The following is a 57671-nucleotide window of genomic DNA, read 5'->3' on the forward strand; positions in this document are numbered from 1 at the left end:
GATTGAGCCCAACAGAAAAGTCCTCTTCAATGGTAAGTGTGCGTCCGATTAACTGCTTATACTTTTGGTTCAGATCTCTTTCTTGGTCTTCTTTTTTGTCTTGAGACCATTGTCGTCGCCACCATAACCAAGTGGTGATTAAGCTGAAACTTGCAAAGCAAAGCCATTGTAATTGCCAGCTCATTGGCAAAACGGTCATTAGTGCCCCAACGATAAGTGCAGAAACTCCGAGCCAGAGAAAATATCCCGCAGTCCCAAGTAGTTCTACCGCTAGAAGTGCAAAACCGAAGGCTAGCCAATGCCAGAAAGAGACGCCTTCCAGCAAACTGAAAAAGTCCATAAGTTATTCTTTATCTTGTTGTTTAAACATCTCTGCTATCCCTGCAACCGAGCCCATTAGTCCGGTCGCTTCTAATGGAAGCATAATGATTTTGCCGTTTTCAGCTTGACCAATGCTTTTGATCGCTTCGGTATAGCCCTGAGCAATGAAGTAATTGACGGCTTGCATATCGCCTTTGGCAATCGCTTCAGAAACCATATAAGTCGCTTTTGCTTCTGCTTGTGCGGCGCGTTCACGAGCTTCAGCATGGAGAATAGCAGACTGCTTTTCGCCCTCAGCTTTTAATATCTCCGATTGCTTATGACCTTCAGCCTTTAAAATTTCAGCTTGGCGTACCCCTTCTGCTTCGAGAATCTCCGCACGTTTATTTCGCTCGGCTTTCATTTGAGCATTCATCGCCGCCGTTAGATCGGATGGTGGCTGTACATCTTTTATTTCAATTCGTGTGACTTTTACACCCCATGGGTTGGTGGCTTGGTCAACAATTGCCAGCAGCTTGGAGTTGATCATGTCACGCTGACTCAGCATTTCGTCCAACTCCATTGAGCCTAAAACAGTGCGGATATTGGTGAGAGTTAAATTTCTAATGGCATGTTCCAAATCGTTGACTTCATAAGCGGCTTTGGCAGCATCGATGACTTGAACAAATCCGACGGCATCAATAACTACGTTAGCGTTGTCTTTTGAAATAACTTCTTGCGCTGGAATATCAAGAACGCGCTCCATCATGTTGACTTTTTGCCCTATCTTATCAACAAATGGGATGATCAAGTTTAAGCCGGGTTTTAGCGTATGGGTGTAGCGTCCGAAGCGTTCGACTGTCCAGTTATTTCCTTGTGGCACCGTCTTAATGGCTGAAGATAAGATAACTACAGCAAGAACGACGAAAATACCGATGGTAATCAGTGAATCAATTGGCATGAGTTATTCCCTTAAGTGCATAATGTCCGATTCATTTTTACCTATTTATAGACAATAGACAATTGAAGTTCTGAGAACCTTAAGAGGTTATTGGTTTTTTATATAACAAAGGCCGGAATATCCGGCCTTTAGTTGAAGTTTCGCTTTTCAGCGAGTTAGTACAGAATCGAATACAGCTGACGGCGATATTTGCTTGCTAATGCGTTGCCTTGACCTAGCGCGCTGAGAATATCCATAAAAGTCTTCTTCACTTCACCGTCTTGGGCGCCCAAGTCTTTTTTAAGAATATTCCACAGCAGTTCCAGCGCTTCTTCATCACGACCCACTTGGTTGTACTGTACCGCCAGTTCACAAGCAAGTTCGAAGTTTGCCATGTCTGCTGCGTATGCTTGTTCTAGTCGTTGTAACTCAGGGCTATCTGCAGCCTGCAAATGCAGCTCGAGCTTGGCTATTAGACTCTTGTAGTAGTTATCTTGATACTCAAGAGGGATAGCGTTCAGTAGCTCTTGGGCGACATCAAATTGTTTGGTTTCTAATAAACAATCAGCCATCGCGAGTTTCACATCGCCACGCTCTTGCAGTTCTGGCGGCAAAGTGTGGATGATGCTTAAAGCCTGAGCATGTTCACCTTTCTGAAGAAGTTCACTGACTTGCTTTAATAGCTGTTCATCTGGGCTTGGCAAATGCTTTTGTAGCATGGTTGCAATGGCATCAATTGGCTGAGGGCCACCCAATCCATCGACGGCTTGACCATTTATAAACAGCGCGATAGTTGGCAATACTTGCACACCAAATTGAGACGCTAGAGCCGGCTGATCTTCACAATTTAATAAAGCAAGCGTAAATGCACCGTTGTACTGTTGAGCAAGAGATTGCAACTCAGGGAGTATCTGTGCGCTTTCTGGTTGAGCATTGGCCCAAAAGTGGATCAAAACGGGCGTGTTCATTGATCCTTCAAGAGTTTCGCGAAAGTTCTGTTCTGTTATCTCAACGATAAATGGGGATTGCATCAGAGTATCCTTGCTTTGTGTCTTGTCGTTGATAATAGATATGGAGTTGATTTAAGGGAAATTCAAGCGATGGTTGCTAATCGTCATCAATAATGAATCATTCTATTTTGTGAAAGGATGCGGTAAGAGAATAGTGTTACTGCTGAATAGGTGTAAGGCAAAAAGAAAACGCTGCCGAAGCAGCGCAGTTCTAATGCTATTTGTTAGTGCGGTATCAAAATAGGATGAACATGGTCAACACTACACCCACACTAAGCCAGTTAAGCTGATTTAATGTCATTGTTGCCTCGCAGTAGTAAAAACATTGCTACAAAACGTAATGGGTGGCGATACCAAATCTAAGCAACTCATTCACTTTAGGTTGAATAGTGCTCACTGAATTGCGTAGAAATTGATTCGTTTGCTTGAGGTTTTTTAACCTACATGCTCATAATGACATCACATTGTTACGATGAAATTACATTGTGACAAAACTTTTTTATGCAGCTTGTCGCAAAATTTTATCAAGCACACGGGTTGGTAATAACCTTTTCAAGATTGCGAATAATTTAGTCGGCGTAGTAATTCGATAGCGAATTTTAGGTGAAGCGCTAGTTAATGCATGAAGAACAGGTGCGACGCAGGACTCTGCAGGTAAAACAAATCGATTATTAGATTTGTCTTTGTTGAGTCGCTCTCTTTGTCCTTCATAGGCGAGGCGGTGAGGGCTGGATTCAATATCAATCCACTTCTCGAAGGCTTTTAATGCATTGTTTCTAAATTGAGTTTCGATAGGCCCAGGTTCTATCAATGCCACTTTGATATTCGTATCCGCAAGCTCTAGCCGTAGTGTGTCAGTCCAGCCTTCTAGGGCAAACTTTGACGCATTGTAGGCGCCGCGGTATTTCATTGCAGCAAAGCCAAGAACAGAACTGTTTTGTATTATCCGTCCTTCGCCTTGTATGCGCATGTGAGGAAGCACTTCTCTGACTAACTGGTGCCAACCAAAAAAGTTGGTCTGAAATTGAGCTTGAAGAGCCTCGGTGGGCAAGTCTTCCAATGCACCGGGCTGGCCATAGGCACCATTATTGAACACGGCATAAAGCTTACCCTCTGCTAGCTCTAATGCTTGCTTCACGCCCGAAGAAATACTTTCAGGGCTGTTTAGGTCTAGCTTGATGCAGGTTAGCCCTTCATTAATTAGACGTTGGGCATCTTGCTCTTTCCTACAAGATGCTATGACATGAAATCCCTCGTTTTGCAGGGCGTGAGCGCACACGTAACCGATACCGGTTGAGCAACCCGTAATAAGAATCGACTTTTTCATAAATTAAGCCTCAAGAAACATTGAATGAGGTCATCATTCATCAGCTCCGGTCATGAAGCAAGTGCTTGAGTGCTGGCTCTATTCTGGAGTAGCTAAATTTGAAGCCAAGTTCGGTGAGCTTTTTGGGTTTTGCTCTCATGCTATCGAACAATAAGCAGGAAGATTCACCCATTAGGAGTTCCATTGCCCATTTAGGCGTGAACAAGATATGTGGTCGTTTGAGCGTTTTTGCCAACGTGCCGCTAAAGATACGGTTAGTCACAGGGTGAGGTGCGCACATATTGAACGCACCGTGGGCATGTGGTGTTTCAAGCAAGTACATGATGGCGCGGACCATATCCAGAATATGAATCCAAGGCATGTACTGGTTACCGTTCCCGAGCGGGCCGCCTACGCCAAGTTTGTAAGGTAAGAGCATTTTCGCCAAAGCCCCGCCATTAAGGCCGAGTACTACGCCAGTTCGCAATAGACAAACACGTGTTTGTTCAGACTCTGCGCGTTTGGCTATTTGCTCCCACTTTGCACAAACCTCGTGAGGAAAGTCTTCACTGTTAACATGCAGGCACTCATCAAACGGATGGTCTTGTTGATCGCCATAGTAACCAACGGCGGAGCCACTAATAAAAACAGCGGGAGGTTCTGTGCTGGCGTGGATCAGCTCAACGATTTGTTCGGTAATTTTCCAGCGACTTTTGCAGATTTTTTCTTTCTGCTCGCTGGTCCATCTTTTATCTGCGATAGGCTCACCCGCAAGATTAATTATGGCATCAATGTGATTGAGATCGGCGAATGACTCAAGCGAGTCAAGGTATTCGATATTACCCAAATCAGCGTGTTGGAGGTGTTGTTTTGCATGCTCTGGAGAGCGTGTAAGTAGCATAACTTGGTGAGTGGATAGCAGCTTGAGCAACTCCGAACCAATAAACCCAGTGCCACCTGTGAGTAATATCTTCATGTTATCTCTTTGAATGTACACGTATTAGAACATTATAGTCGTTTTGTGCTGAGCTTGATCATCTCAACACTATTATTTCTAGGATAGTGGCAAGCCTGTAGCGAGGCTACTGACTTCACATATTGAAAAAATGTAACTAAATGTTATGCATGGCGCTAATTCGTTCACGGTAGGAGAACTAAATCTATGCCAGACTAAAAACATCGCTACCGGAACAAGCGTAATCAGTTTGCACCATCAAGGAGGATAGGTATGGAAGCATTTGTTGCTCTTTTTCGAGCGCTCCTTAATAGTGCTCGCGATCTGCTACCCATCGTTGTTGTTATCACTTTTTTTCAATTAGTTGTTTTGCAAGAGCCACTTCCTAATCTCATCTCCATTCTTTTTGGCTTATTGCTTGTAGTTTTAGGGTTAACGTTTTTTATTTTTGGTCTAGAGCTTGGTCTTTTTCCTATCGGAGAGAGTATGGCTCAAGCCTTTGCAAAAAAAGGCAGCGTATTCTGGTTGTTAGTTTTTGCGTTTTGTCTAGGCTTTGGCACCACGATCGCCGAGCCTGCATTAACGGCCGTAGCAGAAGAAGCATCAGAAGTTGCGGCAGAAGGAGGGATGATCACAAACTCAGAGCAATCCATGCAGGATTATGGACAAGGGCTACGAGTAACGGTGGCTCTTTCTGTGGGGATCGCCATCGTTATTGGCGTTCTGCGCATCTTAAAAGGGTGGCCAATTCATTACATGATCATCGGCGGCTACGTCGGCGTTGTAGTCCTGACGTGGTTTGCACCGGAAGCCATTATTGGCGTTGCTTATGATTCTGGAGGTGTGACGACGTCGACTATCACCGTGCCTTTGGTCACTGCACTAGGGGTTGGTTTAGCATCGGCGATTAAAGGGCGCAACCCCATGGTGGATGGTTTTGGTTTGATCGCTTTTGCCTCGCTGCTACCGATGATGTTTGTGATGGTTTACGGAATGGTCGTAACATGATTTCAATTGAACATTTCCTAGACACTTTATTATCGACCGTTCGAGATGTCATTCCCATCGCCAGCATTATTTTTGGTTTTCAGTTAGCGGTGTTAAGGCGTCCAGTTAACAACCTTAAGAGGGTTTTGCTCGGGTTTGTTTATGTGATTCTTGGGCTCGCTCTTTTTTTGCTCGGATTAGAAATGGCTCTGTTTCCGCTCGGAGAGACCATGGCCGTGCAGCTGACAGCGCCGGAATTTTTACAAGAGTTTAAAGTCTCTGTGGGAAAAGCCTTAGTGTGGGTCGACTACTATTGGGTGTATACCTTCGCCTTTTTTATCGGTTTTAGTACCACGATTGCTGAGCCTTCTCTAATCGCTGTAGCGATAAAAGCAAACCAAGTTTCTGGTGGCAGTATCAGTATTAACGGCTTACGCGTGGCTGTTGCATTTGGGGTGGCCATTGGCATCGCGCTAGGGAGCTATCGGATTGTTGTCGGTGACCCTATTCACTATTACATCATCGCGGGTTACATCGTGGTTGTGATTCAAACGTTTTATGCGCCAAAGCTTATTGTTCCGCTCGCCTACGATTCTGGAGGCGTCACGACTTCTACTGTCACTGTTCCGCTTGTAACCGCACTAGGGCTGGGGCTTGCTTCTACCGTCCCAGGAAGAAACCCAATGATTGATGGCTTTGGCTTGATCGCTTTTGCCAGTCTGTTTCCTATGATCTCTGTGATGGGCTATGCGCAAATAACCCAATGGCTGAATAAAGATGTCTCGGAGGACGAAGAAAATGCGCTTTAAATTGATACTTGCGTTTGTTGAAGACAGCAAAACAGACAAGGTACTGGACGCTGCTCGCGAAGCTGGCGCGACTGGTGCGACAGTGATTAATAACGCTCGTGGACAAGGCTTAAATCAAAAGCGAACGTTTTTTGGCTTAACGCTGGAAGTACAAAAAGATGTGCTGCTGTTTGTCGTTGAGGAGCACCTTTCTCGACACATATTAGAAACCATCAATGAAGTTGGTGAGTTCGACCGAGAGTCGGGGCAGGGCATTGCTATTCAGATCGATATTGAGGATGCAGTCGGTGTCGCGCATCAAGTAGAGACGTTGACCAAAGTGGTCGAGGATGAGTTATGAGCAGTCAAACGATAATTAGAGTTCGAGATGTAATGGCGGCTACTTATGTCATGGTTGATGGGCTAATGACAGTTTATGAAGGCATAACGTTGGCTAAAAAATACCAAGTCAAAGCGCTGGTGGTGAAAAAGCGAGATGACAACGATGAATATGGCATCGTCTTGATGAATGATATTGCCAAAAAGGTGCTGGCGAATAATCGCTCTCCACAGCGCACGAATATTTATGAAATCATGACCAAGCCCGCTTTGTGTGTCGACCCTGATATGAATGTGAAATATTGTGCGCGCCTATTTGAACGATTTGGCATTAGCCGAGCTCCGGTCATTGAAGATGGGGAGGTCATTGGCATGGTGAGTTATAACAATATTGTCATCAATGGCATGGTGCGAGAAGAAGTGTAATGGGTTGATATAAATGAAAAATCAACGCATTTTTTCTCAAGTCAGCGACTGTTACAAAGAACTAAAATATTTAATATATGTTAGGTTGCATATGTGTTAGTTCACCATTATTCTTTGCGCCCTAAGTCTATTGTCGAGGAATTTGTATCATGCCTTTAGTCTCTTGCCCTGTGTGTGAGAAACAAATCTCAAAGCGCGCTCACGCATGTCCAGGATGCGGAGAGCCAGACCCGCTGCACCACCTAGCTAAGTCAAAATTTATGTCGATGGTGTTTTGGATACTGGTGTTGGTTGGAACTGCGTATGCCGCATGGTTCTATATTTTGCCTATGGTCATTGAATCATTGCGTTATCAGTAGTCGTTGGTTGAGCTGTCATAAAAATGCCGTAGAATGACCTCGTACTTTGTGAGGAGACGATGTCGTGGAACTATTTTTTGCCTCAGATCTGCATGGCTCTTTGCCAGCAACTAAAGAAACTATTGAGCTATTTTTAGCCTCTGGTGCGGAGCACCTGATTTTGTTGGGGGATACGCTAAACCACGGGCCAAGAAACCCGATTCCAGAAGGTTACAACCCACCGCAGGTGGCGGAGCTACTGAACCAATACAGTGATCAAATTATTTCTGTGCGTGGTAACTGCGATAGTGAAGTGGACCAAATGCTATTGAAGTTTCCAATGATGATGGATTACTCGTGGGTGCTACTTGAATCTGGTAAGAGAATCTTTTTGACTCATGGTCACTTGTACAACTCTGAAAAACGGCCGCCACTGCGTGAAGGTGATATCATCGCCCACGGTCATACGCATGTTCCTGTCGCAGAGATGCAAGATGGGGTCATTATTTTTAACCCAGGCTCGATGACATTTCCACGTAATGGTTTACCAAGAAGCTTTGGTACTTTAGAAGACAATACGCTAACGGTAAAAACGCCAGAAGGCGAAGTCTTAGCACAAACCATGATTTAACGGTTTTACTAAGTAAAAATATAGGGAGCGAATTGCTCCCTATTTTGTGTCTGAATGTCCTAAATCGCGTTCTGGGTCGATAATGTCTCTTACGCGCTGTTTTAGCACCTTTGCTTCAGGAAAGCCGCTGTCTTTTTTCCGTTCCCAAATTTGCTGGCCATTGCAGAAAATTTCGAAGCGACCACCCGTATCTGGGTGTAAGCTGATCGTTTCTATTTCTTCGCTAAAAGTATGCAGTAGTTCTTGCGATAGCCAAGTTGAACGCAACATCCAGTTGCATTGGCGGCAGTAATAAATATCAATGATTGCTTTATCCATGAAACTTTCCTTTTAATCGGTTTAAACTAGCAACTTGATGCCCACGGCAAACGTGAGAATTTCGAATGCAATTTTAATCACTCGGTTGCTGTATCGAGTCGCGGCCCATGCGCCTAAACTGCCGCCTAGAAATGAGCTTAACAATAAAACAGGCAACCAAGCCCAATGTATCGGAGCGCCAGCTTGGACGACGGCAATGCCTCCAATGCCATTCCAAAACAACCCGACGCAAATCATGGTGTAAGCAACGGCTTGTTTATAGTTATACCCAAACCAGCGCACTAAAAATAGTGTCACGAGCAGACCAGAACCTGCGGTCAGCGACCCGTTGATGATACCGATGAGCATTAGTCCGACACCGCCGATGACCCAACCGATTGGGTGACGGTTACGTATTATTTCTTCTTGGCCTAACGATTTCTTAAACCGTGAATAGATGCCGAGCGCGAGAATCATGCTCCCTAGCATTTTTTCCGCCATACCATCAGGTATTTGGACAATTAGGTTCGCCCCTAAGACTACGCCAATGCTGCCAGAGACTATAAGGTAGAGCGCTATCTTCCATTTAATTGTGCCTGCTTTTAAGTGTGTGCTTGCTGCCCCTAAGCCTAAAGCGACGGAAGCCACTTTATGTGTCCCCAGTGCAACCGAGAATGGCAAGCCGAGAAAGATGAGCAAAGGGAATTGAAGTAAGCCTGCACCGCCGCCAGAAAGCGAAGCCAGAGTATTGGCGATAAGTGAGCCGAAAAAGAGGGTGAGGGTATCTAGCCAATCCATAAGCAAAATAAAGGGGGCGTCTTGCCCCCTTATTATCAAATCAAAGTTAGTTTTTAAACAGCACCGAAGAACCGTGGTTCAAGCTAGTGAGCAATAGCGTTTTTTCGTTCACGACATCAATACGGCGACTTTGCTCGGCATCAAGCTTAAAGATTTGAGTGATCAAACGTAGCTGTGCTTCGGAGAAGTCTTTTGATTGAGAAGATGAAATATCTTTAAACTCAGAAGGCGAAACCAACAAATAGTTGTCACTGACTTCCCAGCGCCCTTTTTCCGAGATATTAATCGTGGATTCTGCCGTTGAACCTTGAGCGAATAGTTTGATATTTGCTACGCGAATATAGTCTCCATTAGGGAGATATTTCACATTTGATTCAACATTAACACGACGCAGTGGGCCGACAGGATCGTCAGGCAAGCTGTCTGTAATGACCGTCACCATGGTTGACTGCCACTCATTGGCAGTGAGGACCTGTTCCACTTTTAGGTCGCTACCCCAATATAACCAACCACTGAAAAGAACGGATACGGCCAAAACCGCAGATGCTAATTTTATCTTCATTCTGGCCTCCTTATTTACAGATATCGGTTGGGTCATTTTGACCAGCGAAAATACGCAATGTCACGTTCTCATATGAATGTTGACTGTCATGAATGTAGTTCAGAATCAGCTGATTGTTCTGGCCACCTGTAGCAATCACTTCTACCGGCATTGAATCTTCTGCATGGTATTTTACGTAGCGTTCAATGCACTGCTCAATGGACGGCAACCAACTATTGATTTGCGGGTGGTTCACTGGCGTCATCACAGGTACATTTTGATACTCACCAATCTGACGGAATTGGGATTCTGCAGGATTGGTGAATAGCAATACACAAATAGGAAGCAGTAGAGACAAAAGAACGATCATACGCGGCAGCCAGTTATTAGTGTTAGCTGCTGGTTTTGGCTGTGCCTTAGGTAGTTCTACTTGAGGCTCTACTTCAGTCGTGGTGTCTGCCGCCGCTTCTGTTGACGGCGCGTCACTTGTTTCTATTTCCGCAGCGTGCGCTTCATTTTCAGAAGTGGCTTCTTCAACGTCAGTATTAGAGTCAGCAGATAATGGGCTTAAGCGTTCCACTGAACAAATGAGTTGATAACCGCGTTTAGGAACCGTTTTAACAAACTCTGGAGATTTTGTTGAGTCCTTCAACATCTTACGCAGAGTAGAGATCGCTTGAGTCAGGCTTGAGTCATCCACCTCAAAACCTTGCTCACGCCAAACAAACTCGTGAAGCTCGTTACGGGTTAAAACTTCGTTTGGTCTCTCTGCCAACATCAGAAGTATACGGCTTTCGTTGCTTCCTAATCGTACAACGTCGTTGCCGTTTTGTTGGTCAGCGAGCGAATTACTATTTGGATCAAAGGTGAACCTTTGAGCAAGTAGAAATTTGGTGCCGATGTTAGTCATTTAGTTCTTCTTAGATGGATGATGTTGTAATTATAGTGATTTATGTCACAAAATTACCGAAGCGCATGGAGTGCGCACGACATTTTAGATGCTTTTAGGCTGGTAGGATAATTAAATTTTTCTAAAAAAACACCGTTTTTAGCAATATTGACCTTGAATTTACATTTGTCAGCCACATGTTAAATGACATCTCAGTAAGGTAATTTCAAGGGGAAAGTCACAAACTTATCTCCATGAAAAAGCCAATTAGTTTAGATGTTATGGAGCACACATGAGCGAAACCGTATCTCAAAACAAAGAAACTCGTGGTTTTCAATCAGAAGTAAAACAACTACTGCATTTAATGATCCATTCTCTTTATTCAAATAAAGAGATCTTTTTGCGCGAGCTGATTTCTAACGCATCAGATGCATCGGACAAGCTGCGCTTCCAAGCGCTATCTAACCCAGACTTATATGAAGGTAATGCAGACCTTTGCGTGAAACTGTCGTTTGATGAAAGCGCAAATACCTTAACCATTTCTGATAACGGTATCGGTATGAGCCGCGATGATGTGATCGAGCACCTAGGTACGATCGCAAAATCCGGGACCGCGGAGTTTTTCTCAAAGCTGTCTGAAGAGCAGAGCAAAGACTCTCAGCTTATTGGTCAGTTTGGTGTTGGTTTCTACTCGGCGTTTATCGTTGCTGATGCCGTCACCGTACGCACTCGTGCTGCGGGCCTAGCCGCTGATGAAGCAGTACAATGGCACTCAGCCGGTGAAGGTGAGTACACCATCGAAAACATCACTAAAGAATCGCGTGGTACTGACATCATTCTTCATATGCGTGAAGAAGGTAAAGAATTCCTAAATGAATGGCGTCTACGTGATGTGATCAGCAAGTACTCGGATCACATTGGCATCCCAGTTTCCATCCAAACTGTTGTTCGCGATGACGAAGGCAAAGAAACGGATGAGAAGAAGTGGGAGCAAATCAACAAAGCTCAAGCTCTGTGGACGCGTAATAAATCGGATATCTCAGATGAAGAGTATCAAGAGTTCTACAAGCACGTATCACATGACTTTGCTGATCCATTGGTTTGGAGCCATAACCGTGTAGAAGGTAAAAACGATTACACGAGCTTGCTTTACATCCCATCTAAAGCGCCATGGGATATGATGAACCGCGACCACAAATCAGGTTTGAAACTATACGTACAACGCGTGTTCATTATGGACGATGCAGAGCAGTTCATGCCGTCTTACCTACGTTTTGTACGTGGTTTAATAGACTCCAATGATCTGCCACTCAACGTATCGCGTGAGATCTTACAAGACAACAAAGTGACTCAGTCTCTACGTAATGCTTGTACTAAGCGTGTGCTAACGATGCTAGAGCGCATGGCTAAGAATGATGAAGAGAAATACCAATCATTCTGGAAAGAGTTTGGCCTTGTGATGAAAGAGGGTCCGGCAGAAGACTTCGCAAACAAAGAGAAAGTTGCAGGCCTATTGCGCTTTGCTTCAACTGAAGTGGATTCTGCGGAGCAAACCGTGGGTCTAGCTGCTTACGTTGAGCGCATGAAAGAAGGTCAAGATAAAATCTACTACTTGACGGCAGACAGCTATGCAGCTGCGAAAAACAGCCCTCACTTAGAGCAGTTCAAAGCGAAAGGCATTGAAGTTATCTTGATGTACGACCGCATTGATGAGTGGCTGATGAACTACTTAACGGAGTTTGACGGCAAGCAGTTCCAGTCAATCACAAAAGCTGGGCTCGATCTAAGTCAGTTTGAAGATGAAGCAGAAAAAGAGAAGCAGAAAGAAACTGAAGAAGAGTTTAAGTCGGTTGTAGAACGCACGAAGTCTTACCTAGGCGATCGTGTGAAAGAAGTTCGTACGACCTTTAAACTCGCGTCTACACCTGCTGTTGTGGTAACGGACGATTACGAAATGGGCACTCAAATGGCGAAGCTTCTTGCAGCGGCGGGTCAGGCAGTGCCAGAAGTGAAGTACATCTTTGAGCTAAACCCTGAGCACGAGCTGGTTAAGCGCATGGCTGACGAAGCGGATGAAGAGGCATTTGGTCGTTGGGTAGAAGTCCTGCTTGGTCAAGCAATGCTTGCAGAGCGAGGCTCAATTGAGGACCCAACTGAGTTCTTAGGAGCTGTTAATAAACTTTTGACTAAGGTGTAATAACCTCAGTACATCAAAAAGCTCGCATTTCGCGAGCTTTTTGTTTGTTGTCGCAAAATTTTGCATCTCAGGTGTTGAGTTAATAATCAATAGGGCGTGAAAGAGGGTATCGTTAACATTCTTTAGTCTTAATACACTCTTTGCGCGGCGAACCTGTGATAGAATCTGCGACTTGAATGTGAGTAATAAGGCGTGTATTTTTGCTCGCCTATATACGTTATACCGAAACTTATCGTTGCGAGTGCTTCTCGGGTTTGATGTCTAAGAAGCCCAGCTATTGTGAGCTTCGGTATAAATCTTAAATATTAAAGAGGATAAATCATGCGCATCATTCTTCTAGGTGCTCCAGGTGCAGGTAAAGGCACACAAGCAAACTTCATCATGGAAAAATACGGTATTCCACAAATCTCTACTGGTGATATGCTTCGTGCTGCTATCAAAGCAGGTACAGAGCTTGGTAAACAAGCTAAAGCTGTTATCGACGCTGGTCAGCTAGTTTCTGATGAAATCATCCTTGGACTTATCAAAGAGCGTATCGCTCAAGAAGACTGTGCGAACGGTTTCCTACTGGATGGTTTCCCACGTACTATTCCTCAAGCTGACGGCCTAAAAGAAATGGGCGTTGATGTAGACTACGTTATCGAATTTGACGTTGCAGATGATGTGATTGTTGAGCGTATGGCAGGTCGTCGTGCTCACCTTCCTTCTGGTCGTACTTACCACGTTGTTTACAACCCACCTAAAGTGGAAGGTAAAGATGACGTAACTGGTGAAGATCTTGTTGTTCGTGATGACGACAAAGAAGAAACAGTACGTGCACGTCTAGGTGTTTACCACGAGCAAACTGCACCACTAATCAACTACTACGGTAAAGAAGCTGAAGCAGGCAACACTAAGTACCTTAAGTTTGATGGTACTAAGCAAGTAGCTGAAGTTAGTGCAGATATCGAGAAAGCACTCTCTTAATTTGCTGAAGTCAAAAAATTAATATTTTGATATATTGAAAGCGACCCAAGTGGTCGCTTTTTTTAGTTTACTCGTAAACATATATCTAAATGACTTCAAGTGTCAGCGATGCAGCGCCGTGAGGCTATTTAAGTATATGAACCAAGCCGTTTACCATGAATAGGATGTTATGAAAGAGAATAATAAACAGGGTGTACTCCTAGTGAACCTGGGTACTCCTGACGCACCAACCGCTCCTGCCGTAAAGCGCTTTTTAAGTCAGTTTCTTCATGATCACCGAGTGGTAGACATGACTCGATGGCTTTGGTGTCCGCTATTGCACGGCGTTATCCTTCCAATCCGAGCTCCCAAGGTTGCTAAACTCTACCAATCAGTTTGGATGGAAGAGGGCTCGCCACTGATGGTGTACTCTAAGCGTCAAACAGAAAAGTTGGCTCAAAAGCTTGATATGCCAGTCGAACTTGGCATGACTTATGGAAATCCAAGTTTGCAATCAGGTTTTGAAGCGCTGTTGGCCCAAGGGGTAGAGGAAGTCATCGTTTTACCTTTGTATCCGCAATACTCGGGCACAACAACGGCAGCGGTTTCTGACGGAATCACTAAAGCGTTTAAAAACCTGCCCGTGATGCCGGGCTTTAGCTTTATTCGGGATTACTACAATCACCCGAAATACATTGAAGCGTTAGCGCATTCAGTTCGTGAACATTGGCAAGAGTATGGTAAGGGAGACTACTTGCTATGTTCTTATCACGGTATTCCAAAACGTTACGCTGATAATGGAGATGTTTACCCTCAGCACTGTGAAGAGACGACTCGCTTACTCGCTGAAGCGTTAGGGTTAAACGAGCAACAGATAGGTATGACGTATCAGTCTCGATTTGGCCGAGAAGAGTGGTTACAGCCCTATACCGATAAAACTCTAGAGGCACTTCCTGCAAAAGAGGTAAAAAATATCAATGTAGTGACACCAGCATTCTCTTCGGATTGTTTAGAAACGTTGGAAGAGATCTCGGAAGAGTGTAAAGAGATCTTCCTTGAAGCAGGTGGAGAAAGCTTTACCTACATTCCTTGTTTGAACGATAGTGAGCTTCATATAGAAATGATGGCTGAGTTAGTTTACTCTAAGCTTTAGGTACAAAAAAGGGTCGCAAAAGCGACCCTTTTTTGTAGAGCGATTAAGCGACTTGTACTTGCTGCTCTTCGACTTGTTCTGCTGTGCTGTGAGTATTCTCTGCACCATGCATCCAGCGAACGAGCGTATTCGAGAACAGAAGTAGGATGACACCACTTACTGTAGCGCTGACTGCAATGCCACTAAAGATAGCCATTGCGCCCAACTCTCCTACGTGAGATCCCACATAGCCCGCAACGTAGTTTGCAATCGCATTACAGCCAAACCATGCACCCATCATGAGTGAAGCTAAGCGAAGCGGTGCTAACTTGGTTACCAGTGAAAGACCAATTGGAGATAAACACAGTTCGCCCAAGGTGTGGAAGAAGAAAGCACCCACCAGCCACAACATTGATGTTTTTACCGTTGTGTCTCCACCTTGTTCTAGCACAGCGCCAACCATACATAGGAAGCCAATTGCCAAGAAAAATAGTGCCATCGCAAATTTCACTGGCGACGTAGGTTCGCGTTTACCCAGTTTTACCCAAAGGACCGCCAGAACTGGTGCTAGGGTAATAATGAAAAATGGGTTTAGCGATTGGAACCACGCAGCAGGTACTTCAAAGCCACCAATCATACGATCAGTATATTGTTGAGTGTAGATGTTCATTAGGCCACCGGCCTGCTCAAAGCCAGCCCAGAAGACGATAGTGAATAAGCTCATGACCAAAATTACTTTTAGTCGGTTTACTTCTTCTTTCGTGAGTGGCTGCTTCGTGGTGGCGTTTTTGTTGTTTAGATCTCGTTTCGCCGCCGGTTCGCGGCCAATATCACCAAGCCATGATTGAGCCAGTACCATTTGCATCACTAGGCTAACCAGCATACCCACACCAGCGGCCACAAAGCCTGCTTTCCAACCGTAAGAGGTTGTCACAGAGCCAGAAACGACGCCGGCGAGTAATGCACCTAAGTTGATACCCATATAAAAGATAGTGAATGCGCCGTCACGACGGTTGTCACCCTCTTTATATAAATCGCCAACCATGGTTGAGATATTCGGCTTAAAGAGGCCGTTACCAGTGATAAGCAGACCAAGACCTAAATAGAAACTGTGTAGCGAACCAATACCCAGAGCGTCAGCAGGAAGTGCGAGTGTAAACTGGCCGATAGCCATTAACGCGCCACCAAGCAAAATTGAACGGCGTTGACCTAGATAGTTATCCGCTAAGTAACCTCCGATGAGAGGTGTGATATACACAAGACCAGTATAAATACCGTATAGGTCTAGTGCGTCTTTGGTTGACCAGCCAAGGCCGCCATTCATCGTTGTATCTGTAAGGTAAAGTACTAGAATGGCGCGCATTGCGTAGTAAGAAAAGCGTTCCCACAGTTCAGTACCGAACAATAAGAACAAGCCACGAGGATGGCCGAAATATTGATGTTGGTTTGACATAAGCTCTTCTAATAATAGTTATTACATTTTTTAACGACTTCTACGTATACATTGCAATTTAATGAGTGACAAACAATAAAATTTTGAATTACGACTAAAGTTGTTTGTTAAGTGACTGTTTTTGGGTGAATTTGCAGATGATATGATGGTGTGTTGGCTGTGTTACAAACTTAATTTCCATTTTTGTCTATGGACTTCTTCTCGTAAGCTCTTGAAAAGATGCTGTTAATGCGAGCGATGTATAATCATACTTTTATAGATAAACTGAATGTCAATGACTCAACTTGGGCTTAATGCTAGGATAAAAACAAAATAGAATTGGCTAGTAAAAAAGATGAAACGTTGGTATCTACTTTATTGTAAACGTGGGGAGCAGGTTAGGGCGAAACAGCACCTTGAAAACCAAGGTGTAGAGTGCTTTTATCCAACTGTAGAAGTTGAGAAGATTTTGCGCGGGAAAAGACAAAAAGTCGAAGAGCCGCTGTTTCCTTGTTATGTGTTTGCTTACTTTGATTATGAACAGGGACCTAACTTCACCTCAGTCCGCTCCACTCGAGGGGTTGTTGATTTTGTGCGTTTTGGTGCTCAACCGAAAGAAGTCCAAGGTGACTTAGTCTTTGAATTGATGCAGCTAGAAAAATGCTGTAATGAAAATACCGCTTCTGAGTGTATGCCAAAACCAGGTGATCAAATCCGAGTTAAGAGCGGTCAGTTTGCTGGTATAGATGCTATCTTCCAAGAGCAAGATGGTGAGAAACGCTCAATCATGTTAGTGCAGATGATTACTAAACGAGTGCCTGTCAGTATTGATAACAGCGATTTAGACTTGAAATAGCTAATGTGTACAAACAAAAAAAGAGGTGCTTTGGCACCTCTTTTTTAATCTTGCTGGTAATCACCAGCAGTGGGACGCTGTTTAGCGAGCTTAGCAAAACAACGATGGTTACCGATTAGGAGTAGGGCATGGCACCCTACTTAGTCGCTTAGTAAGCGTCGTTATGGACGGTTTGCACCGCACGACCTGACGGGTCTACACAGTTTTGGAATGACTCATCCCATTCAATCGCTTTCGCTGATGAACAAGCTACTGAAGGACCACCTGGCACACACTCAGCCGCTGAAGGTAGTGGGAAGAGCTCTTCAAAGATTTCTCGGTACACGTAACCTTCTTTTGTGGTTGGCGTGTTGTATGGGAAGCGGTATTGAGCCGTTTCCATCTGCTGATCCGTCACTTTTTGCTCTGCGACTTCTTTCAACGTATCAATCCAGCTGTAACCTACGCCATCAGAGAACTGTTCTTTTTGACGCCATGCGATCGACTCTGGCAAGTAATGCTCAAAACACTCGCGTAGAATGTGTTTTTCCATTTTGCCGTTGCCACACATCTTATCTGCTGGGTTTAGGCGCATTGCAACGTCGATAAACTCTTTATCAAGGAACGGTACTCGGCCTTCAACCCCCCATGCCGCTAGCGATTTGTTTGCGCGCGCGCAGTCAAACATGTTCAGAGCAAGCAGCTTACGTACTGTTTCTTCGTGGAACTCTTTCGCGTTTGGTGCTTTGTGGAAGTACAGGTAGCCGCCAAAGATTTCGTCAGCGCCCTCACCAGAAAGTACCATCTTAATGCCCATCGCTTTGATCTTGCGACCCATTAAGAACATAGGCGTGGATGCGCGAATGGTGGTCACATCGTACGTTTCGATGTGGTAAATCACGTCGCGAATCGCGTCGAGACCTTCTTGAATTGTATAAGTCATTTCATGGTGAACGGTACCGATTTGGTCGGCAACTTCGCGAGCGGCTTTCAGGTCAGGCGCGCCTTCTAGGCCAACAGCGAAAGAGTGCAGTTGTGGCCACCAAGCTTCTGACTTTTCATCGTCTTCAATTCGCATTGCAGCAAAACGTTTAGCCACAGCAGAGGTGATGGATGAATCTAAACCACCTGATAGTAAAACACCATATGGAACATCCGTCATTAGTTGGCGTTTAACCGCTGCTTCTAGTGCTTCAGTCAGTTCTTCTTTGCTGGTGGTGTTACCTTGAACGGCAGCGTATTCGTTCCAGTCACGAACATAGTAACGCGTTGGCTCGGCATCTTTTGAGCTGTAGTAGCTACCAGGAGGGAACTCGCTCACTGTTTTACATACTGGAACAAGTGCCTTCATCTCTGATGCAACATAGTAGTTGCCATGCTCATCATGACCTTGATAAAGAGGGATAATGCCAATGTGGTCGCGACCGACTAAGTATTCGTCTTTTTCTTCATCGTACAGAACAAAAGCGAAAATACCGTTTAGTTCTTCAAGGAGATCTGCACCCATATCTTGGTACAGTGCAAGAATGACCTCACAGTCTGAATCGGTTTGAAACTCGTATTTTCCTTCGTAACGAGCACGAATTTCTTTATGGTTGTAGATTTCACCATTGACTGCAAGGATGAGCTTTTTATCAGGGCTGTATAGCGGTTGTGCACCACTATTTAGACCAACAATCGCCAAGCGCTCATGCGCTAAAATAGCGCGCTCTGAAGAGTAAATCCCAGACCAGTCAGGGCCACGATGACGAAGTTTTTTCGACATTTCTAATGCGATAGGGCGCAATGCGGCTGCATCGCTTTTAATGTCTAAAATGCCAAATACTGAACACATACTACATCCTTACTAAACTAAATAATTTCTAATCGGTATGGCTTCAATTTGCCATTACTAGTAAAAAAAGCAACGTTTTGTGATTATAAAAATGATAAAAAGCCTTGTTGTGTAAATATTATTTAATTTAATGGCTGGTTTGGTGAATGGAATCAAGGTTTGGTATAAAAATCATACAAAAAAGCCTTTCTATTGATAGAAAGGCTTTTAAAAAATATTAGTATGGTTGCTTATTTTATTGGTGTGAACTGAGGTTCAAGTTGTTTACACACATGTCGAGCAAAACCGCTACCTGCTTCACTGTATATATTGAATGCGGCGTCAACTCCGCTTTCCAGCAAACCTTCCAACTGATCTGGGTACTCGGCGATAGCAGCTATTTGCCCTTTATATTTTCTGCGTTTAAGCTGCTCAAGTGCGGTTTGGTTACCTTGATGATGAGGCATGGCAAGCAGCACCAGTTTGACATGACCTGTATCTAAAATTCGTTCCCAAAAATCTGGGTCTGTGGCATCGCCAGCGATCACGTTTCTTCCCTCTGAACGGTGCTGATGTGCTGCATCTTCACGAATTTCTATGCCTAGTGAAATTTTGCCATAGCGCGCACGTAATTCATCATAGGCCCCAGTCCCGATGCGCCCCATGCCTAAGATCAATACCTGGGCATGCCCAGGGTTAATGAGTTGGTCACGCTGGTTAAGCTTTTCTGCGGCTGTCTCTTGCAGCCACTTGCCGGAGTGTTGATAAATTTTGTGGCTAAGGCGGTTAAGTGGCGCAGAAATAATAAAGGACACAGACACCGCAACCGCAATCGCAGCGAGCATATCGCTTGGCATCCAGCCCATTTTATAGGCCAACCCTGCGACTATAAGGCCAAACTCACTGTAGTTGAACAGCGATAAAGAGGCGAGCAAAGAGGTACGTACTCGAAACTTAAAGTGATTAATCGTGACGAAGTACAAGAGCCCTTTTATTGGCAGCAGTAAGATAAATAGTAGGGCGAGTACGACACCATTGACGCTCAATGAAGCGGACAAGCCAATGTTTAAAAAGAAGCAGACTAAGAACAGCTCCTTCATATTGAATAGCGATTTGGATAGCTCTGAAGCTTTAGGGTGGCCTGCGAGCAACATGCCTAAAATCAGCGCGCCCAAGTCTGGTTTCATACCGACCAGTTCGAATAGCCCTGCCCCAACAACAAGCGCGAAGAAAATACCGAACAGCACCAGCATTTCGCCGTGGCCAACTTTATCTAACAGCTTATAGAATAGCGGACGAAGGAAAGGCAATGCGAACAAACCAATGGCATACCATTCTGGGACTTTGCCAGTTGAAGCAGTCAGGAATACCACGGCAAAAATATCTTGCATAACCAAGATACCGATCGCGAGTGTGCCGTAGGTAGCGTTCATTTCCCCTTTTTCTTGCAATGCTTTTACGGCAAAAACGGTACTGGAGAACGATAGTGCAAAAGCTAAAAGTAGGATTTGACCGCTATCCATACTGGCGAGCGAAGTTAAGCCCAGTAGTTTTAAACCTGATAGCGCTAGTGCAAAAAAAGCGGTAGACAGTATGTTGTGGGCGGTCGCTCCTCCCCATATTTCTTTGGACAGTAGCGTTTTGACATCAAGCTTGAGTCCGATCGTGAATAGAAGAAGAGTGACACCAAGATCTGCAAGAGTGACGATAACGTCATTGCTTTGATAGCCAAATGCATGCAAACCAAATCCTGCCAGTAGAAAACCAACGAGGGGAGGGAGGCTACATTTAAGCGCAATAAAGCCAGCTAAAAAAGCTGTTGTAATTAGAATAATTTCCATACTGTTGAGCTGTATTCCTGATATACAAAAACGGGCTGTGAAAACACAGCCCGAGATTGTAACTCAATTAGTTGTATAAACTTAGTCTTCAAGTAACTTTTGTAACAAAACTCCGTTTAGCATTGCGCGTTTAATCATCGCAAATGCGCCCATCGTTGGCTGCTTATCAATGTGTGAAGCCACGATAGGAAGGTCGTTATGGAAAGTTTTGAGAGATTGATTTTCGACATTACGTTGAATTGCAGGGAAGACAATATCTTGTGCGGCAGTAATGTCGCCCGCAATGACAATTTTCTGAGGGTTAAACAAGTTAACGGTAATTGCAATCGCTTTACCTAACTGGTTACCCACTCGCACTAAACTCTGCTTTGCAAGTTCGTCACCATCCATTGCATGCTGACACACAGCTTCAATCGTGATGTTTTCAAGGTCAGTCAAGCTTGACTCATAGCCTTGAGCAATCAATTGTTTTACTCGTTGGATAATAGCTGGGTTCGCTGCTACGGTTTCTAAGCAACCAAAGTTCCCACATTGGCACTGTTCACCAAGCGGATCGATTTGGATATGACCAATTTCACCGACGTTGCGGTTAAAGCCAAGAAAAACCTGGCCGTTAACGATAATACCTGCGCCAGTACCGCGGTGAACGCTAACTAAAATGGAGTCCTGACAGTCTTGGCTTGCCCCAAAGTAGTGCTCCGCTAACGCCATGCCACGTACGTCATTCCCAACAAAGCATGCGGTATTAAACTTCTCCCCAACAATTTCACCCAGCGCCAGATTATCGATATCGGTATTTGGCATGTACTCAACTACGCCTGTTGTTGGGTTAACAAGGCCCGGTAGCGTAATACCAATTGCGATGAGCTGATCAATTTTGTCTTCGCAACGGTTAACGAAGTCTTTAAGTAAATCGATAAGCCCAGCGATCAAGTCTGCTTGGTTGGTGTAATGCAGTTCGTGCTGATCTTCCGCAAGTGCAGTGCCACCTAAATCGTACAAACAAAATTGTACGTAATCTCGACCTAAACGAACCGCAATAGAGTGGAAGGGTTTGACTTCGGTGGTCAGAGAGATTGCACGACGACCACCAGTTGAAGCTTGCTGGGCGACCTCTTTAATAAGGCCGCGCTCTAAAAGTTGGCGGGTTATTTTGGTAACACTAGCAGGTGCGAGCTGGCTCACATCTGCGACTTGAATACGGGAGATAGGACCTTGCTGATCAATCAGCCTATATACCGCAGCGCTGTTAAGCTGTTTTACTAAATCTACATTACCAATCTGTCCGCCATTCATGCTTAATTTTGCTCGTATTGTCCGTTAACAACCGTCGCTTTTACTTTGAAGTCACGATCGAAAATGGTCAGGTTTGCAACCATCCCTTTTCGAACTCGGCCAAGGCGATCCTCAACACCAATTGCAGTTGCTGGGTATAACGTGGCCATTCGTAGAGCTTCGTCTAAAGCGATCCCCGCGTGCTCAACTGAATTCTGAACTGCTTCTATCATTGTCAAAGCTGAGCCGCCTAGTGTGCCATTTTCATCAACACACTTACCATCTCGGTAATATACTTTCTTACCGACAAAAATAAAGTGATCAATGTTAGCACCTGCTGGAGCTGTGGCATCCGTCACCAAAACAAGCTTGTCACCTTTGATTTTATGAGCAATTCGGATGTTTGCGTAGTCTACGTGGAAACCATCGGCAATAATGCCAGCATAAACGTCAGGCGTATCGTAAATTGCACCAACAACTCCAGGTTCACGACCAACCATTGGTGTCATCGCGTTAAATAGGTGTGTGGCAAAAGTAATACCTGCTTCAAAGCCTTTACGCGCTTCGGCGTAGGTCGCATTTGTATGACCAATAGAAACTACGATGCCGGCTGTTTTTAATCGTGCAATATGTTCTGGATCGTTTTGCTCTGGTGCAAGCGTTACTTTAGCGATGATATCGGCGTTTGCGCAGATAAGATCAATCATGCTTTCATCTGACGGGCGAATAAAATCGACGTTGTGGATACCTTTTTTCGCGACGTTAAGATAAGGACCTTCTAGGTGTAGACCAAGTGATTGGTTTTGATATTGGTTGTGGTATTCACGAGCGGCAGAAATTGCAGTTCGCATATCTTCGTCTGATGAAGTAATGAGCGTTGGTAAGAAGCTAGTACAGCCGGACTTGAGGTTTGCTTCGTGCATGATTTGCATGGTTTCCGGTGTGATTGCATCGTTTAGCATTACACCGCCACAGCCATTCAGTTGCAGGTCGAGAAAGCCCGGACTTAGGTTTGCGCCTGCGAGGTCTTTCACTTCGATGCCCTGAGGTAGCTCTGCAGCCGGTACAATAGATTGAATAAGGTCGTTTTCGATGATGACCGCATGATCGGTAAGAACATCACTACCGGTATAAATTTTACAGTTACTTAGCGCGTACATAGTCAGCTAGTCCTTATAGATGAGAATTCAATTTCTATATCGTTACCTAAGTGGAGACTGCTTTAGTCATATGGGTACTTAGTTTGTATCACTGAATTAGATAACGAGTCACATACAGCAAGTCGCGTTTTATCGATGTTATTGTCATAGTAACTAACTGAAAAGTAATAATTGTATGGTTTTTTATGATTCTTTTTCAGAGCAAAGTTACAGTGATTTACCCGCCTAGATACCAAAATAACACTGATTCTGCCTTGCATAAAGTGCGAGAATATTATCTTTAAAACGCCATTTTTTCGTATAATAAAATAAGTTTTATGATCTCGCTAGCAAAAACCTTCCGAAAGGGCAAATTGTGGTGATTATGATCACAAACGGTGAGCTTTTAATTTGCGGAGCAAAATTAATGTCATAAACTGAGGATGACTAAATTGGACGACTGAAATAAGTCATTCAACATAACATCTAATCCTATAGGGGGAACTTAAGGTGAATATTCTCGGATACTTCCAGAAGGTGGGTAAGGCGCTTATGGTGCCGGTTGCCACACTTCCTGCAGCAGCAATACTCATGGGTATTGGCTACTGGATCGACCCAAATGGCTGGGGCGCAAACAGTGCACTTGCTGCATTTCTTATTAAAGCTGGTGCAGCGATCATTGACAACATGTCAGTATTGTTCGCTGTTGGTGTTGCTTACGGAATGTCTAAAGACAAAGATGGCGCCGCTGCACTTTCAGGTTTCGTGGGCTTCTTAGTTGTCACAACGCTTTTGGCCCCTGGTGCAGTATCACAAATTCAAGGCATTGACCCAAGTGAAGTACCTGCTGCATTTGGTAAAATCAATAACCAGTTCGTAGGTATCTTGGTTGGTATTGTTTCTGCTGAGTTGTACAACCGTTTTTCTCACGTAGAGCTGCACAAAGCACTGGCGTTTTTCTCTGGTAAGCGTCTTGTACCTATCCTAACGTCTTTTGCCGGTATCGTTATTGCGTTCATCCTGATGTACGTTTGGCCATCAGTATACGGTGGTCTGGTAAGTTTTGGCGAAAGCATTCAAGGTATGGGTGAAGCAGGTGCAGGTGTTTACGCATTCTTCAACCGTCTTCTAATTCCTGTTGGTCTGCACCATGCACTAAACTCAGTGTTCTGGTTTGATGTTGCTGGTATCAATGACATTCCAAACTTCCTTGGCGGTGCGAAATCATTAGCTGAAGGCACGGCAACGGTAGGTGTTACGGGGATGTACCAAGCGGGCTTCTTCCCAATCATGATGTTTGGTTTACCAGGCGCTGCTCTAGCGATGTACCATACTGCGAAATCAAAGAATAAAGAGAAAGTGGCATCTATCATGATTGCGGCTGCGTTTGCTTCATTCTTTACAGGTGTAACAGAACCACTTGAATTTGCATTCATGTTCCTTGCTCCAGGACTGTACGTTCTTCACGCAGCGATGACTGGTCTATCAGTTTATATCGCGGCATCAATGCAGTGGATTGCAGGTTTCGGTTTCTCTGCTGGTTTAGTCGACTTAGTATTGTCGACTCGTAACCCGCTAGCGGTAAACTGGTACATGCTCATTGTACAAGGTCTTGGTTTCTTTGCGGTTTACTACTTCGTGTTCCGTACCGTGATTGTTAAGTTTGGCCTTAAAACACCGGGACGTGAAGATGATGAAGAATCTTCATCTAACGTGGCTGGATCAAGCAATTCTTCAGAGCTTGCTCGTCAGTACTTGAAGGCACTTGGCGGTCATGACAACCTAAGTTCTATCGATGCCTGTATTACTCGTTTGCGCCTTTCTGTGAAAGATATGAGCGTTATCAATGAGAAAACTCTGAAAGATCTTGGAGCTATGGGAGTTGTGAAGCTAGGTACAAACAACCTACAAGTTATTCTTGGTCCACTAGCAGAGATTGTTGCTGGTGAGATGAAGAATGTATCTAAAGATGAAGACTTAAGTGGTGTTCAGCTACCAGCTTAACTGTTTAATAGTGGTGTGATTGTTTGTTATTGGTATTGCAAACAATTGATACTACAACATCGCAAAAGGCCTCCGCAGGAGGCCTTTTTTCGTTTAGGCCCTTTGAATCTGCTTTGCTTTCACGCTAACTCGATAAATATTGTCGTTTTAGAGCGAGTTCTTGTTGTCTAATTGCTTAGAATTGTGGATCATTAGGAACAATGTACTCTGTGAAACCATACTTGGATGCAGGGTTCCGTTTTCTCTGACAATACTAATATTTTTGAGGTGCTATAGATGAGTGAAGCTGATGCTCGTCCATCAAACTTTATTCGCCAGATCATTGATAAAGATCTAGCGGATGGTAAACACACTAGCGTGCATACTCGATTCCCGCCGGAGCCAAATGGCTACCTGCATATCGGTCATGCTAAGTCTATCTGTTTGAACTTCGGTATTGCTCAGGACTACCAGGGTCAATGTAATCTACGTTTCGACGATACGAACCCTGAAAAAGAAGACATCGAATACGTTGAGTCTATCAAGAAAGATGTAAACTGGTTGGGCTTTGAGTGGAGTGGTGAAGTATGTTACTCATCAAACTACTTCGATAAGCTTTACGAATATGCAATTGAATTGATTAACAAAGGCTTAGCGTATGTAGATGAGCTAAGTCCAGAGCAGATTCGTGAATACCGTGGCACGCTAAAGGCGCCAGGTAAACCAAGCCCATACCGTGACCGTTCTGTTGAAGAGAACTTAGCGTTATTTGAAAAAATGCGCGCTGGTGAATTTGAAGAAGGTAAAGCGTGTCTTCGTGCCAAGATTGACATGGGTTCTTCATTCATGGTTATGCGCGATCCAGTTTTATACCGTGTGCGTTTTGCTACGCACCACCAAACTGGTGATAAGTGGTGCATTTACCCAATGTACGACTTCACGCACTGTATCTCTGATGCATTAGAAGGCATTACACACTCTATCTGTACGCTTGAGTTTATGGATAACCGTCGTCTGTACGACTGGGTTCTGGACAACATCACGATCGAAAGCCGTCCGCATCAATACGAGTTCAGTCGCTTAAACCTTGAGTACACAGTGATGTCTAAGCGTAAGCTTAATCAACTCGTCACTGAAAAACTGGTTAACGGTTGGGATGACCCACGTATGCCAACAGTCTCTGGTCTGCGTCGTCGTGGCTTCACGCCAGCATCTATCCGTGAATTCTGTAAGCGTATTGGTGTAACGAAGCAAGAAAATATGATCGAGTTTAGCTCATTAGAATCTTGTATTCGTGATGACCTAAACGAGAACGCTCCGCGTGCAATGGCTGTGCTGGATCCTGTTAAAGTTGTTATCGAAAACTTTGAAGAAGGTGCAGTAGTAAACTTGACGGTTGCTAATCACCCAAACAAACCAGAGATGGGTGTGCGTGAAGTACCATTCACTCGTGAGTTGTGGATTGAGCGTGAAGACTTCCGTGAAGAGGCGAACAAAAAGTACAAGCGTTTAGTGCTAGGTAAAGAAGTTCGCTTACGTGGTGCTTACGTGATCAAAGCAGAGCGCGTTGAAAAAGATGCCGAAGGCAACATCACGACTATCTTCTGTTCTTACGATGCAGACACACTAGGTAAGAACCCGGCTGATGGCCGTAAAGTAAAAGGTGTGATTCATTGGGTATCAGCTGATAAAGCATTACCAGCGGAAATCCGTCTGTACGATCGTCTATTTACGGTTCCAAACCCGGGTGCAGCAGAAGACTTTGCTTCTACAATCAACCCTGAATCATTAGTTGTGATCAATGGTTTTGTAGAGCCTAGCTTAGCGTCAGCAGAAGCAGAAAAAGGCTACCAGTTTGAGCGTATGGGTTACTTTTGCGCAGACTCGAAAGATTCTTCAGCAGATAAACTAGTATTCAACCGCACGGTTGGCCTACGTGATACTTGGGCAAAAATTGAGAACCAATAATCTCGATTAATGCAAAAATCGATAAAAATGCCAGCAAATGCTGGCATTTTTTTATTCTCATTATCGTAATGCGGCGGTTATAGGTAGTGTAGGGAGTTGCTTAAGAACGAGGGACGTTTGATAAATGTTCGGTTTGAAAAAAAACAATGATGTTTATTAAGGTTTGAATTGGTAAGTCTAATCGACGCTTTACAAAAGTTGGTACGGCAATTCAGCTATTGAAAGATATCGCCCTCAGAAACAAAAAACGCCAGCATGAGCTGACGTTTATTTTAAATCAACAAACCGTTATTTTTTTGGTTTGTGTGCATCTGGATTGTCTTTACAACCACCATCACTGCACTTGCCGTACAAGTATAAGCTGTGGTTTGTTAGCGTGACATTGTACTTAGCTGCAATCTCTTTTTGACGTTCTTCAATAAGATCGTCAGAAAATTCAATTACCTCACCACAGTCTAGGCACACTAGATGGTCGTGGTGATGTTGAGTCGATAATTCGAAGACTGACTTACCACCTTCAAAGTGGTGACGAGTTACAATACCAGCATCATCGAATTGGTTTAGAACTCGGTAAACAGTTGCTAGGCCAATCTCTTCACCTAGATCAATCAACTTTTTGTACAAATCTTCAGCACTGATGTGCTGGCAGTCTGGCTGCTGAAGTACTTCTAGAATTTTTAGCCTTGGAAGGGTTACTTTTAAACCCGCATCCTTCAGCGCCTGATTATTATCTGACATATACTTTCCCGTTGGATCATCTGCAGCGATTTAACAGAATTCAATCTTCCTACCATTATAGGATAAGCGCTCAGAACATTAAACCACGAACTTCAAAGGGTTAATAGAATCTTTTTGTAAATTAGAAACAGGTCGATTATATTACAGGTCTGACCAGTTACAATTATGTAACATTGAGCTTGGAGAGGGCACGGACTGCGATGAATAAGCGACTTGCGAAGATATACAAACCAGGAATTGTAAAATTCGCACTCAATATTTGGCCACCTTTTTGGGGCGCTGGTATTAAAATCTTACATATTTCTGAAGACTTTCGTACCGTGAAGGTGCGTTTGAAGCTTCGCTGGTGGAATAAAAACGCCAATCGTACTCAGTATGGTGGCAGTATTTTCTCTTTAACTGATCCCATTTACTCGTTGATGCTGATGGGGATTCTACGCGAGGAGTATTACGTGTGGGATAAAGAGGCGAGTATTAACTTTATTAAGCCAGGGCAAAGTGATTTATATGCAGAATTCGAAGTTACTGAAGGGATGCTAGAAAACATTTATCAAATGACACGGAATGGAGAAAAGTGTTTTCCTGAATTTATTACCCATGTAAAAGATAAGCAGGGGAATGTGGTTTCAGAGGTTCAACGCAAGCTTTATGTAAGAAAGAAACCTCAGTATCGCGAAGAGGAAGTGCTCACCGATGCTTTGTGAAAATATACAAAAAGACCTCCAATCGGAGGTCTTTGTATAATTCGATTTATTTAGCCTTCAAGCTCAGCTAAACACATTTCTTCGTAAATCTGTTTAACCCAGTTCTCAACACGTTCGTCAGTCAGTTCCGGTTGACGGTCTTCATCGATACATAGACCTACGAATTGGCTGTCGTCGCCTTCAACAAGTGCTTTAGACGCTTCAAATTCGTAGCCTTCTGTTGAAGTATGGCCAAGAATTGTGCCACCTTTAGACTCAACGATATCACGTACTGTGCCCATCGCGTCACAGAAGTACTCTGCGTAGTCCTCTTGGTCGCCACAGCCAAAGATAGCCACTAGCTTAGTAGAGAAGTCGATTTGCTCAAGTTCAGGGAAGAAATCATCCCAATCACATTGTGCTTCGCCGTAGTACCAAGTTGGGATACCTAGAAGAAGAAGATCGAAGTTATCAATGTCTTCTTTGCTGCTTTTCGCGATGTCTTGAACGTGAACTAGATGCTTACCTAGTTGCTTTTGAATCATCTTTGCAACGGCTTCAGTATTACCTGTGTCGCTACCGAAGAAGATACCTACACTTGCCATAGAGTCTATACCTTTACATTGTTTGTTATTGGCGATGGTACTAAGGGTTTAACCTAACCCAGAGCCTTCCCAAGTTAGCTGAATTACACCTTTTGCAATAAAGCCAGCACAGCCTAGGAAAAGGACTAACCACACAATACGACGACCAAAAACAGGTACATTGCCTTGCTTTAGCACATCTTTTATCGCCATCCCGATGAAAAAGAAGATAGCAGCAAAAAGAAGATCGAGCCCAATAGACTCGAGCATATCCATATAGTCGTAAAGCATTTTAGCCCTTCATGCCGAAAAATCTTGGGCGCACTATACCACTGTTAAACGGTAAAGTTAATGCACTACAAGAAGGGTTATTTCAATAATCTATTGTTGCTTTTCGAATTTGTTAACTCGAAATGTATTTCCGAATGACTCTCATTACTTCAGCCGGTTTTTCGGCGTGAAGCCAGTGGCCAGTATTAGCGATAATATGTGCTTTTGCTTGTTTGAACTGTTTTTGCACCGCAGGTTGGTGCTCTGGCATTAAGTAATCGGAATCACCACCTTTAACAAACAGAGTGGGTATGTCTGTTGGGGCAATTTCCTGCCAGCCGATAATTTGTGCGTAATTCTCAAAAAGGCTCGGTACGTTAAACCGCCAGTCCATTTTATCGCCATTTTTGTATAGTGACTTAGAGAGAAATTGTCTTACACCGTCGATCTCAACATGTTGAGCTAGGATATCCATCGCTTGTTGACGGCTTGCTGGCTTTTCGTTAATTACGGCGTGTAAACCATTAAACACATTGTCGTGACGGTTTGCTGTGTAGGCGACAGGTGCCATGTCGAGCACAACCAACTGTTTGACGAGCTCTGGAGCAATGTCCACCAGTGTCATCGCGACCTTTCCACCCATTGAATGCCCAATAATAATAGATGGATCAACATTTAAGTGTTGTAGGAGTTGTGCCACATCTTTTGCCATGTCGGCGTAATTATGAATGTTTGAGTGAAAAGAGAGGCCGTGATTTCTCAGATCAATACTGATCACCGTGTGATCTTTAATAAGATCGCGGGCTAGTAGACCCAGATTACTTAAACTACCAAACAATCCGTGAATCAAAACAACTGTTTGGCCTTGGCCTTCCTGCTTATAGTTGAGTAATGCTGACATTTTATCTTATTCGTGATGGGTTTAACGTGGAGTATCCGAGAGGATCTCGTTATAATCCCCCAGAGTTTAAACATTGAGAATGTGAAAAGCGAATGAAAACAATTGAGGTTGATGAGGATCTATACCGTTACATTGCTAGCCAAACTAAGCATATCGGTGAAAGCGCCTCGGATATTTTGCGACGCCTTTTAAACCTTGATGGTCAGTCGCAGGAAGCTGAAGCCGCGCCTGTAGTAGAGAAGCCACAAGGGATTGTAGTAAGTAAAGATGCGGGTAAAACGGAATCTGTTGATGTAGTGAAAGAAATGCGTTCGCTGCTTATTTCTGATGAGTTTGCCGGTCTAAAAAAAGCGATTGATCGCTTTATGTTAGTACTATCGACCTTACATAAATTAAATCCAGAAGGTTTCGCGCAGGCTACGAATGTAAAGGGACGCAAACGCGTGTACTTTGCAGATAATGAAGAAACCTTGTTGGCAAATGGCAACACGACCAAGCCAAAAGCCATTCCTGGCACACCGTTTTGGGTTATCACGAACAACAATACCAGTCGTAAAAGACAGATGGTTGAACAAGTGATGACACACATGGGGTACCAACCTGACTTAATAGAAAAAGTAACAGGTTCAATCTAAGAAACCTGATAGAAGCCTCATAATGTGTCGCAGTTAGCGGATATTATGAGGCTTTTTTAATTTTATTTGTATTTAAAGAAAGGATGTCAAACATGGCTATGCACCCTCGTGCTGGGCAAAAAGCGCAGCAGGAAGATCTTCATAATATTCCGGCACTTGTTGCCAATTACTTCTTGCTTCAACCTGATGCTAAGAACCCCGATCACAAGGTTCAATTCGGCACATCAGGTCACCGTGGTACCGCTGATAAGCATACATTTAACGAAAACCACATTTTGGCTATTGCTCAAGCGGTTGCAGAAGTTCGTGCCCAGCAAGGGACCACAGGTCCTTTGTTTGTCGGTAAAGACACGCATGCTTTGTCTGAACCTGCATTTTCTAGCGTGATTGAAGTTTTGATTGCGAATGGCGTAAAAGTCATCGTACAGCAGGATAACGGCTACACGCCAACACCAGGTATCTCGCACGCAATTCTGACTTACAACATCAAGCACGATGAAAAAGCAGACGGTATTGTGATTACACCATCTCATAACCCACCACAAGACGGCGGTATCAAATACAATCCGACTCACGGTGGTCCAGCAGAAGCTGAGTTGACTCAAGCTATCGAAGATCGTGCGAACGCACTGATTGCCGAAGGTTTACAAGGTGTTAAACGCTTACCACTAGCAGAAGCAAAAGCATCGGATCTGTTTGTGGAGATGGACTTGGTTAAACCCTATATCGATGATCTGGTGAACGTTATCGATATGGAAGCAATCCAAAAAGCAAATCTGAAGATTGGTGTAGATCCATTGGGTGGCAGCGGCATCGATTACTGGCGTCAAATTGGTCAGGCATACAACCTAGACCTAACGCTAGTAAGTGAAGCGATTGATCCTTCTTTCCAATTCATGTCTCTCGATAAAGACGGCGTTGTACGTATGGACTGTTCTTCTCCTTACGCAATGGCGGGTCTATTGGCATTGAAAGATGAGTACGATCTAGCATTTGGTAACGATCCTGACTACGACCGTCACGGTATCGTTACGCCAAAAGGTTTGATGAACCCGAATCACTTCTTAGCCGTTTGTATCGACTACCTATACCGCCATCGTGACGCATGGGGTAAAGATGTAGCGGTTGGTAAAACACTAGTATCAAGTGCACTGATTGACCGTGTTGTTGCGGATCTAGGTCGTGAGCTATGTGAAGTACCAGTAGGCTTTAAATGGTTTGTTGATGGTCTGTACACTGGTAAATTCGGCTTCGGTGGCGAAGAAAGTGCCGGGGCATCTTTTCTTCGTAAAGATGGTACGCCTTGGTCAACAGACAAAGACGGCATCTTGTTATGTCTTCTAGCGGCAGAGATCACTGCGGTAACGGGTAAGAACCCACAAGACTACTATGAAGAGCTAGCGGCGAAACACGGTGAGTCGAAATACAACCGTATTCAAGCTGTAGCGAATGGCCCTCAAAAAGACGTACTGAAGAAGTTGTCACCAGAAATGGTAGCGGCTGAAACTCTAGCGGGTGATGCTATCACTGCTCGTCTAACGCATGCGCCTGGTAATGGTGCTGCAATCGGTGGTCTAAAAGTAACGACGGCAAACGGCTGGTTTGCTGCTCGTCCATCAGGCACAGAGGACATCTACAAGATTTACTGTGAAAGCTTCAAAGGTGAAGAGCACCTAAAACAAATTGAAGCAGAAGCACAAGAGATCGTTAATCAAGTGTTTGCAGCTGCCGGCCTGTAAACCATTCAATAGTCGATTTAGAAAACAAAGGGTTGATGTGCAAGCATCAACCCTTTTGCGTTTTAAGATTCCTGAACTGAGTTGTTTCCGGGCCAGGAATCCGGTACCACAAACCAGAATTGACCGTCCTCCGTTTGTGCATGTACAAATCTGTCTGAAGGCTTTTCAATGGGTTGAGATAAATCGTCCGTACCAATCGCCCAGCATGGTTTGTGTAAATGATAAAGTGGCTTACCGATTAACTCCCATTGGCTCTGGTAGCACCAGTAACCACTAATCTGACTTGGATTTAGTTCATAACCCAAGCACTCGCTAGGAGTTGGCTCTGGAGTAAACGGATTAATATAGAGTCGTCCTTGCATCAATAGACGTTCTTGTGGAGCGTCGTTTAACGGAATTATTTTTTGAAATTCCGGGCGATCGCTCATTTTCAACTGATGAGTAAGCATTCTATTCAGTTTTGTATGCAGCTGGTCGTGAGCATTCGGACCATACCAAACGCCGTTATAAAGAAGATAAAACTTAATCGCTACTTCCCAGTGTTCTATTTGATTTGATTCTGTATTCCGCAACACCAAGTCGATAGCACCAATGGTCTTACCTTCGATGTCGTTTAACTGAACCTCTTCCGCGATAACCTGATATCGTTCTGAACTAGAGAGAACTGCAGTGCATAAGTGCTGATATAAAAAGCCCAATCTTGGATTACCATTGTATTGCTCAGCGTTATTTAAAGGCGTTACCGAAAGATCCTCTAAGGTTGTAAACGGAGGGCGTAACTTGAAAAGAGGAGGTGAAGTGGCGATCCATTGGTAAAAGCGTTGCAGTTGGTTCATCCGTATCCCTATATGTATGGTGAGGCGACAAGCTTTGTTATTGTAACTAAATTTGCTTTTGAGGGTAGGGTGGCTAGCATCGATATTAGGGTTCGAGATACACTTTAAATACCTAAATGATATCAAGGTGCCAGATGTCAAAACGTTGTTGTATCAACTAGGTTGCACACTCTCGGTCTGATTTCATCGAGAGGTTATTTAGGTTTACATGCGCTAGAAATTGGAAGTAATAATGAATAACTTAAAGCTAGAACAGATTCTTAATGACAAACTGTCACCGCAGTTAATTAAAGATTACGCACCAAACGGGTTACAGGTAGAAGGGACGCCAGCCGTAAAGCGTATTATCACTGGCGTAACTGCCTCTCAAGCCTTAATCGATAAAGCGATTGAGCTTAATGCAGACGCATTACTCGTTCATCACGGTTATTTTTGGAAAGGTGAACCTGAGCCAATTCGTGGTATGAAAGGTAAACGAATTCGTAGTCTGATCAAAAACGATATCAACTTATATGGTTATCACCTTCCTCTGGATATTCACCCAGAGCTAGGCAACAACGCCGAATTAGCTCGCTTACTTGAAATAGAAGTAGAAGGTGGGCTTGAAGGACACCCTCAATCAGTAGCCATGTTTGGACGCTTGAAAAAACCGATGTCTGGTGCTGAGTTTGCGAGCAAGATCAATCAAGCTCTTGATAGACAACCACTGCATATAGCTCCAGAGAATACCGATAAGATGATTGAGACGGTCGGTTGGTGCACTGGTGGAGGGCAGGATTTTATTGAACTTGCTGTACAACACGGGCTGGATGCATTTATCTCTGGAGAAATTTCAGAGCGTACCACTTATACCGCTCGTGAAATGGACATTCATTACTTTGCTGCAGGTCATCATGCTACTGAGCGTTATGGTGTTCAGGCTTTAGGAAAATGGCTAGCGGATGAGTATGGCCTACATGTGGAGTTTATCGATATTGATAATCCGGTTTAGTGTTCGCTATTCATAACGTGAAACGCTGAAAAGAAAAAAGGGTTGAGACAAAATCTCAACCCTTTTGTTTGTTTATCTTCTAACTAAAAAGATCATTCACGTTCGTGAAGTGGAGAAAACTCACGCTGTGTCTCACCAGTGTATAGCTGACGAGGACGACCGATGCGGTTCAGTGGATCGCTGTGCATTTCGTTCCAGTGAGCAATCCAGCCGATGGTACGAGAAATCGCGAAGATAACCGTAAACATAGAAACTGGAATACCAATCGCTTTAAGAATGATACCTGAGTAGAAGTCTACGTTCGGGTACAGCTTCTTAGAAACGAAGTACTCATCAGAAAGCGCAATGCGCTCAAGTTCCATTGCTACATCTAGTAGAGGGTCTTGAATGTTTAGCTCTTTGAGAACTTCATGACACGTTTCGCGCATTACTGTCGCACGTGGATCGTAGTTTTTATAAACGCGGTGACCAAAGCCCATTAAGCGGAATGGGTCATCTTTGTCTTTCGCGCGGTCTACATACTCAGGGATGTTATCGACGCTGCCAATCTCTTCTAGCATTCTCAAGCACGCTTCGTTTGCACCACCGTGAGCAGGTCCCCAAAGTGATGCAATACCAGCGGCAATACATGCAAATGGGTTAGCACCAGAAGAGCCAGCTAGACGTACAGTTGACGTCGACGCATTCTGTTCGTGATCCGCGTGTAGCGTGAAGATTTTATCCATCGCACGCGCAACGACAGGATTTACTTCATACTCTTCGCAAGGGTTTGCGAACATCATGTGTAGGAAGTTTTCTGCGTAGCTCAAATCGTTGCGTGGGTAGATAAATGGCTGACCGATAGAGTATTTGTAACACATTGCAGCCAGTGTCGGCATCTTCGATAGCAGACGGTACGCCGCGATCTCACGGTGCTCGTCGTTGTTGATGTCAAGAGAGTCGTGGTAGAAGGCTGCAAGTGCACCGACTACACCACACATTACTGCCATTGGGTGAGCATCACGTCGGAAGCCATGGAAAAAGCTTGCGATTTGCTCGTGGACCATAGTATGACGCGTTACGGTCGTCTTGAATTGCTCGTATTGTTCTCGGGTAGGGGCTTCACCATAAAGAAGGATGTAACATACTTCTAAGTAATCTGCGTTATTGGCTAATTGATCAATCGGGAAACCGCGGTGCAAAAGAATACCTTTGCCGCCATCGATGTACGTGATTGATGATTCACAAGATGCAGTGGCAAGAAAACCTGGGTCAAAAGTAAAGTAACCATTGGCTCCCAGCTTACGAACGTCAATTACAGGTGTACCTAGCGTACCGTCCATAATTGGCAGTTCGATTGGCGCTTGACCTTCAACATGAAGGGTCGCTTTCTTATCCGCCATAACAATCTCCTTTGTTTATTATTTAATCCGTCCAGGATGTTTATGTGCCATTTTTGTACTGTTGTTAAAGCTTAAAGTCAATTTTTCTCCATCTTTGTGTGCACTTGTTATGATTTTTCTCATGAAAATCGTTAAAAATCTGTTCTATGTAGCATAATTTGTTACACCAATTGTATTAGAATGTTGCTCGCCGTATATTGGCTAAGAAAATTTTAGTTAAATCCTTATAAATTCGGGGCTAGAAACAAAGAGTGAGGTTTGTTGCTGGACTCCGGTTGTTAACAAGTTGTTTACAATTATCTGGGTGGTTACTCGCGATATTTGTTAAATAGATGTTAACTTTTGTACGTTTGGAAGCTGAAATTGGTTATAACAATAAATGCTCAATGGAGCTGAGTGAGCAAGCCCGTGAAAGAAAGAAAGTCAAGACCTGTTAATTTAGATTTACAGACCATCCACTTTCCTATCACAGCAATCGCATCCATCCTACACCGTGTGTCTGGGGTAATTACGTTTGTTGCGGTGGGTATACTACTGTGGTTACTGTCCATTTCTCTGTCATCCCCAATGGGTTTTATGGAAGCCGCTGACATCGTCGATAGCTTCTTCGTAAAATTCATCCTGTGGGGAATTCTTACTGCACTTGCCTACCACATTGCAGGTGGTATCCGTCACTTGTTGATGGATCTAGGTCACTTTGAAGAGCTAGATTCTGGCACGATGAGCGCTAAAGTCGCGTTTGGTGCAACAGCAGTATTATCATTATTGGCGGGGATCTTGGTATGGTAAAACACGTATCTTCATTTGGTCGTAATGGTGTACACGATTTCCTACTAATTCGTGCAACTGCAATCATTATGACGCTATACACGATTTATCTGATTAGCTTCTGTGCATTTTCAGATATCTCTTACGCATCTTGGACCCAATTCTTTGGTGGTACCTTCACTAAAGTATTCACCATGTTGGCACTTGTCTCGATCCTGATCCACGCATGGGTCGGTTTGTGGCAGGTATTAACGGATTACATTAAGTGCGCGAAACTGCGTGGCGCACTGCAACTTGGTGTTATTGCCGTGCTATTCGGCTATGTCTTCTCTGGTCTATTTATTCTGTGGGGTGCGTAAGTGTCTATTCCAGTTCGTGAGTTTGATGCCGTAGTAATCGGCGCTGGTGGTGCAGGTATGCGCGCTGCACTACAAATTTCAGAACAAGGCCTATCATGTGCTTTGTTATCAAAAGTATTTCCAACACGTTCTCATACTGTGTCTGCACAGGGCGGTATTACCGTTGCTCTGGGTAACTCGCACAAAGACGATTGGCAATGGCACATGTACGATACCGTTAAAGGTTCCGATTACATCGGTGACCAGAACGCGATTGAATACATGTGTAAAAATGGCCCTGAGTCCGTTATCGAACTAGAAAAAATGGGTCTTCCATTCTCTCGTTTTGATAACGGTACTATCTACCAACGTCCATTCGGTGGTCAGTCAAAAGAATTTGGTGGTGAGCAAGCTGCACGTACAGCAGCTGCTGCGGACCGTACAGGTCACGCGCTTCTGCATACGCTTTACCAACAAAATGTGAAACACAAAACCACCATTTTCTCGGAATGGTATGCACTAGACTTGGTGAAAAACCAAGACGGCGCCGTAATGGGCTGTACTGCGATTTGTATGGAAACAGGCGAAATCTGTTACTTCAAATCAAAAGCAACGATTCTAGCAACAGGTGGTGCAGGTCGTATTTACGCGTCGACCACTAACGCACACATCAACACTGGTGACGGTGTAGGTATGGCATTGCGTGCGGGTGTACCTATGCAAGACATGGAAATGTGGCAGTTCCACCCAACGGGTATCGCTGGTGCAGGTGTTCTTGTTACAGAAGGTTGTCGTGGTGAAGGTGGTTACCTTCTAAATAAAGATGGCGAACGTTTCATGGAGCGCTATGCTCCTAACGCGAAAGACCTTGCTGGTCGTGACGTAGTTGCACGTTCAATGATGATCGAAATTCGTGAAGGCCGTGGTTGTGATGGTCCTTGGGGTCCACACATTAAGCTGAAGTTGGATCACCTTGGTAAAGAAGTGCTTGAGTCACGTCTGCCTGGTATCTGTGAGCTGTCTCGTACTTTCGCGCACGTTGATCCAGTGAAAGAGCCAATTCCAGTGATTCCAACCTGTCACTACATGATGGGTGGTGTACCGACTCAAGTGTCTGGCCAAGCAATCAAGCAAAAGGCTGACGGCAGCGAGATGGAAGTACAAGGTCTATATGCATGTGGTGAGATTGCTTCTGTATCAGTACATGGAGCAAACCGTCTAGGCGGTAACTCATTACTAGACTTAGTTGTATTTGGTCGTGCCACTGGCTTGCACCTTGGCGAAACGCTAGCAGCGCAAGCGGAAGCTCGTCCTGCAACAGAATCTGATATTGAAGCGTCTCTAGCACGTACTATGCGTTGGGAAAACAGCACTGGTGGTGAAGATCCAGTTCAGATTCGTAAAGACCTACAAGCATGCATGCAAAACAGCTTCTCGGTATTCCGTGAAGGCGATGCGATGGCAACCGGTCTAGAAGAGTTGAAAGTGATTCGCGAACGTTTGAAAGATGCGCATCTAGCGGACAAGTCTTCAGAGTTCAACACGCAACGTATTGAGTGTCTAGAGTTAGACAACTTGATGGAAACAGCATTCTCTACAGCCGTAGCGGCGAACTACCGTACTGAAAGCCGTGGCGCACATGCACGTTTCGATTTCCCTGAGCGTGATGATGAGAACTGGTTATGTCACTCTATCTACAACCCGGAAACAGAAGCGATGACTAAGCGTGATGTGAACATGACGCCAACGCATCGTGAAGCTTTCCCGCCGAAAGTACGTACATACTAAAGGGAGGATACGACTATGAAATTGAACTTCTCTTTATACCGTTACAATCCGGATGTGGATACCAAGCCTTACATGAAAGAGTATACCCTTGAGGTAGACGAAGGCTCAGACATGATGGTGCTTGATGCATTGATTCTGCTAAAAGAGCAAGATCCAAGCATCGCGTTCCGTCGCTCATGCCGTGAAGGGGTATGTGGTTCTGATGGTTTGAACATGAATGGTAAAAATGGTCTAGCGTGTATCACACCGTTATCTGCTCTACAAGGCGATAAGATAGTTATTCGTCCACTGCCAGGGTTACCTGTCGTGCGCGATCTTATCGTTGACATGACGCAGTTCTATGATAACTATGCGAAAGTTAAACCATTCTTGATTGATGATGGTGCATTACCACCATCACGCGAGAACCTACAATCGCCTGATGATCGTGCGCATTTAGATGGATTGTACGAATGTATCATGTGTGCATGTTGTACAACGTCTTGCCCATCATTCTGGTGGAACCCTGACAAATTCATCGGTCCAGCAGGTCTTCTTGCGGCGTACCGCTGGCTAATTGATAGTCGTGATACGGCAACAGATGAACGTTTGTCTGATCTTGATGATGCATTTAGCGTTTTTCGTTGCCATGGCATCATGAATTGTGTAAGTGTTTGTCCTAAGGGATTAAATCCGACGAAAGCCATCGGCCATATTAAGTCGATGCTGGTTAATCGCTCGGTTTAATTTACTCGCTCTTAGGAATGTCGCAGTGTTGCGGATCACCCGATATGACCGCTTCACTGCTTCAAGAATATTTCGAGTAAAGAATACAAAAATTGCCGACTAGTTCTGGTCGGCTCTTATAGCTCGGCAAAGACCGAAGCAAACGTGAAAACTACTGGTTAAGGGAAAATATGCACAACGGCGTGATGAAGGCATGGCTCGAGTCTTCACACTTGGCTGGCGCCAATGCAACGTATGTAGAGGACCTCTACGAACTGTATCTAAGTGATCCCGATCTGGTAAGTGAGGAGTGGAAACGTGTTTTTGAAGGCTTACCTAAGCCGTCAGAAGAAGTGGCAGAACAACCACATTCACGTGTCCGTGACTACTTCCGTCGACTCGCTAGAGAAACAAAGCATTACAATGTCCAAGTTAGTGACCCAGATGTCGATGCAAAACAAGTAAAAGTTCTACAGCTAATCAACGCATACCGTTTCCGCGGACATGAAGCTGCAGAATTAGACCCACTAGGTCTATGGCAACGCCCAACCGTGGCGGAGTTAGACCCTGCTTTTCATAATCTTACCGAAGATGACTTCGAAGAAACTTTCAACGTAGGTTCTTTTGCTGTTGGGCAAGAAACCATGAAGTTGAAAGACATCTATGAAGCCCTCAACAAAACTTACTGCGGTTCCATCGGTGCTGAATACATGCACATGACTGACACAGAGCAAAAACGTTGGATCCAACAACGTCTTGAGTCTGTCGTAGGCCAGCCATCATTCAACAAAGATGAGAAGCGCACATTCCTAGAAGAGCTAACAGCCGCTGAAGGTTTGGAGCGTTACCTCGGGGCGAAATTCCCAGGTGCAAAACGTTTCTCTCTAGAAGGTGGTGACGCACTGATTCCGATGACGAAAGAGTTGATTCGTCACGCAGGAACAAGTGGGATGCGTGAAGTGGTTATCGGTATGGCTCACCGTGGTCGTTTGAACATGCTGGTGAACGTGCTTGGTAAGAAGCCTCAAGATCTGTTCGATGAGTTTGCCGGTAAACACGACGAAACTTGGGGCACGGGTGATGTGAAATATCACCAAGGCTTCTCTGCCGACTTTGCTACCCCAGGTGGTGATGTTCACTTAGCTCTTGCATTTAACCCATCGCATCTAGAAATCGTCAACCCAGTAGTCATGGGGTCGGTGCGAGCACGTCAAGACCGCTTGGGTGATAATCAAGGTAGCAAAGTGCTTCCTATCACTATCCACGGTGACTCTGCAATCGCTGGTCAGGGTGTGGTTGCCGAAACGTTCAACATGTCACTGGCTCGTGGTTTCCAAGTCGGTGGTACGGTGCGTATCGTTATTAACAACCAAGTTGGCTTTACGACGTCTAACCCTCGTGACACGCGTTCAACGATGTACTGTACAGATATCGCGAAGATGGTTCAGGCGCCAATCTTCCATGTGAATGCTGATGACCCAGAAGCAGTTGCTTTTGTTACTCGTATTGCTTTGGATTACCGCAACGAGTTCAAGCGCGATGTCGTGATTGATTTGGTGTGTTACCGTCGCCACGGTCACAACGAGGCCGATGAGCCAAACGCGACTCAGCCTTTGATGTACCAAAAAATCAAAAAACACCCTACACCACGCAAATTGTATGCGGATATTCTGATCGATAAAAACGAATCAGATATCGAGACAGCGACTCAGTTAGTCAATGAGTACCGCGACGCATTAGACCGCGGTGAAGTGGTAGTTAAAGAATGGCGTCCAATGGCGTTGCACTCTGTGGACTGGTCCCCTTACTTAGGGCATGAATGGGATATGGAGTGGGATTCAAAATATGACAAGACGCGTCTTATCGAGTTGGGTAATCGTCTTTGTCAGTATCCAGAAAGCCATAAACTGCAAAGCCGTGTTAATAAGCTTTACAACGATCGCCTAGCAATGATGACCGGTGAAAAAGCAATCGACTGGGGTATGGCCGAAACATTGGCGTATGCAACATTAGTTGATGATGGCAAGCGTATTCGCCTTTCTGGTCAGGATTCGGGTCGTGGTACTTTCTTCCACCGTCACTCGGTTCTTCATAACCAAACAGATGCAAGTACGTACATTCCATTAGCGAATATTCATGACAATCAGGGTCCATTCCAAGTGTTTGACTCAGTACTGTCAGAAGAAGCGGTATTGGCATTTGAATACGGTTACGCAACAGCAGAGCCAGGTGGTTTGACTATCTGGGAAGCGCAGTTTGGTGACTTTGCCAACGGCGCGCAGGTTGTGATTGACCAATTCATTTCGTCAGGTGAGCAGAAATGGGCACGCTTGTGTGGTCTCACAATGCTTCTACCTCACGGTTACGAAGGTCAAGGCCCTGAGCACTCCTCTGCACGTCTAGAGCGTTACCTTCAGTTGTGTGCTGAGCAAAATATGCAGGTTGTAGTTCCTTCAACACCGGCTCAGGTATACCACATGATTCGTCGTCAAGTTGTACGCCCAATGCGTCGACCTCTGATTGTTATGTCGCCAAAATCTTTGCTGCGCCATCCCCTATGTACTTCGACAATTGAAGACTTAGCGGACGGTACATTCCAATCTGCAATTCCAGAAGTAGATGATTTAGACCCAAGCAAAGTAAAACGCGTCGTGTTCTGTTCAGGTAAGGTTTATTTTGACCTACTGGAGCAGCGCCGTAACAACGAGCAAGACGATGTTGCTATCGTGCGTATCGAGCAGCTTTATCCATTCCCGATGGAAGAAGTACAAGCAGCGATTGCTCAATACACTAACGTTGAAGACTTCGTGTGGTGTCAGGAAGAGCCTCAGAACCAAGGTGCTTGGTACTGTAGCCAACACAACTTCCGTGCCGCTATTCCTGCAGGTGCAGATCTTAAATACGCAGGTCGCCCAGCTTCTGCTTCGCCAGCAGTTGGCTACATGTCGGTGCACTTGAAACAACAAAAAGCGTTGGTTGAAGACGCTCTGAACGTGAACTCAAAAACTTCGAATTAAGAACTAGAAGTTAAAGGAAGAAACAGATATGACAATTGAAATTCTGGTTCCAGATTTACCTGAATCAGTTGCTGATGCAACCGTAGCGACATGGCACAAACAACCAGGCGACGCAGTAGAGCGTGACGAGGTTTTGGTTGACATCGAGACAGACAAAGTCGTGCTAGAAGTGCCAGCTCCGGAAGCAGGCGTTTTGGAAGCTATCGTTGAAGAAGAAGGTGCGACAGTACTTTCTAAACAAATCATTGCTAAATTGAAGCCAGGTGCAGTTGCAGGTGAGCCTACCGCAGACAAAACAGAAGGTACGGAAGCATCTCCTGATAAACGTCATAAAGCTGCGCTTAGCGAAGAAAGCAATGATGCGTTAAGCCCAGCAGTACGCCGTTTATTGGCTGAGCATGGCTTAGAAGCGAGCCAAGTGAAAGGCACTGGCGTTGGCGGTCGTATTACGCGCGAAGATATTGAAGCGCATCTTGCGAACGCTAAAGCTGCGCCAAAAGAAGAAGCACCAGCAGTGGTTGACGTACCGGCAACGGCTCGTAGCCAAAAACGTGTTCCAATGACTCGCCTGCGTAAGACAGTCGCTAACCGTCTGCTAGAGGCGAAGAACAACACGGCAATGCTAACGACGTTTAACGAAGTGAACATGAAACCAATCATGGACCTTCGTAAGCAGTACAAAGATCAGTTCGAAGAGCGTCACGGTATTCGTTTAGGCTTCATGTCTTTCTACGTGAAAGCTGTAACAGAAGCGCTTAAGCGTTACCCAGAAGTAAATGCTTCGATTGATGGCGATGACATTGTTTACCACAACTACTTCGACATTAGCATGGCGGTATCAACGCCACGTGGTCTAGTTACACCTGTCCTAAAAGACTGTGACAAGCTTGGTTTCGCTGATGTTGAAAAAGGCATCAAAGAACTGGCTATCAAAGGTCGTGATGGCAAGCTAACGGTAGACGAGCTAATGGGCGGTAACTTCACTATCACAAACGGTGGTGTGTTCGGTTCACTAATGTCTACACCAATCATCAACCCACCTCAATCAGCGATTCTTGGTATGCATAAGATCCAAGAGCGTCCGATGGCAGTGGGTGGCAAAGTTGAAATCTTGCCGATGATGTACCTAGCGCTGTCTTACGATCACCGCCTAATTGATGGTCGCGAGTCTGTTGGCTTCCTAGTGACGATTAAAGAGTTGCTAGAAGATCCAGCACGTCTCCTATTAGACGTTTAATATCGCTAAAACGTCTAGTTATCGTAGGTAGCTAGACGTTAAAAATTTCAATGGCTAGACTGGCTCAACGTCTGGCCTTCATTTGAATCCCACACCATGAGGACTCGTGATGAGGGATTGATTTGAGAAGACCCTACAGACGTACAAGCAGCCAAGACTGCAGCGTTATGGAAATAATAAATCCCTTAAGGGAAAAACAAACGGAATATCGAAATGAATTTGCATGAATACCAAGCCAAACAGCTGTTTGCAGAATTCGGTTTGCCTGTGCCAGAAGGCTACGCGTGTGATACACCACAAGAAGCTTTTGAAGCCGCAGGCCGTATCAGTACAGAAAAGAAAGTAGTTAAATGTCAGGTTCACGCTGGTGGCCGTGGTAAAGCGGGCGGTGTAGAGCTGCACGATACAAAAGAAGGCGTTAAAGAGTTTGCACAAAAGTGGTTAGGTAAAAACCTAGTGACTTACCAAACTGACGCTAACGGTCAGCCAGTTACAAAAATCCTTGTTGAAGAAGCTTCAAACATTGCAAACGAATTATACCTAGGTGCGGTTGTTGACCGTGCAAGCCGTAAGATCGTTTTCATGGCTTCAACAGAAGGTGGTGTGGAAATCGAAAAAGTTGCGGAAGAAACGCCGGAGCTTATCCACAAAGCTGCAATCGATCCACTAGTAGGCCCACAAGCTTACCAAGGTCGCGAGCTTGCGTTCAAACTTGGTCTTGAAGGCGACCAAATCAAACAATTCGTTAAGATCTTCATGGGTCTTGGCACGATGTTCGCCCAGTACGATCTTGCTCTACTTGAGATCAACCCGCTTGTGGTTACTGGTGAAGGCAACCTGCTATGTCTTGATGGTAAGATCAACATCGATTCAAACGCTCTTTACCGTCAGCCTAAGCTTCGTGAAATGCACGATCCATCACAAGAAGATGAGCGTGAAGCACACGCAGCTCAGTGGGAACTGAACTACGTAGCACTAGATGGTAACGTTGGCTGTATGGTTAACGGTGCGGGCCTTGCAATGGGTACGATGGATATCGTAAACCTACACGGTGGCAAACCAGCTAACTTCCTAGACGTAGGTGGCGGTGCGACGAAAGAGCGTGTTGCAGAAGCATTCAAGATCATCCTATCTGATGACAACGTGAAAGCAGTACTTGTTAACATCTTCGGTGGTATCGTTCGTTGTGACATGATCGCAGAAGGTATTATCGGTGCGGTTAAAGAGGTAGGCGTAAGCGTACCAGTTGTTGTTCGTCTAGAAGGTACTAACGCAGACTTAGGTCGCGAAGTTCTTGCTAATTCTGATGTTGATATCATTGCTGCTGAGTCGCTAACTGACGCTGCTCAGAAAGTTGTTGCTGCTGCGGAGGCTAAATAATGTCTGTATTAATTAACAAAGACACTAAAGTAATCTGTCAGGGTTTCACTGGTGGTCAAGGTACGTTCCACTCAGAGCAAGCTATCGCATACGGCACTCAGATGGTTGGTGGTGTTTCTCCTGGTAAAGGTGGCCAAACTCACCTAGGCCTACCTGTATTCAATACAGTACGCGAAGCAGTAGAAGCAACTGGCGCAACAGCGACAGTCATCTACGTGCCAGCACCTTTCTGTAAAGATGCAATCCTAGAAGCGATTGATGCGGGCATCGAGCTAATCGTAACAATCACTGAAGGTATCCCTACAACAGATATGATCGACGTGAAAGTGAAGCTAGAAGAAACTGGCGTTCGCATGATCGGTCCTAACTGTCCGGGTGTTATCACTCCTGATGAGTGTAAGATCGGTATCATGCCTGGTCACATCCACAAGAAAGGTAAAGTAGGTATCGTATCTCGCAGCGGTACTCTAACTTACGAAGCAGTTAAGCAAACAACTGACGAAGGTTTCGGCCAGTCTACTTGTGTTGGTATCGGTGGTGACCCAATCCCAGGTTCAAACTTCATTGATATTCTAAAACTGTTCCAAGAAGACCCTGAAACTGAAGCGATCGTTATGATCGGTGAAATCGGTGGTACAGCAGAAGAAGAAGCTGCAGCGTTCATCAAAGAGAACGTGACTAAACCAGTTGTTTCTTACATCGCGGGTGTAACTGCGCCTCCAGGTAAACGTATGGGTCACGCAGGTGCGATCATCTCTGGCGGTAAAGGTACTGCTGAAGACAAATTCGCAGCACTTGAAGCAGCGGGCGTTAAGACTGTGAAATCTCTAGCAGAGATCGGCCAAGGTCTACGTGAAGTAACGGGCTGGTAATTTCAAACTCGAAGCTTAAAGCTAAAAAGCCTAGCAATTGTTGCTAGGCTTTTTTGTATCAAGGTGCTTTTTACGATTTTTGGCGAATAAATTGGCTAAGCATAAACAGAGATGTTGCGCTGATTACTACTGATGGGCCAGCCGGCGTATCGAAGTGCCATGATAGGCTAAGCCCCATTAGTACTGCCACAGAGCCAATAATGGATGCGAACAATGCCATTTGCTCTGGTGATGAAGAGACTTTACGTGCTGTTGCTGCTGGGATGATCAGCAAAGAAGTCATGATAAGTGCCCCAACAAACTTCATTCCTACGGCAATCACAACACCTACCATAAGCATTAACACCAATCTAACTAAGTCTGTATTGACGCCCTCGACGGCAGCAAGCTCTTCACTAACTGTGCTCGACAATAAAGGTCGCCAAAAAACGTAAAGACACACACTAACAGCAACGACACCTGCGTAAATGAACATCAGATCTTGCGGAGATACTGCGAGTAAGTCACCGAACAAGTAACTCATCAGATCTACACGGACATTATCCAAGAAACTAACAGAAACTAGACCAACAGATAATGCGCTATGGGCGAGTATACCCAGAAGCGTATCGGTTGCGACCAGTTGTTGTTTCTGTAGTGTCACGAGCAATACCGCGAGTGCTAAACAGCAAACGAGTAGTGCAAGATAAAGGTTCACGTTGAGCAGAAAGCCTAATGCCAAACCCATCAATGAAGCATGTGCCAGGGTATCACCGAAGTAAGCCATTTTGCGCCAAACGACAAATGACCCAAGAGGACCTGCAATGATCGCGATGCCAATACCAGCAAGAATAGAAGGTAGAAGAAACTCAATCATGGTGATGATGTCCGTGTTTATGGTTGGAGCATGATGTCGCATCGCCAGTTACTGGCGTTCCGGATAAATCGTGATGATGATGCTCGTGGTCGTGATGATAAAACGCGAGCGATTCTCTCGCTGCATTGCCAAATAGCGCGATGTAAGAAGGGTGCTGAGTAATCGTGGCAGGTGAACCAGAGCAGCAAACATGGTGATGCAGACAAATGACATCATCTGTTTTGGCCATGACTAAATGTAAGTCGTGTGACACCATAAATACACCGCAATCGAATCGGTGACGAATGCTTTCAATTAGATCGTAGAGATCGATTTGACCTTGAATATCCACACCCTGCGCAGGTTCATCTAGCACTAACAGCTCTGGGCGTTGAAGCAAAGCACGCGCAAGTAATACGCGTTGGTTTTCACCACCTGATAAGCGATGCATGTTACTACTAATTAAATGCTCAGCGCCAACAAGCCTTAATGCATCAATACATTCTTGTTTACTGTATTTTCCTGCTAAATTTAGAAAACGGGTGACATTCAATGGAAGAGAGTCATTGAGTTTCAATTTTTGAGGAACATAACCAATTTTTAGTTTTCTTTGTCGGTTTAATTTGCCGCTAGTCGGTTTTTGAAGGCCTAAAATGACTTTGACTAACGTTGATTTTCCCGCTCCATTGGGACCAATTAGGGTTGTTATTTTGCCCTTTTGTAATTCCATACTAATGTTATCGAGAACTCTGCGGCCATCGAACTCGACGCATAAGTGCTCAAGATGGACTAAGGAAGACATGAATGAAACTCATTTGCAAATCAATAATGTTATAATGTAACATTATCACACTTTCTACACCATATCCCAAGTAAAACTATGAAAAGAGCATTAATTCTTGCTGCGTCAGCGATGCTAACGTTGCCAGCACACGCAGTAACGGTACTAACGAGTATCAAACCTATTCAGTTATTAGTGACAGAGCTTACTCAAGGGGTGACTTCGCCAGATGTATTACTGCAGTCTAACACTTCGCCCCATGATTACGCTTTACGCCCATCGGATGTTAAGAAAATCGCTTCTGCTGATTTAGTTATTTGGTACGGACATGATCTCGAACCGTTTCTGGAAAAAGTCGTGTCAGACAGATCGAATACTCTGACTATTAGTCAAATTCCAGATCTAGATTTGCGTGAGTTTGATAGTGAGCACAACCATGACCATGATGGCCACGATCATGGTTCACATGATCCGCACTTTTGGTTAGGTGTAAGTCAAGCACAACAAGTTGCCAAGGCTGTCGTGAATCAACTGGGATCACTTGATCCGGAAAATGCAGCACAGTACCAAGAAAACCTTAAAAAATTTGAAACTGAGCTCAGCCAGACGGACCTAGAGATCAAGAAGAAATTATCGCCAGTGAAAGACAAAGGTTACTTTGTCTTTCACGATGCTTATGGTTATTTCGAAGAGCGTTATGAGTTAAATCAAATGGGGCACTTCACCGTGAGCCCGGATCGTAAGCCGGGAGCAAAAACCTTAATCCAAATTCGTCAAAAGTTAAGTTCAGGAGATGTAGCTTGCGTGTTTTCTGAACCTCAGTTTACTCCAGCTGTCGTTCAGAGTGTGATGCGAGGTAGTAAAGTTGCCAAAGGAGAACTTGACCCATTAGGGAGCACAATTGAAGCAAAACCGGGCAGTTACTTTACTTTTCTCAACAATATGGCGAATAATTTTGAGCAGTGCTTGAGCCAAAAGACGGATTAAGTAGTGTTGTTGTGTAGGAATAGTCCTTTTAACGTGATCCAGTAGTAAGAATTACAACCTTTGGCAAGGCGAGCCTTTTCTCAAACAGTAATTGAGATATCATTATCAATAATTAGCAGCTCAAAATAACCGTATAAGTCCATGCTGTAGAAGATATGGACGGTGAGCGCCGAGCACAAGTTGATATAAAAGGTTTTCGTCTTGCTACGCCAATTAGCCCTTGTCTTGTTGGGCTTTTTCCTATCTTTCCAAGCATTTGCTCTTCATAATGCGAATGCCATCTTTTACCCTTTGCCGACTCAGGTTAAGGGTACTTTTATTGCGGCTAAAAAATTGTTCTTGGGTGAGCAAGGAGGCTTGTGGATTCACGACGTGCATGGGCGGGTGTTGTTTTATGATGGCCAAAATATCCTACCTAAATCAGGCAGTTTTTTACAAACGTCTGCCAAGCAACTGGCTTATCATGAAGGCTCGTTCTGGACCTTTGTTGAGAATGAGGTGTACCAAACTTATCCAAATCAAGAAAGACGTTTAGTCTTTAGCTTAAACCCCGGGTCGCAAATAAGAAAAATCGGTTCTTCTGAAGATTATATTTGGGTTAGTGATGGCGCACATTTCTATACTTACAACATCGATACTAGCGAGTTAAAGTCCTTTTCTTTGTTGCAGCTCTATCAACATAGCAACAATAGCTATGTTTATATTAACGATGCAGTTCTGCTCGAAGAGAAGTGGGCACTTGCTACAACTTCTGGCTTTTATCTTTCAGAAGGAGATAAGTTTGACCATGTAGTCGCTTCAGGTCAGAACTACATTGAAAAGATCTACTACTCACACACGCGCAGAGAAATTCTGGTAGGAACGTTGCGTGGGGCATTAATTTTCAATATTTATCAACCTGATAAAGAGGTGATTAAGATTGGCGGTTCTCATGTATTGACTTTCGCTGAGACAAATCAAGAGTACTGGGTGGGGACTGAGCATGGTCTGTATTTATACTCATTCTTGTCAGGCGAAGTGACAGAAGTCGAGCCTGCAAGCTTTCTTGAACTGGAGCTGGATAATACAAAGATCTATTCGCTATTGAGTGACAACATGGGAGGGATGTGGATCGCGACTAACCAAGGCATTCGTTATTACTCCTTGTTTAGTAAAAAGTTTGAACGAGTAACCTTCAGTAGTTACGACTCGCAAACATTATCAGGGCGAATTCGACAAACCGCCACAGGACCTGATGATGCGCTTTGGTTCGCGGATGACCGAAAGCTTTATCGGACAGGTGAGAGTGGCAATATCAAAGTCTTGGAGCTTGATTCGCAGATCAATGAATTTGCATTTCAAGGTGGGATGCTTTGGCTTGCGACCTCTAAAGGGCTCGAAATATTCGAGTTGAATGGTCTTAACAAAGTGACATTTCCTTATTTACAGGTTATGGCTGGACACGCAGTGGAGCACGTGACTGTAGATGGTAGTGAGCGTCTCTGGGTATCAAGCGGATACCATCTTTACAATGTTGATATAACCAAGCAAAGCGTAAGAAACTTTGGAAGTGAGTGGCTAGTAAGTCAGTACTTACCAGCTAAGGTTACGCGTTTATACGACACTGAAGATTCTCTATTGATAGGGACCGATCATGGGGTTTATCAATACAGCAATGAACACATCCAGTTCATCCGCTATTCCGAAAAATTTGGTGAATCATTAGACATGGTCACGGCGGTTGATGGCAGTCAGTGGTTTGCGTCATCTTACGGCGTTTTTAAAACGATTAAAGGAAGTGACGAGAAACATGTTGTTGAAATGAGTGTGCCCAACGCGCGACCTGCTTGCTTGATCAGAGACAGGCAAGGTGTGTGGTTAGCCTCTTCTGTCGGATTAAGCTATTACCACCTTTCGGGTGAATTAGTGAAGCATTATTCATCGGCGTCTGGCTTAATGAACAACGAGTTTCTACCAGGAATTTGCAGTGTTATACAGCAAAAAGAAGGTGGTGAGCGAGAGCTCGTCCTAGGGTCGAAATACGGGTTGGTAAAAGCTGAAGCATCCAAGCTGCTTGTGTCCAACCCTCCAGAGTCGAAGTTTATCGTGAGCCAAGTTGTGCTTGAAAACGAGGTTCTACAAGTTGGTAGCGCCGATTTGAATGGAATAAAATTACCGTATGGCTCTTCTCTAAGTTTCTTATTTGGCGTGATGCCAAAACCAGACAGCCAAAATTTGTATTATCGATTGAATAGCGATGATCCTTGGCAAGCGCTAGAGGGAGGCCAACTGACTCTAGAGCATCTCAATTCCGGTGAATACCATCTGCAGGTAAGTAATGAGTCTCAAGTCGCTGCTGGATTGGTTGGGCTCGAGTCGTATTTTATTGTGCTTAATCCTTGGTATTTATCGCAACTCGCAATTTTAGGTTTTGTGGTAGTGAGTATTGCCATGGTTGCACTACTTATGTACTGGCGTTCTCGCTATGTTGTACAGGCTAACCGTGATTTAGCTGCGCAAGTGACACTCAAAACTAACCAGTTGAGGCATCAAAGCCGAGTGTTGTTGACGAGTAACCAACAGCTACGTAAACAGATTCAAGTCAGAAACCTGTTGGTTGATCACGTGGCGCAATCTATTAAGTCCAGTGTGGATTTTATAGCGTCAAAATTACCCATACCTTTGGATGCAGCTACGGAAGATCATCTGGCGAAAACGACATGGCAATTAAATGAGTTAAAAAGTGTTCCTGGCGAAGCTAGCGGCGGTAGTCACAATTACAATTTGAGTCAGATAACTCAATCGGTGGTTGATGTATGGCAAGATGATTTTGCGAAGGCTGGGATTATGGTGGAGCTTGAAGATGAGAGAAAAACAAGTCGAATTGCTCTGGAAAGCTTTAACCTTGATGTTATCTTCAACAGCATTTTTGCCAATATCATCAAGCGTTCTTTCCGAGGCCAAACGGTGAGAATCATGCTAGAAGAGGGCAATGATATTGTTTCATTGAGTTTTCTTGATTATGGGACGCAACTGCCTAATAAAGTCACGACCGGGCGTCCATCTAATATGAACCACTCTGAATTGAGTATTGATCATCTTGCCCAGTTAGTGACAACGAGTGGAGGATACTTGGCGGTGTTTACTTCCGACGCTCAAAATAAAATCGAAATTACATGGCCAACTGCGAAGGAAATGAGTTATGTGGATGAATCTTTGCAAGAATTTGAGTCTGAACCTATCGTCGAAGATAAAGTGACCCCAGAGAAAGAATGGTTGCAAAAAGTCTATCAGCTGGTGGCTGAGCATTACCATGACCCTGAGTTTGGTACTGCTTTAGCGGCTAAAATGCTGTTCATGTCAGAACGCTCTTTACAGAGGCGCTTTAAATCAGCCTCGTCAAGAACGTTAAAAGATTATGTAACCGAAGTTCGTTTAGAAACGGCGTGTGAGCAGTTATTAGCGGGCGAGAAAATCAGCGAAGTAGCGTTTAACTGCGGCTTTAATGATCCTTCTTACTTTAGCCAAAAGTTTAAATTGCATTTTGGTTTGCCTCCTTCCAAGTTTGCTTTGACTCAAGAAAGCCAAGAAACCAACTAAAAAAACTCATTACACACTCCCTAGTGAATATTCAAAAGACTGGGGAGCTGCTTATAGTGCTCTACTATTGCTAGAGCTACCAATGCAGTGATTCTCATTGCTTCTTCATAACATCTAGCCTACAAATCCATTCTCAATACGTAAGCACGGTCACGCTCTATCTGTTAGTAGCGCTGTTCTTAGCTATAACCATACATGGCTTAAGAGGACGGATTTACCTACGGCGACAAATAGATGAATGGTTGTATTTTTGTATCTAGAGTGCGTTGGTTCATTTGAGTAGTGGGGGAATGCGAAATTCGTGAAAACAGAACTGTGCTGAAAAGGTGGATAAGCTAAAGAGTTTAGAGAGATGAAAAAAAATATCGTGGTATAGCCGGGGGGACTATACCACGGGTGTCAATGACACCTTCGCTTGCTGCCGGAGTGACATGTTGCCATGCCACCTCTGGAATTCATTTGAGAGGTTGCCCTCTCGATGGAGTAACTATACGAGAGGTTACTTATTTTTCTTATAAAAATAACGCCATGTTGATATGAGAAAAGCGACAAAGTTTTAAGCTCCAGCTAAATTATTGTTTTGTATTGAATTTTTTATTTTTGCCCTTTGTTTGTGACATTTTTATTTCATTGATCGTGATTTTTAATTGTTAATTTTGACGTAAATAACGAGAGGAAATTTACGGAGTTGACGTTTGAAAGCATGAAAACATTTATGAAATCTTTGATTTCACACAAGGATTGAAGGGTTATAGAAGAGTAATATTGGCAGCCTAAACTTATTAAATAATAATATTTCTCATTAGCAATACTCTTAAGGGCCACTATGAAGTTATCAGAGATTAATCCTGGCGATACGGTGACGATTCGGTTGTTAGATGGTCTTTCATCAGATATCAGAAAGAAACTCATGGTAATGGGGCTGCTTCCCAATACAGAAGTCAAAGTGATTCGACGTGCTCCAATGGGCGATCCTTTACAAGTCGAAGTCCGTGGTGTGTCTGTCGCATTGCGAGAAACCATTGCTCAGAAAATTGAAGTGGAGCGAGTGTAATGCAATATCAAGTGCTTACCGTAGGTAATCCTAATAGTGGTAAAACGACGCTATTTAATGGTTTGACTGGCGCAAAACAGCAAGTTGGTAACTGGGCAGGCGTCACCGTTGAAAAGAAAACGGGACAATTCAAACATGCGGGTGACGAGTTTTTGCTCACTGACCTCCCTGGCATTTACTCGTTAGACAGTGGTAATGATAGCAATAGTATTGACGAATCCATTGCATCGCGTGCGGTTCTAACTCATCCTGCTGATCTAATTATCAACGTGGTTGATGCCACGAGTTTAGAGCGCAGCTTATATATGACGTTGCAACTTCGCGAACTTGGCCGTCCTATGATTGTTGTTCTCAACAAAATGGATGCGCTAAAACGTGAACGTCAAATGATTAACGTTTCAGAGCTTGAGAAAACGTTAGGTTGTCCTGTAGTAAGTTTATCTGCAACCAATAAAACTCAAGTTGCAGAGTTTAAAGAAAAACTTCATAAGTCCATCGTTCAAGGGGTCGCGCTTAAAGAGCTATCTTTGCATTACGGTGAAAAGATGGAGTCGGCGATTCAAACTGTTTCCGCACTTTTTAACGATCAAACCGTCGCCCATCGTGCATTAGCGATTCGTGCGCTTGAAAAAGACACGATGGTTCTCAATAGCCTTTCCGATATTGATAGAAGCAAAGTATTGGAAGTCATTGCGACTTTAGACTTGGATATCGATTTGCATGTCGCGGATACCAAGTACACATACCTGCATGAACAGTGTAAAAAAGTTCGCCGAAGCGAAGGCAAATTAAGCCGTAGCGTGACTGAAAAACTCGACCAGTTTATTTTGAACAAGTGGATTGGGATCCCATTCTTCTTTGTGGTTATGTACTTGATGTTTATGTTCTCGATTAACATCGGTAGTGCATTTATCGACTTTTTTGACATTGGTGTAGGCGCATTGCTGGTTGATGGTGGACATCACTTATTAGATGGTCACCTCCCCGTATGGCTAGTTACGGTGATTGCTGATGGTTTAGGCGGCGGTATTCAAACAGTTGCGACCTTTATCCCGGTCATAGCGTGTTTGTACTTATTCCTTGCTGTGCTTGAGAGCTCGGGTTACATGGCACGCGCTGCGTTTGTGCTTGATAAAGTGATGCAGAAAATCGGCTTGCCGGGTAAAGCGTTTGTCCCTTTGGTTCTTGGTTTTGGCTGTAACGTTCCGTCGATCATGGCAACGCGCACGCTAGACCAAGAGCGTGAGCGCAAGTTGGCTGCGTCGATGGCACCGTTTATGTCATGTGGTGCTCGCTTACCTGTGTACGCTTTATTTGCTGCCGCTTTCTTCCCAAGCTCTGGTCAAAACATTGTGTTTGCACTTTACCTACTTGGTATTGTCGCCGCGGTGTTTACCGGTTTGTTCCTCAAGCACACGCTGTATCCTGGCAGCAGTGATAGCTTGGTGATGGAAATGCCTGACTATGAGCTTCCGACATTGCAGAACGTCGTGATCAAAACTTGGCAAAAACTTAAGCGGTTTGTATTGGGTGCAGGTAAAACCATCGTAGTGGTTGTTGCTATCTTGAGCTTCCTCAACTCGCTAGGAACTGACGGTACATTCGGTAATGAAGACAGTGATAAATCGGTTCTATCAAAAGCCGCTCAGGTTGTGACGCCAGTGTTTGCACCAATTGGTATTCAAGAGGATAACTGGCCAGCAACGGTTGGTATTATTACTGGTATCTTCGCGAAAGAGGCAGTCGTGGGCACATTGAACAGCTTATATACTACGCCAACCGATGGAGAGGATGCAGAATTTGATCTTATGGGTAGCCTAGAAGAAGCGGTGATGAGCATTCCTGAAAACCTAGCAGGGCTGAGCTATTCTGATCCTCTGGGGATTGACGTCGGTGATTTAGCAGATTCTCATGCAGTCGCAGAGGAGCAAGAAATTGATGAATCGATCTTTGGTAACATAAAAGAGAAATTTGTTTCTGGTCATGCTGCTTTTGCGTACCTAGTTTTTATCTTACTTTACACTCCTTGTGTAGCTGCGATGGGTGCCTATGTTCGAGAATTCGGCAATAACTTTGCGCGCTTCATAGCGGTATGGACAATGGGGCTCGCGTACTTGAGTGCGACTTTCTATCATCAGCTTATGCATTTCGCTGATAGCCCTATCACCAGCGGCGTTTGGATTGCTGCAATTATTGCGATTTTCTTTGGCACGTACCGCGTTTTCAAGCGTGTAGGCAAGAAACATCAAGGCGAGTTTGAGGCGCAAGTCGTATGATTTTAAAAGAGCTTTATCAATATATTGCCGAAAAAGGAACGGTTTCCCAATCTGAGCTAGCAAAACAGTTCGGAATGAGTGAAGACGGTGCAGACGCCATGTTAAGTGTATGGATTAACAAAGGTCGCATTTCTCGCTTGGTAGATACAAATAAAGCTCATCATATAACGCGAATACGCTATGCAGTCACAAAGCACGATGGTTTGTCACTTACCGTAACCATGTAGTAGGAGTAATGAGCCATCGCGCACAAACAACAAAGCCGCATCAGCAATGATGTGGCTTTTTACTTTCTGCCTGAATTAAAAGTTATATAACGAACGGTTACGCTTTACGGAAGATAGAGCTTAACGACAACACATTACGAATTCGGTTAAGAATCTCTTCTTGTTCTTCGTTAGTACGAAACTCACCTTTGGTGTTACCCCAAACGGGTCCCGGCCATGCTACGTCACCTTTGAAGCGAGCGATATGGTGAATGTGCAGCTGTGGCACCATGTTACCTAGGGCGCCAAGGTTTAACTTGTCTGGGCGGAATGTCGCTTCGAGTGCTTGGCTTACCGCTTGAGATTCGAGCAAAAACTGTTGTTGCTCTTGCATTGGCAAGTGGTGTAGCTCTTTCAAATTTTCGCGTTTAGGCACCAAGATAACCCATGGCACAGCATTATCTTTATGAAGAAGCGCGACGCAAAGTGGGAAGTGACCAATCACCGAAGTGTCTTTTGCCAATTGAGGATGAAGTTCAAAACTCATTATTGCTGTCCGATTAATTTTTAGTTTGAATTAGTATACGACAGATAAAACAAAAGGTTGGCGCTTTCACGTCAACCTTTGTCATCATTTAGCGTGTGCTACTTAAGCTAACTACGTAAAAGCGGATTACATACGCTCTAGAGTATCGATACCCAGTAGAGACAGACCTTGCTTGATGGTCTTCGCTGTAAGCGCAGCTAGTTTCAGACGGCTTTGTTTCACTGCTTCGTCTTCAGCCACTAGGATAGGGCACGCTTCGTAGAAGCTAGAGAACTGACCTGCTAGTTCGAATAGGTAGCTACACATGATGTGTGGTTGGCCTTCGCGAGCAACAGATTGCACCGCTTCTTCGAACTGCATAAGTTTAGCAATAAGTGCTTTCTCTTTCTCATCAGTGATTTTGATGTCACCTTGGAGAGCATCCATAGCAACACCAGCTTTAGCGAAAATTGAAGCTACACGAGTGTATGCATACTGCATGTATGGTGCTGTGTTGCCTTCAAACGCTAACATGTTGTCCCAATCGAACACGTAGTCAGTCGTACGGTGTTTAGATAAGTCAGAGTATTTAACCGCTGCCATTGCAACTGTTTTAGAGATCTTCTCTTTTTCTTCCGCATCTAGTTCAGGGTTTTTAGATTCGATCAGCTGTGCTGCGCGAACTTCTGCTTCATCCAGAAGATCTGCCAAACGAACGGTACCACCCGCACGAGTCTTGAATGGCTTTCCGTCTTTACCCAGCATCATGCCGAACGCGTGGTGCTCAAGAGATACAGATTCAGGCACATAGCCCGCTTTACGAACAATCGTCCAAGCTTGCATTAGGTGCTGGTGTTGACGTGAGTCGATGAAGTAAAGCACACGGTCTGCGCTTAGCTCTTCATAACGATATTTTGCACATGCGATATCTGTTGTTGTGTATAGGAAACCGCCATCGCGTTTTTGAACGATAACGCCCATTGGTTCGCCATCTTTGTTCTTGTATTCATCTAGGAATACAACTTGCGCGCCATCATCTTCAACGGCAAGACCTTGTTCTTTTAGGTCTGCAACGATCTTAGGAAGCATGTCGTTGTACATGCTTTCGCCCATTACGTCGTCACGAGTCAGTGACACGTTTAGACGGTCGTAGTTGCGCTGGTTTTGGATCATGGTTACATCAACGAGTTTTTTCCACATTTCTGCACAGTACTCGTCACCGCTTTGCAGTCTTACCACGTAGTTTCGCGCCTTTACTGCGAACTCTTCATCTTCATCGTATAGCTTTTTCGATTCGCGGTAGAAGCCTTCAAGGTCCGCAAGTTCCATAGAAACTTCGCCAGACTCTTGTTGTACGCGCTCAAGGTTTGCGATAAGCATACCGAACTGAGTACCCCAGTCACCGATGTGGTTCGCGCGGATCACTTTGTGACCTAAGAACTCAAGCGTACGTACCAC

The 57671-nt window shown here is 44.5% G+C and carries 53 protein-coding genes (2 of these 53 cut by a window edge); 29 read left to right on the forward strand and 24 right to left on the reverse strand.

Translation table 11 applies throughout. The features are described 5' to 3' along the window. The 5 genes from L3V32_RS01325 to L3V32_RS01345 form a co-directional block, all read right to left on the reverse strand. Positions 1-340, reverse strand: the 5' portion of a protein-coding gene (locus L3V32_RS01325) for an NfeD family protein (RefSeq protein WP_005393089.1). It extends 122 nt beyond the left edge of the window; the window shows 340 of its 462 coding nt (coding positions 1-340); its start codon is at positions 338-340; its stop codon lies beyond the left edge, outside the window. 3 nt (positions 341-343) lie between these two features. Further along, positions 344-1261, reverse strand: coding sequence for an SPFH domain-containing protein (locus tag L3V32_RS01330; protein WP_005393087.1), 918 nt, complete (start codon positions 1259-1261; stop codon positions 344-346). 155 nt (positions 1262-1416) lie between these two features. Next, positions 1417-2271, reverse strand: a complete 855-nt coding sequence (locus L3V32_RS01335; RefSeq protein WP_237283683.1) for a co-chaperone YbbN — start codon at positions 2269-2271, stop codon at positions 1417-1419. 478 nt (positions 2272-2749) lie between these two features. Further along, positions 2750-3577, reverse strand: coding sequence for an SDR family oxidoreductase (locus tag L3V32_RS01340; protein ID WP_152812686.1), 828 nt, complete (start codon positions 3575-3577; stop codon positions 2750-2752). A gap of 40 nt (positions 3578-3617) precedes the next feature. Beyond that, positions 3618-4532 carry a TIGR01777 family oxidoreductase gene (locus L3V32_RS01345; protein WP_046874271.1) on the reverse strand — a complete coding sequence of 305 codons (915 nt, stop codon included), beginning with the start codon at positions 4530-4532 and terminating at the stop codon, positions 3618-3620. Between the two features lie 252 nt (positions 4533-4784). Here L3V32_RS01345 and L3V32_RS01350 point away from each other — a divergent pair, with 252 nt between their 5' ends. From L3V32_RS01350 to yfcE, 6 genes are all read left to right on the forward strand, one after another. Next, complete coding sequence (locus tag L3V32_RS01350; RefSeq protein WP_046874270.1) at positions 4785-5519, forward strand: DUF1538 domain-containing protein; 735 nt, start codon at positions 4785-4787, stop codon at positions 5517-5519. Continuing rightward, positions 5516-6307, forward strand: coding sequence for a DUF1538 domain-containing protein (locus tag L3V32_RS01355; protein ID WP_005393079.1), 792 nt, complete (start codon positions 5516-5518; stop codon positions 6305-6307). The genes L3V32_RS01350 and L3V32_RS01355 overlap by 4 nt, the downstream gene beginning before the upstream one ends. Next, positions 6297-6647: a P-II family nitrogen regulator gene (locus L3V32_RS01360; protein ID WP_005393077.1), complete on the forward strand. Its 351-nt coding sequence runs from the start codon at positions 6297-6299 to the stop codon at positions 6645-6647. Before L3V32_RS01355 ends, L3V32_RS01360 begins: the two co-directional genes overlap by 11 nt. Further along, positions 6644-7051 carry a CBS domain-containing protein gene (locus L3V32_RS01365; protein ID WP_005393075.1) on the forward strand — a complete coding sequence of 136 codons (408 nt, stop codon included), beginning with the start codon at positions 6644-6646 and terminating at the stop codon, positions 7049-7051. Before L3V32_RS01360 ends, L3V32_RS01365 begins: the two co-directional genes overlap by 4 nt. 149 nt (positions 7052-7200) lie before the next feature. Continuing rightward, complete coding sequence (locus tag L3V32_RS01370) at positions 7201-7410, forward strand: hypothetical protein (RefSeq protein ID WP_005393073.1); 210 nt, start codon at positions 7201-7203, stop codon at positions 7408-7410. A 64-nt stretch (positions 7411-7474) separates the two neighbouring features. Continuing rightward, a complete protein-coding gene (gene yfcE / locus L3V32_RS01375; protein ID WP_237283684.1) occupies positions 7475-8020 on the forward strand; it encodes a phosphodiesterase in 546 nt (181 codons plus the stop codon). A gap of 39 nt (positions 8021-8059) precedes the next feature. On the opposite strand, the gene L3V32_RS01380 is transcribed toward yfcE, so the two are convergent. Genes L3V32_RS01380 through L3V32_RS01395 form a run of 4 tightly spaced genes read right to left on the reverse strand, consistent with a single transcriptional unit; the run spans position 8060 to position 10566 of the window. Then, positions 8060-8338: a SelT/SelW/SelH family protein gene (locus L3V32_RS01380; RefSeq protein ID WP_005382088.1), complete on the reverse strand. Its 279-nt coding sequence runs from the start codon at positions 8336-8338 to the stop codon at positions 8060-8062. A gap of 21 nt (positions 8339-8359) precedes the next feature. Further along, positions 8360-9115 carry a sulfite exporter TauE/SafE family protein gene (locus tag L3V32_RS01385; RefSeq protein ID WP_005393069.1) on the reverse strand — a complete coding sequence of 252 codons (756 nt, stop codon included), beginning with the start codon at positions 9113-9115 and terminating at the stop codon, positions 8360-8362. Positions 9116-9161: 46 nt separating this feature from the next. Further along, positions 9162-9677: a transmembrane regulator ToxS gene (gene toxS, locus L3V32_RS01390; protein WP_005393067.1), complete on the reverse strand. Its 516-nt coding sequence runs from the start codon at positions 9675-9677 to the stop codon at positions 9162-9164. A gap of 10 nt (positions 9678-9687) precedes the next feature. Next, positions 9688-10566, reverse strand: a complete 879-nt coding sequence (locus L3V32_RS01395; RefSeq protein WP_005393065.1) for a transcriptional regulator — start codon at positions 10564-10566, stop codon at positions 9688-9690. Between the two features lie 271 nt (positions 10567-10837). Here L3V32_RS01395 and htpG point away from each other — a divergent pair, with 271 nt between their 5' ends. From htpG to hemH, 3 genes are all read left to right on the forward strand, one after another. After that, the gene (htpG, locus tag L3V32_RS01400; RefSeq protein WP_005393063.1) at positions 10838-12742 is read left to right on the forward strand and encodes a molecular chaperone HtpG; all 1905 of its coding nucleotides are present in this window, start codon (positions 10838-10840) and stop codon (positions 12740-12742) included. Between the two features lie 321 nt (positions 12743-13063). Then, positions 13064-13708 (forward strand): adenylate kinase, encoded by a 645-nt coding sequence (adk, locus tag L3V32_RS01405; protein WP_005393061.1) that lies wholly within the window; start codon positions 13064-13066, stop codon positions 13706-13708. Between the two features lie 169 nt (positions 13709-13877). After that, positions 13878-14840, forward strand: a complete 963-nt coding sequence (gene hemH, locus L3V32_RS01410) for a ferrochelatase (RefSeq protein ID WP_237283685.1) — start codon at positions 13878-13880, stop codon at positions 14838-14840. A 43-nt stretch (positions 14841-14883) separates the two neighbouring features. On the opposite strand, the gene L3V32_RS01415 is transcribed toward hemH, so the two are convergent. After that, on the reverse strand, positions 14884-16272 hold the full coding sequence (locus L3V32_RS01415) for a peptide MFS transporter (RefSeq protein WP_104969167.1): 1389 nt from the start codon (positions 16270-16272) through the stop codon (positions 14884-14886). A gap of 334 nt (positions 16273-16606) precedes the next feature. Here L3V32_RS01415 and rfaH point away from each other — a divergent pair, with 334 nt between their 5' ends. Next, the gene (gene rfaH, locus L3V32_RS01420; protein WP_005393056.1) at positions 16607-17107 is read left to right on the forward strand and encodes a transcription/translation regulatory transformer protein RfaH; all 501 of its coding nucleotides are present in this window, start codon (positions 16607-16609) and stop codon (positions 17105-17107) included. A gap of 148 nt (positions 17108-17255) precedes the next feature. Here the strand turns inward: rfaH and asnB are convergent, their stop codons facing one another. The 4 genes from asnB to nagA all read right to left on the reverse strand — a co-directional run bounded on the left by asnB (position 17256) and on the right by nagA (position 23175). Then, entirely contained in the window at positions 17256-18920 is a 1665-nt protein-coding gene (asnB, locus tag L3V32_RS01425; RefSeq protein WP_005393054.1) for an asparagine synthase B, read from the reverse strand. A gap of 230 nt (positions 18921-19150) precedes the next feature. Next, a complete protein-coding gene (locus tag L3V32_RS01430; RefSeq protein ID WP_006742714.1) occupies positions 19151-20740 on the reverse strand; it encodes a cation:proton antiporter family protein in 1590 nt (529 codons plus the stop codon). 81 nt (positions 20741-20821) lie between these two features. Next, a complete protein-coding gene (locus L3V32_RS01435; RefSeq protein WP_006742713.1) occupies positions 20822-22036 on the reverse strand; it encodes an ROK family protein in 1215 nt (404 codons plus the stop codon). 2 nt (positions 22037-22038) lie between these two features. Further along, on the reverse strand, positions 22039-23175 hold the full coding sequence (nagA, locus tag L3V32_RS01440; RefSeq protein WP_237283686.1) for an N-acetylglucosamine-6-phosphate deacetylase: 1137 nt from the start codon (positions 23173-23175) through the stop codon (positions 22039-22041). Between the two features lie 489 nt (positions 23176-23664). Between nagA and nagE the strand changes: the two genes are divergently transcribed. Continuing rightward, entirely contained in the window at positions 23665-25158 is a 1494-nt protein-coding gene (gene nagE, locus L3V32_RS01445) for an N-acetylglucosamine-specific PTS transporter subunit IIBC (RefSeq protein ID WP_167426807.1), read from the forward strand. A 276-nt stretch (positions 25159-25434) separates the two neighbouring features. Next, positions 25435-27105, forward strand: a complete 1671-nt coding sequence (gene glnS / locus L3V32_RS01450) for a glutamine--tRNA ligase (RefSeq protein WP_237283687.1) — start codon at positions 25435-25437, stop codon at positions 27103-27105. Between the two features lie 288 nt (positions 27106-27393). Here glnS and fcrX read toward each other — a convergent pair whose 3' ends face one another. Next, a complete protein-coding gene (fcrX, locus tag L3V32_RS01455) occupies positions 27394-27843 on the reverse strand; it encodes a ferric iron uptake transcriptional regulator FcrX (RefSeq protein ID WP_005382141.1) in 450 nt (149 codons plus the stop codon). Positions 27844-28043: 200 nt separating this feature from the next. Here fcrX and L3V32_RS01460 point away from each other — a divergent pair, with 200 nt between their 5' ends. Next, on the forward strand, positions 28044-28547 hold the full coding sequence (locus L3V32_RS01460) for a DUF4442 domain-containing protein (protein ID WP_047009532.1): 504 nt from the start codon (positions 28044-28046) through the stop codon (positions 28545-28547). A 50-nt stretch (positions 28548-28597) separates the two neighbouring features. On the opposite strand, the gene fldA is transcribed toward L3V32_RS01460, so the two are convergent. The 3 genes from fldA to L3V32_RS01475 form a co-directional block, all read right to left on the reverse strand. After that, a complete protein-coding gene (fldA, locus tag L3V32_RS01465; protein WP_005393040.1) occupies positions 28598-29131 on the reverse strand; it encodes a flavodoxin FldA in 534 nt (177 codons plus the stop codon). 48 nt (positions 29132-29179) lie between these two features. Further along, entirely contained in the window at positions 29180-29401 is a 222-nt protein-coding gene (locus tag L3V32_RS01470; RefSeq protein ID WP_005393038.1) for a DUF2788 domain-containing protein, read from the reverse strand. 112 nt (positions 29402-29513) lie between these two features. After that, positions 29514-30281 carry an alpha/beta fold hydrolase gene (locus tag L3V32_RS01475; RefSeq protein WP_012842048.1) on the reverse strand — a complete coding sequence of 256 codons (768 nt, stop codon included), beginning with the start codon at positions 30279-30281 and terminating at the stop codon, positions 29514-29516. 92 nt (positions 30282-30373) lie between these two features. On the opposite strand from L3V32_RS01475, the gene seqA reads away from it, so the two are divergent. Together seqA and pgm are read left to right on the forward strand one after the other, a co-directional pair. Continuing rightward, entirely contained in the window at positions 30374-30916 is a 543-nt protein-coding gene (seqA, locus tag L3V32_RS01480) for a replication initiation negative regulator SeqA (protein WP_237283688.1), read from the forward strand. A 92-nt stretch (positions 30917-31008) separates the two neighbouring features. Next, positions 31009-32655, forward strand: a complete 1647-nt coding sequence (pgm, locus tag L3V32_RS01485; protein WP_114322600.1) for a phosphoglucomutase (alpha-D-glucose-1,6-bisphosphate-dependent) — start codon at positions 31009-31011, stop codon at positions 32653-32655. A 62-nt stretch (positions 32656-32717) separates the two neighbouring features. On the opposite strand, the gene L3V32_RS01490 is transcribed toward pgm, so the two are convergent. Next, complete coding sequence (locus L3V32_RS01490; RefSeq protein WP_053303293.1) at positions 32718-33491, reverse strand: DUF1853 family protein; 774 nt, start codon at positions 33489-33491, stop codon at positions 32718-32720. A 232-nt stretch (positions 33492-33723) separates the two neighbouring features. On the opposite strand from L3V32_RS01490, the gene L3V32_RS01495 reads away from it, so the two are divergent. Further along, a complete protein-coding gene (locus L3V32_RS01495) occupies positions 33724-34482 on the forward strand; it encodes a Nif3-like dinuclear metal center hexameric protein (RefSeq protein WP_104971392.1) in 759 nt (252 codons plus the stop codon). A gap of 92 nt (positions 34483-34574) precedes the next feature. Here L3V32_RS01495 and L3V32_RS01500 read toward each other — a convergent pair whose 3' ends face one another. Continuing rightward, a complete protein-coding gene (locus L3V32_RS01500) occupies positions 34575-35864 on the reverse strand; it encodes a citrate synthase (protein ID WP_005382163.1) in 1290 nt (429 codons plus the stop codon). Between the two features lie 396 nt (positions 35865-36260). Here L3V32_RS01500 and sdhC point away from each other — a divergent pair, with 396 nt between their 5' ends. From sdhC to sucD, 8 genes are all read left to right on the forward strand, one after another. Then, positions 36261-36653, forward strand: a complete 393-nt coding sequence (sdhC, locus tag L3V32_RS01505) for a succinate dehydrogenase cytochrome b556 subunit (RefSeq protein WP_017634811.1) — start codon at positions 36261-36263, stop codon at positions 36651-36653. Then, on the forward strand, positions 36647-36991 hold the full coding sequence (gene sdhD / locus L3V32_RS01510) for a succinate dehydrogenase, hydrophobic membrane anchor protein (protein WP_005382169.1): 345 nt from the start codon (positions 36647-36649) through the stop codon (positions 36989-36991). The genes sdhC and sdhD overlap by 7 nt, the downstream gene beginning before the upstream one ends. Then, the gene (sdhA, locus tag L3V32_RS01515; RefSeq protein ID WP_005393016.1) at positions 36992-38758 is read left to right on the forward strand and encodes a succinate dehydrogenase flavoprotein subunit; all 1767 of its coding nucleotides are present in this window, start codon (positions 36992-36994) and stop codon (positions 38756-38758) included. 15 nt (positions 38759-38773) lie between these two features. Further along, positions 38774-39484, forward strand: coding sequence for a succinate dehydrogenase iron-sulfur subunit (locus tag L3V32_RS01520; RefSeq protein ID WP_005382174.1), 711 nt, complete (start codon positions 38774-38776; stop codon positions 39482-39484). Positions 39485-39654: 170 nt separating this feature from the next. Next, entirely contained in the window at positions 39655-42480 is a 2826-nt protein-coding gene (gene sucA, locus L3V32_RS01525) for a 2-oxoglutarate dehydrogenase E1 component (RefSeq protein WP_005393014.1), read from the forward strand. Between the two features lie 28 nt (positions 42481-42508). Beyond that, the gene (gene odhB, locus L3V32_RS01530; protein WP_237283689.1) at positions 42509-43717 is read left to right on the forward strand and encodes a 2-oxoglutarate dehydrogenase complex dihydrolipoyllysine-residue succinyltransferase; all 1209 of its coding nucleotides are present in this window, start codon (positions 42509-42511) and stop codon (positions 43715-43717) included. Positions 43718-43930: 213 nt separating this feature from the next. Further along, on the forward strand, positions 43931-45097 hold the full coding sequence (sucC, locus tag L3V32_RS01535) for an ADP-forming succinate--CoA ligase subunit beta (protein ID WP_005393009.1): 1167 nt from the start codon (positions 43931-43933) through the stop codon (positions 45095-45097). Beyond that, a complete protein-coding gene (sucD, locus tag L3V32_RS01540; protein ID WP_053395190.1) occupies positions 45097-45969 on the forward strand; it encodes a succinate--CoA ligase subunit alpha in 873 nt (290 codons plus the stop codon). Before sucC ends, sucD begins: the two co-directional genes overlap by 1 nt. A 70-nt stretch (positions 45970-46039) precedes the next feature. Here sucD and znuB read toward each other — a convergent pair whose 3' ends face one another. Together znuB and znuC are read right to left on the reverse strand one after the other, a co-directional pair. Further along, positions 46040-46825 (reverse strand): zinc ABC transporter permease subunit ZnuB, encoded by a 786-nt coding sequence (gene znuB / locus L3V32_RS01545; protein WP_005396067.1) that lies wholly within the window; start codon positions 46823-46825, stop codon positions 46040-46042. Continuing rightward, a complete protein-coding gene (gene znuC, locus L3V32_RS01550) occupies positions 46818-47606 on the reverse strand; it encodes a zinc ABC transporter ATP-binding protein ZnuC (RefSeq protein ID WP_006742704.1) in 789 nt (262 codons plus the stop codon). Before znuC ends, znuB begins: the two co-directional genes overlap by 8 nt. Before the next feature lie 78 nt (positions 47607-47684). On the opposite strand from znuC, the gene znuA reads away from it, so the two are divergent. From znuA to L3V32_RS01575, 5 genes are all read left to right on the forward strand, one after another. Further along, on the forward strand, positions 47685-48572 hold the full coding sequence (gene znuA, locus L3V32_RS01555; protein ID WP_006742703.1) for a zinc ABC transporter substrate-binding protein ZnuA: 888 nt from the start codon (positions 47685-47687) through the stop codon (positions 48570-48572). Between the two features lie 201 nt (positions 48573-48773). Next, a complete protein-coding gene (locus tag L3V32_RS01560; RefSeq protein ID WP_237283690.1) occupies positions 48774-52151 on the forward strand; it encodes a helix-turn-helix domain-containing protein in 3378 nt (1125 codons plus the stop codon). A gap of 826 nt (positions 52152-52977) precedes the next feature. After that, entirely contained in the window at positions 52978-53205 is a 228-nt protein-coding gene (locus tag L3V32_RS01565) for a FeoA family protein (protein ID WP_005382190.1), read from the forward strand. Further along, a complete protein-coding gene (gene feoB / locus L3V32_RS01570) occupies positions 53205-55481 on the forward strand; it encodes a Fe(2+) transporter permease subunit FeoB (protein ID WP_237283691.1) in 2277 nt (758 codons plus the stop codon). The genes L3V32_RS01565 and feoB overlap by 1 nt, the downstream gene beginning before the upstream one ends. Beyond that, positions 55478-55708 (forward strand): FeoC-like transcriptional regulator, encoded by a 231-nt coding sequence (locus tag L3V32_RS01575; protein ID WP_005396058.1) that lies wholly within the window; start codon positions 55478-55480, stop codon positions 55706-55708. The genes feoB and L3V32_RS01575 overlap by 4 nt, the downstream gene beginning before the upstream one ends. Before the next feature lie 97 nt (positions 55709-55805). On the opposite strand, the gene L3V32_RS01580 is transcribed toward L3V32_RS01575, so the two are convergent. Both L3V32_RS01580 and argS read right to left on the reverse strand, forming a co-directional pair. After that, positions 55806-56234 carry an HIT domain-containing protein gene (locus tag L3V32_RS01580; RefSeq protein ID WP_237283692.1) on the reverse strand — a complete coding sequence of 143 codons (429 nt, stop codon included), beginning with the start codon at positions 56232-56234 and terminating at the stop codon, positions 55806-55808. Positions 56235-56360: 126 nt separating this feature from the next. Next, positions 56361-57671, reverse strand: the 3' portion of a protein-coding gene (argS, locus tag L3V32_RS01585) for an arginine--tRNA ligase (RefSeq protein ID WP_237283693.1). It continues 423 nt past the right edge of the window; the window shows 1311 of its 1734 coding nt (coding positions 424-1734); the start codon falls outside the window, past its right edge; it ends in the stop codon at positions 56361-56363.

The sequence above is a fragment of the Vibrio sp. J2-4 genome (genome assembly GCF_021728155.1).
GTDB classification, from domain to species: Bacteria; Pseudomonadota; Gammaproteobacteria; order Enterobacterales; family Vibrionaceae; genus Vibrio; species Vibrio diabolicus.

What these genes read in the sequence shown, in the direction of transcription:
- fcrX (WP_005382141.1), bottom strand. Translation starts at nt 27,843, where the DNA reads ATGTCAGATAATAATCAGGCGCTGAAGGATGCGGGTTTAAAAGTAACC.
- L3V32_RS01365 (WP_005393075.1), top strand. Translation starts at nt 6,644, where the DNA reads ATGAGCAGTCAAACGATAATTAGAGTTCGAGATGTAATGGCGGCTACT.
- L3V32_RS01435 (WP_006742713.1), bottom strand. Translation starts at nt 22,036, where the DNA reads ATGAATGGCGGACAGATTGGTAATGTAGATTTAGTAAAACAGCTTAAC.
- L3V32_RS01330 (WP_005393087.1), bottom strand. Translation starts at nt 1,261, where the DNA reads ATGCCAATTGATTCACTGATTACCATCGGTATTTTCGTCGTTCTTGCT.
- sucD (WP_053395190.1), top strand. Translation starts at nt 45,097, where the DNA reads ATGTCTGTATTAATTAACAAAGACACTAAAGTAATCTGTCAGGGTTTC.
- L3V32_RS01430 (WP_006742714.1), bottom strand. Translation starts at nt 20,740, where the DNA reads ATGGAAATTATTCTAATTACAACAGCTTTTTTAGCTGGCTTTATTGCG.
- L3V32_RS01500 (WP_005382163.1), bottom strand. Translation starts at nt 35,864, where the DNA reads ATGGCGGATAAGAAAGCGACCCTTCATGTTGAAGGTCAAGCGCCAATC.
- L3V32_RS01355 (WP_005393079.1), top strand. Translation starts at nt 5,516, where the DNA reads ATGATTTCAATTGAACATTTCCTAGACACTTTATTATCGACCGTTCGA.
- feoB (WP_237283691.1), top strand. Translation starts at nt 53,205, where the DNA reads ATGCAATATCAAGTGCTTACCGTAGGTAATCCTAATAGTGGTAAAACG.
- asnB (WP_005393054.1), bottom strand. Translation starts at nt 18,920, where the DNA reads ATGTGTTCAGTATTTGGCATTTTAGACATTAAAAGCGATGCAGCCGCA.
- odhB (WP_237283689.1), top strand. Translation starts at nt 42,509, where the DNA reads ATGACAATTGAAATTCTGGTTCCAGATTTACCTGAATCAGTTGCTGAT.
- L3V32_RS01370 (WP_005393073.1), top strand. Translation starts at nt 7,201, where the DNA reads ATGCCTTTAGTCTCTTGCCCTGTGTGTGAGAAACAAATCTCAAAGCGC.
- L3V32_RS01495 (WP_104971392.1), top strand. Translation starts at nt 33,724, where the DNA reads ATGAATAACTTAAAGCTAGAACAGATTCTTAATGACAAACTGTCACCG.
- sucA (WP_005393014.1), top strand. Translation starts at nt 39,655, where the DNA reads ATGCACAACGGCGTGATGAAGGCATGGCTCGAGTCTTCACACTTGGCT.
- seqA (WP_237283688.1), top strand. Translation starts at nt 30,374, where the DNA reads ATGAAAACAATTGAGGTTGATGAGGATCTATACCGTTACATTGCTAGC.
- znuA (WP_006742703.1), top strand. Translation starts at nt 47,685, where the DNA reads ATGAAAAGAGCATTAATTCTTGCTGCGTCAGCGATGCTAACGTTGCCA.
- sdhD (WP_005382169.1), top strand. Translation starts at nt 36,647, where the DNA reads ATGGTAAAACACGTATCTTCATTTGGTCGTAATGGTGTACACGATTTC.
- L3V32_RS01565 (WP_005382190.1), top strand. Translation starts at nt 52,978, where the DNA reads ATGAAGTTATCAGAGATTAATCCTGGCGATACGGTGACGATTCGGTTG.
- L3V32_RS01580 (WP_237283692.1), bottom strand. Translation starts at nt 56,234, where the DNA reads ATGAGTTTTGAACTTCATCCTCAATTGGCAAAAGACACTTCGGTGATT.
- L3V32_RS01360 (WP_005393077.1), top strand. Translation starts at nt 6,297, where the DNA reads ATGCGCTTTAAATTGATACTTGCGTTTGTTGAAGACAGCAAAACAGAC.
- adk (WP_005393061.1), top strand. Translation starts at nt 13,064, where the DNA reads ATGCGCATCATTCTTCTAGGTGCTCCAGGTGCAGGTAAAGGCACACAA.
- L3V32_RS01475 (WP_012842048.1), bottom strand. Translation starts at nt 30,281, where the DNA reads ATGTCAGCATTACTCAACTATAAGCAGGAAGGCCAAGGCCAAACAGTT.
- L3V32_RS01335 (WP_237283683.1), bottom strand. Translation starts at nt 2,271, where the DNA reads ATGCAATCCCCATTTATCGTTGAGATAACAGAACAGAACTTTCGCGAA.
- znuC (WP_006742704.1), bottom strand. Translation starts at nt 47,606, where the DNA reads ATGTCTTCCTTAGTCCATCTTGAGCACTTATGCGTCGAGTTCGATGGC.
- L3V32_RS01575 (WP_005396058.1), top strand. Translation starts at nt 55,478, where the DNA reads ATGATTTTAAAAGAGCTTTATCAATATATTGCCGAAAAAGGAACGGTT.
- pgm (WP_114322600.1), top strand. Translation starts at nt 31,009, where the DNA reads ATGGCTATGCACCCTCGTGCTGGGCAAAAAGCGCAGCAGGAAGATCTT.
- L3V32_RS01350 (WP_046874270.1), top strand. Translation starts at nt 4,785, where the DNA reads ATGGAAGCATTTGTTGCTCTTTTTCGAGCGCTCCTTAATAGTGCTCGC.
- htpG (WP_005393063.1), top strand. Translation starts at nt 10,838, where the DNA reads ATGAGCGAAACCGTATCTCAAAACAAAGAAACTCGTGGTTTTCAATCA.
- glnS (WP_237283687.1), top strand. Translation starts at nt 25,435, where the DNA reads ATGAGTGAAGCTGATGCTCGTCCATCAAACTTTATTCGCCAGATCATT.
- toxS (WP_005393067.1), bottom strand. Translation starts at nt 9,677, where the DNA reads ATGAAGATAAAATTAGCATCTGCGGTTTTGGCCGTATCCGTTCTTTTC.
- L3V32_RS01460 (WP_047009532.1), top strand. Translation starts at nt 28,044, where the DNA reads ATGAATAAGCGACTTGCGAAGATATACAAACCAGGAATTGTAAAATTC.
- L3V32_RS01520 (WP_005382174.1), top strand. Translation starts at nt 38,774, where the DNA reads ATGAAATTGAACTTCTCTTTATACCGTTACAATCCGGATGTGGATACC.
- L3V32_RS01340 (WP_152812686.1), bottom strand. Translation starts at nt 3,577, where the DNA reads ATGAAAAAGTCGATTCTTATTACGGGTTGCTCAACCGGTATCGGTTAC.
- L3V32_RS01490 (WP_053303293.1), bottom strand. Translation starts at nt 33,491, where the DNA reads ATGAACCAACTGCAACGCTTTTACCAATGGATCGCCACTTCACCTCCT.
- sucC (WP_005393009.1), top strand. Translation starts at nt 43,931, where the DNA reads ATGAATTTGCATGAATACCAAGCCAAACAGCTGTTTGCAGAATTCGGT.
- L3V32_RS01415 (WP_104969167.1), bottom strand. Translation starts at nt 16,272, where the DNA reads ATGTCAAACCAACATCAATATTTCGGCCATCCTCGTGGCTTGTTCTTA.
- L3V32_RS01470 (WP_005393038.1), bottom strand. Translation starts at nt 29,401, where the DNA reads ATGCTTTACGACTATATGGATATGCTCGAGTCTATTGGGCTCGATCTT.
- hemH (WP_237283685.1), top strand. Translation starts at nt 13,878, where the DNA reads ATGAAAGAGAATAATAAACAGGGTGTACTCCTAGTGAACCTGGGTACT.
- znuB (WP_005396067.1), bottom strand. Translation starts at nt 46,825, where the DNA reads ATGATTGAGTTTCTTCTACCTTCTATTCTTGCTGGTATTGGCATCGCG.
- fldA (WP_005393040.1), bottom strand. Translation starts at nt 29,131, where the DNA reads ATGGCAAGTGTAGGTATCTTCTTCGGTAGCGACACAGGTAATACTGAA.
- L3V32_RS01395 (WP_005393065.1), bottom strand. Translation starts at nt 10,566, where the DNA reads ATGACTAACATCGGCACCAAATTTCTACTTGCTCAAAGGTTCACCTTT.
- L3V32_RS01345 (WP_046874271.1), bottom strand. Translation starts at nt 4,532, where the DNA reads ATGAAGATATTACTCACAGGTGGCACTGGGTTTATTGGTTCGGAGTTG.
- L3V32_RS01385 (WP_005393069.1), bottom strand. Translation starts at nt 9,115, where the DNA reads ATGGATTGGCTAGATACCCTCACCCTCTTTTTCGGCTCACTTATCGCC.
- rfaH (WP_005393056.1), top strand. Translation starts at nt 16,607, where the DNA reads ATGAAACGTTGGTATCTACTTTATTGTAAACGTGGGGAGCAGGTTAGG.
- L3V32_RS01380 (WP_005382088.1), bottom strand. Translation starts at nt 8,338, where the DNA reads ATGGATAAAGCAATCATTGATATTTATTACTGCCGCCAATGCAACTGG.
- nagA (WP_237283686.1), bottom strand. Translation starts at nt 23,175, where the DNA reads ATGTACGCGCTAAGTAACTGTAAAATTTATACCGGTAGTGATGTTCTT.